The organism is Microcoleus sp. POL10_C6, assembly GCF_036701585.1.
Classification (GTDB): Bacteria; Cyanobacteriota; Cyanobacteriia; order Cyanobacteriales; family Microcoleaceae; genus Microcoleus.
The window spans coordinates 1-55,921 of record NZ_JAUBRB010000046.1; the positions used below are offsets into that span (position 1 = coordinate 1).

Annotated in this window: 43 protein-coding genes and 1 tRNA gene; 15 read left to right on the plus strand and 29 right to left on the minus strand. The window is 45.5% G+C overall.

What is annotated here, in order from left to right:
- Nucleotides 1-548, plus strand: a 548-nt coding sequence (locus tag QUA34_RS22055) for an alpha/beta hydrolase (protein WP_333389232.1), incomplete at its 5' end; no start/stop codon positions are given.
- Nucleotides 549-605: 57 nt separating this feature from the next.
- On the opposite strand, the gene QUA34_RS22060 is transcribed toward QUA34_RS22055, so the two are convergent.
- Nucleotides 606-1,925 carry a hypothetical protein gene (locus QUA34_RS22060; RefSeq protein ID WP_333324378.1) on the minus strand — a complete coding sequence of 440 codons (1,320 nt, stop codon included), beginning with the start codon at nt 1,923-1,925 and terminating at the stop codon, nt 606-608.
- 54 nt (nt 1,926-1,979) lie between these two features.
- Here QUA34_RS22060 and QUA34_RS22065 point away from each other — a divergent pair, with 54 nt between their 5' ends.
- Nucleotides 1,980-2,177: a hypothetical protein gene (locus QUA34_RS22065; RefSeq protein WP_333389233.1), complete on the plus strand. Its 198-nt coding sequence runs from the start codon at nt 1,980-1,982 to the stop codon at nt 2,175-2,177.
- On the opposite strand, the gene QUA34_RS22070 is transcribed toward QUA34_RS22065, so the two are convergent.
- From QUA34_RS22070 to QUA34_RS22095, 6 genes are all read right to left on the minus strand, one after another.
- The gene (locus QUA34_RS22070; protein ID WP_333389234.1) at nt 2,157-3,377 is read right to left on the minus strand and encodes an alanine racemase; all 1,221 of its coding nucleotides are present in this window, start codon (nt 3,375-3,377) and stop codon (nt 2,157-2,159) included. The genes QUA34_RS22065 and QUA34_RS22070 overlap by 21 nt on opposite strands.
- A gap of 233 nt (nt 3,378-3,610) precedes the next feature.
- Nucleotides 3,611-5,344, minus strand: a complete 1,734-nt coding sequence (locus tag QUA34_RS22075) for an asparagine synthetase B family protein (protein ID WP_333389235.1) — start codon at nt 5,342-5,344, stop codon at nt 3,611-3,613.
- Nucleotides 5,345-5,968 (minus strand): DUF3859 domain-containing protein, encoded by a 624-nt coding sequence (locus QUA34_RS22080; RefSeq protein ID WP_333389236.1) that lies wholly within the window; start codon nt 5,966-5,968, stop codon nt 5,345-5,347.
- 274 nt (nt 5,969-6,242) lie between these two features.
- Entirely contained in the window at nt 6,243-6,962 is a 720-nt protein-coding gene (locus tag QUA34_RS22085; RefSeq protein ID WP_333324388.1) for an HAD-IA family hydrolase, read from the minus strand.
- A 159-nt stretch (nt 6,963-7,121) separates the two neighbouring features.
- Nucleotides 7,122-9,035: a S9 family peptidase gene (locus QUA34_RS22090; RefSeq protein ID WP_333389237.1), complete on the minus strand. Its 1,914-nt coding sequence runs from the start codon at nt 9,033-9,035 to the stop codon at nt 7,122-7,124.
- Between the two features lie 178 nt (nt 9,036-9,213).
- Entirely contained in the window at nt 9,214-10,407 is a 1,194-nt protein-coding gene (locus QUA34_RS22095; protein ID WP_333324392.1) for an NAD(P)/FAD-dependent oxidoreductase, read from the minus strand.
- Between the two features lie 532 nt (nt 10,408-10,939).
- Between QUA34_RS22095 and QUA34_RS22100 the strand changes: the two genes are divergently transcribed.
- Together QUA34_RS22100 and QUA34_RS22105 are read left to right on the plus strand one after the other, a co-directional pair.
- The gene (locus QUA34_RS22100; RefSeq protein WP_333389238.1) at nt 10,940-14,011 is read left to right on the plus strand and encodes a PAS domain S-box protein; all 3,072 of its coding nucleotides are present in this window, start codon (nt 10,940-10,942) and stop codon (nt 14,009-14,011) included.
- Between the two features lie 103 nt (nt 14,012-14,114).
- Nucleotides 14,115-14,540 (plus strand): DCC1-like thiol-disulfide oxidoreductase family protein, encoded by a 426-nt coding sequence (locus tag QUA34_RS22105; protein WP_333324396.1) that lies wholly within the window; start codon nt 14,115-14,117, stop codon nt 14,538-14,540.
- A gap of 41 nt (nt 14,541-14,581) precedes the next feature.
- Here QUA34_RS22105 and QUA34_RS22110 read toward each other — a convergent pair whose 3' ends face one another.
- From QUA34_RS22110 to QUA34_RS22120, 3 genes are all read right to left on the minus strand, one after another.
- Entirely contained in the window at nt 14,582-15,007 is a 426-nt protein-coding gene (locus tag QUA34_RS22110) for a hypothetical protein (protein ID WP_333219933.1), read from the minus strand.
- A gap of 266 nt (nt 15,008-15,273) precedes the next feature.
- Nucleotides 15,274-20,733 carry an AAA family ATPase gene (locus QUA34_RS22115; RefSeq protein WP_333389239.1) on the minus strand — a complete coding sequence of 1,820 codons (5,460 nt, stop codon included), beginning with the start codon at nt 20,731-20,733 and terminating at the stop codon, nt 15,274-15,276.
- A gap of 302 nt (nt 20,734-21,035) precedes the next feature.
- Nucleotides 21,036-23,420 (minus strand): GAF domain-containing protein, encoded by a 2,385-nt coding sequence (locus QUA34_RS22120; protein ID WP_333389240.1) that lies wholly within the window; start codon nt 23,418-23,420, stop codon nt 21,036-21,038.
- Nucleotides 23,421-23,958: 538 nt separating this feature from the next.
- Between QUA34_RS22120 and QUA34_RS22125 the strand changes: the two genes are divergently transcribed.
- The gene (locus QUA34_RS22125; RefSeq protein ID WP_333389241.1) at nt 23,959-24,741 is read left to right on the plus strand and encodes a calcium-binding protein; all 783 of its coding nucleotides are present in this window, start codon (nt 23,959-23,961) and stop codon (nt 24,739-24,741) included.
- Between the two features lie 522 nt (nt 24,742-25,263).
- Here the strand turns inward: QUA34_RS22125 and QUA34_RS22130 are convergent.
- Nucleotides 25,264-25,473 carry a type II toxin-antitoxin system HicB family antitoxin gene (locus tag QUA34_RS22130; RefSeq protein ID WP_333389254.1) on the minus strand — a complete coding sequence of 70 codons (210 nt, stop codon included), beginning with the start codon at nt 25,471-25,473 and terminating at the stop codon, nt 25,264-25,266.
- Nucleotides 25,474-25,938: 465 nt separating this feature from the next.
- Here QUA34_RS22130 and ffh point away from each other — a divergent pair, with 465 nt between their 5' ends.
- Both ffh and QUA34_RS22145 read left to right on the plus strand, forming a co-directional pair.
- Nucleotides 25,939-27,387: a signal recognition particle protein gene (gene ffh, locus QUA34_RS22140; RefSeq protein WP_333324408.1), complete on the plus strand. Its 1,449-nt coding sequence runs from the start codon at nt 25,939-25,941 to the stop codon at nt 27,385-27,387.
- A gap of 167 nt (nt 27,388-27,554) precedes the next feature.
- Nucleotides 27,555-27,689 (plus strand): hypothetical protein, encoded by a 135-nt coding sequence (locus tag QUA34_RS22145; RefSeq protein ID WP_333389242.1) that lies wholly within the window; start codon nt 27,555-27,557, stop codon nt 27,687-27,689.
- Between the two features lie 70 nt (nt 27,690-27,759).
- Here QUA34_RS22145 and QUA34_RS22150 read toward each other — a convergent pair whose 3' ends face one another.
- The 12 genes from QUA34_RS22150 to QUA34_RS22205 all read right to left on the minus strand — a co-directional run bounded on the left by QUA34_RS22150 (nt 27,760) and on the right by QUA34_RS22205 (nt 43,453).
- A complete protein-coding gene (locus QUA34_RS22150) occupies nt 27,760-29,652 on the minus strand; it encodes an EAL domain-containing protein (RefSeq protein ID WP_333389243.1) in 1,893 nt (630 codons plus the stop codon).
- A 4-nt stretch (nt 29,653-29,656) separates the two neighbouring features.
- A complete protein-coding gene (locus QUA34_RS22155; RefSeq protein WP_333389244.1) occupies nt 29,657-32,452 on the minus strand; it encodes an ATP-binding protein in 2,796 nt (931 codons plus the stop codon).
- A 1,157-nt stretch (nt 32,453-33,609) separates the two neighbouring features.
- Nucleotides 33,610-33,999, minus strand: coding sequence for a hypothetical protein (locus QUA34_RS22160; RefSeq protein WP_333389245.1), 390 nt, complete (start codon nt 33,997-33,999; stop codon nt 33,610-33,612).
- A gap of 289 nt (nt 34,000-34,288) precedes the next feature.
- The gene (gene lptC / locus QUA34_RS22165) at nt 34,289-35,485 is read right to left on the minus strand and encodes an LPS export ABC transporter periplasmic protein LptC (RefSeq protein WP_333389246.1); all 1,197 of its coding nucleotides are present in this window, start codon (nt 35,483-35,485) and stop codon (nt 34,289-34,291) included.
- Between the two features lie 176 nt (nt 35,486-35,661).
- Nucleotides 35,662-36,267, minus strand: coding sequence for a LabA-like NYN domain-containing protein (locus QUA34_RS22170; protein WP_006631885.1), 606 nt, complete (start codon nt 36,265-36,267; stop codon nt 35,662-35,664).
- Between the two features lie 105 nt (nt 36,268-36,372).
- On the minus strand, nt 36,373-37,965 hold the full coding sequence (gene metG / locus QUA34_RS22175) for a methionine--tRNA ligase (protein WP_333389247.1): 1,593 nt from the start codon (nt 37,963-37,965) through the stop codon (nt 36,373-36,375).
- Nucleotides 37,966-38,245: 280 nt separating this feature from the next.
- Nucleotides 38,246-38,380, minus strand: coding sequence for a hypothetical protein (locus QUA34_RS22180; protein WP_333389248.1), 135 nt, complete (start codon nt 38,378-38,380; stop codon nt 38,246-38,248).
- A gap of 422 nt (nt 38,381-38,802) precedes the next feature.
- Nucleotides 38,803-39,945 (minus strand): heat-inducible transcriptional repressor HrcA, encoded by a 1,143-nt coding sequence (gene hrcA / locus QUA34_RS22185; RefSeq protein ID WP_445242836.1) that lies wholly within the window; start codon nt 39,943-39,945, stop codon nt 38,803-38,805.
- A gap of 251 nt (nt 39,946-40,196) precedes the next feature.
- Nucleotides 40,197-41,066, minus strand: coding sequence for an alpha/beta hydrolase (locus tag QUA34_RS22190; RefSeq protein ID WP_333324428.1), 870 nt, complete (start codon nt 41,064-41,066; stop codon nt 40,197-40,199).
- Between the two features lie 127 nt (nt 41,067-41,193).
- Nucleotides 41,194-41,919 carry a hypothetical protein gene (locus QUA34_RS22195; RefSeq protein ID WP_006631881.1) on the minus strand — a complete coding sequence of 242 codons (726 nt, stop codon included), beginning with the start codon at nt 41,917-41,919 and terminating at the stop codon, nt 41,194-41,196.
- A gap of 152 nt (nt 41,920-42,071) precedes the next feature.
- A complete protein-coding gene (locus tag QUA34_RS22200) occupies nt 42,072-43,163 on the minus strand; it encodes an RNA-guided endonuclease TnpB family protein (protein WP_333324430.1) in 1,092 nt (363 codons plus the stop codon).
- A gap of 110 nt (nt 43,164-43,273) precedes the next feature.
- Nucleotides 43,274-43,453 (minus strand): hypothetical protein, encoded by a 180-nt coding sequence (locus tag QUA34_RS22205; protein WP_333389250.1) that lies wholly within the window; start codon nt 43,451-43,453, stop codon nt 43,274-43,276.
- A 243-nt stretch (nt 43,454-43,696) separates the two neighbouring features.
- Here QUA34_RS22205 and QUA34_RS22210 point away from each other — a divergent pair, with 243 nt between their 5' ends.
- From QUA34_RS22210 to QUA34_RS22235, 6 genes are all read left to right on the plus strand, one after another.
- Nucleotides 43,697-44,248, plus strand: coding sequence for a GNAT family N-acetyltransferase (locus QUA34_RS22210; protein WP_172187348.1), 552 nt, complete (start codon nt 43,697-43,699; stop codon nt 44,246-44,248).
- A 326-nt stretch (nt 44,249-44,574) separates the two neighbouring features.
- Nucleotides 44,575-44,648 (plus strand) — tRNA-Pro (locus QUA34_RS22215).
- Between the two features lie 152 nt (nt 44,649-44,800).
- Complete coding sequence (locus QUA34_RS22220) at nt 44,801-45,661, plus strand: Tic22 family protein (protein ID WP_333080993.1); 861 nt, start codon at nt 44,801-44,803, stop codon at nt 45,659-45,661.
- Between the two features lie 140 nt (nt 45,662-45,801).
- Nucleotides 45,802-46,782, plus strand: a complete 981-nt coding sequence (locus QUA34_RS22225; RefSeq protein WP_333324435.1) for a HemK/PrmC family methyltransferase — start codon at nt 45,802-45,804, stop codon at nt 46,780-46,782.
- Between the two features lie 53 nt (nt 46,783-46,835).
- Complete coding sequence (locus QUA34_RS22230; RefSeq protein WP_333324437.1) at nt 46,836-47,429, plus strand: L-threonylcarbamoyladenylate synthase; 594 nt, start codon at nt 46,836-46,838, stop codon at nt 47,427-47,429.
- A gap of 25 nt (nt 47,430-47,454) precedes the next feature.
- The gene (locus QUA34_RS22235) at nt 47,455-48,390 is read left to right on the plus strand and encodes a HAMP domain-containing sensor histidine kinase (RefSeq protein ID WP_333324439.1); all 936 of its coding nucleotides are present in this window, start codon (nt 47,455-47,457) and stop codon (nt 48,388-48,390) included.
- Nucleotides 48,391-48,582: 192 nt separating this feature from the next.
- On the opposite strand, the gene QUA34_RS22240 is transcribed toward QUA34_RS22235, so the two are convergent.
- Nucleotides 48,583-49,071: a GNAT family N-acetyltransferase gene (locus tag QUA34_RS22240; RefSeq protein WP_190656314.1), complete on the minus strand. Its 489-nt coding sequence runs from the start codon at nt 49,069-49,071 to the stop codon at nt 48,583-48,585.
- A gap of 627 nt (nt 49,072-49,698) precedes the next feature.
- Nucleotides 49,699-50,682: a porphobilinogen synthase gene (hemB, locus tag QUA34_RS22245; protein WP_333324442.1), complete on the minus strand. Its 984-nt coding sequence runs from the start codon at nt 50,680-50,682 to the stop codon at nt 49,699-49,701.
- Between the two features lie 300 nt (nt 50,683-50,982).
- On the opposite strand from hemB, the gene QUA34_RS22250 reads away from it, so the two are divergent.
- Nucleotides 50,983-51,966: a DUF1517 domain-containing protein gene (locus tag QUA34_RS22250; RefSeq protein ID WP_333324444.1), complete on the plus strand. Its 984-nt coding sequence runs from the start codon at nt 50,983-50,985 to the stop codon at nt 51,964-51,966.
- A gap of 329 nt (nt 51,967-52,295) precedes the next feature.
- The gene (locus tag QUA34_RS22255) at nt 52,296-52,850 is read left to right on the plus strand and encodes a cyclic nucleotide-binding domain-containing protein (RefSeq protein ID WP_333324445.1); all 555 of its coding nucleotides are present in this window, start codon (nt 52,296-52,298) and stop codon (nt 52,848-52,850) included.
- Between the two features lie 225 nt (nt 52,851-53,075).
- Here the strand turns inward: QUA34_RS22255 and QUA34_RS22260 are convergent, their stop codons facing one another.
- From QUA34_RS22260 to QUA34_RS22275, 4 genes are all read right to left on the minus strand, one after another.
- Nucleotides 53,076-53,522, minus strand: a complete 447-nt coding sequence (locus QUA34_RS22260; RefSeq protein ID WP_333324447.1) for a hypothetical protein — start codon at nt 53,520-53,522, stop codon at nt 53,076-53,078.
- A 1,258-nt stretch (nt 53,523-54,780) separates the two neighbouring features.
- Nucleotides 54,781-55,140 (minus strand): hypothetical protein, encoded by a 360-nt coding sequence (locus QUA34_RS22265; RefSeq protein ID WP_333389251.1) that lies wholly within the window; start codon nt 55,138-55,140, stop codon nt 54,781-54,783.
- A complete protein-coding gene (locus tag QUA34_RS22270; RefSeq protein ID WP_333389252.1) occupies nt 55,133-55,390 on the minus strand; it encodes a HepT-like ribonuclease domain-containing protein in 258 nt (85 codons plus the stop codon). The genes QUA34_RS22265 and QUA34_RS22270 overlap by 8 nt, the downstream gene beginning before the upstream one ends.
- Nucleotides 55,368-55,655 (minus strand): nucleotidyltransferase domain-containing protein, encoded by a 288-nt coding sequence (locus tag QUA34_RS22275; protein ID WP_333389253.1) that lies wholly within the window; start codon nt 55,653-55,655, stop codon nt 55,368-55,370. Before QUA34_RS22275 ends, QUA34_RS22270 begins: the two co-directional genes overlap by 23 nt.
- Between the last annotated feature and the right edge of the window lie 266 nt (nt 55,656-55,921).

The following is a 55,921-nucleotide window of genomic DNA, read 5'->3' on the forward strand; positions in this document are numbered from 1 at the left end:
GGCAGGTTTTTTTCCATAATTGTAATATTCCGCCCAGAATGTCACACTTGTCAATACCCTCTGACCTGAATCCTTACATTTATGAAGATGCAGCCGATTCTTTAAAATATTTAACAAAAAATAGAAAAATTGCACACCAAAAAATTTATTTGTTTGGAGTTTCTTTAGGTGGAGCAGTTGCGATTAATTTAGCACTTAAAGAGCCAAGTATAGCGGGGCTGATTGTTGTCAGTTCTTTTACCTCTATGCAGGAAGAGGTAATTCATTTAGGTTATAGGATTTTCCCAATTGCATGGATATTAAATCAAAGATTTGACTCCCTTAGTAAGGTTGTATCTCTAAAAATACCTATTTTAATCGTTCATGGTACTTCTGATCGGTCAAATCCAGCTAGTATGAGTCAAAAGCTTTATGATGCAGCACCTCATCCCAAGCAACTTCTTTTAATTCCAGGTTTTGGGCATGATAATATCTCAGACATGATTGAAAGTCCTCAGTTTAGGGATGGGATGAAAAGATACATTCAGGAGGTTAATGCCACAAAATGAAAATACTTCTTCTTGGGCTCATGTTTCTTATCTGATTACAAAGTTTGAAAGCACGCCCTAACCAAAACTATCGGAGACAAACACATAGCCGCCGCCATATCCAACATTATCATCCACTAATATTAAGCCCTCGTTACCCTGCGGATCGCCACTCTGAGCAAGTCCATAATTGACCACGCGCAACAACCGCTGCGGCGTAAACGATTCTAATTCCACAAAATTGCCTGCCTCCAGCCATGCTAGTTCTTCGGCTGTTAAACCTTGCCTTACAGCGTCGGGTAATTGACGGGCTGTTTGTGCCATTGTTTGAGATTGCTGCACAAACATATCGCGGGTTGCTAAGATTTGACGGGGAGAAATTCCCAAATCAAAAATCGTCACCGCTTGATTCGCAAACCAGTTTGGATTAGTTCGCAGTTGATGTACCAAGCCAACTCCAGCAGGGCTCGCATTGTGCAGCGCATAAACTTTCAAATCGGCATTGCGCCGCAGCATTTCGATTACGGTACTGAAGATGCTTTGGGGATAGCCACTAATACTAAGAATCGCGCAGTTGTTTTCAAAATGGACGTTGTTAGCGATGAGGAATTGAGCTATTTCGTCGCTGTCACAGATAATTGCGCGATCGAAGCTGTAGGCGCTGACTTCGCGATCGATGGTGGCGGGCAAAGCCTCTTGACGAGCAGCAGGGAGCAGTTTTTCTAATGTGCCATTCACTGTTTGCCAGCGTTGCAGCCACTCATTAGTCTGGGCTTGATTAACGAGCAATATTTCACCCGTTATCTGTGGGCGATTTTTTTGTGAAATGCCCAGCCAGTAGGAAAATAGCCCTAGTGCAGTCGCTGCGATGTATCCTGGGAAATAATTAAATATCAAACTTCCTGAAATGCCCATCACTAAAATAATTACCCCTAAAATCTGGAGGTTTTTAGCATTAGTTCTTCTGTGGCGACTACCTTGTTCAGGAGATTTGCTGTAGTGGTAAAATAGCCATATCCACATCAAATTGTAGAGAGCGAAGGGAATAATTAATGCAAATTCTGAGGGAAAAATAGTAAGAGCGAAGGGAATGCCGAAGGTTCCCGCAAATATAAGAAAAAAGAAGTAGAAAAAAATCCAACTGGTTTGTGGGGCGCGAGATTTAAGCTTTTGGTCAATAAAATACAAAAACTGTTTGTGCGTAAAAAACAACATATTTTGGCTCGAAATATTCTCGATCGCCTTTTTGAAAAAGGGATCGGTGAATGCCAACTTTTTATCAATGACGGTATTGGGTTCAAAGACAAACGGATGGTTGCACCGTTTACAGCGACCCCTATTCCTGGTACGATCGCTCAAAATGTTGTCGGTATTACACTGGACGCATTTCATTCCCATTTCGGTTACTCCTGATTGATTTAATGGATTTATATTGTTGACGGTTGTTTTGGAATGATTTTACCGCAGAGGCCGCAGAGGGCGCAGAGGAAGAGAAGAGAGATAATAAGTAGAAGGAAGAAGGAAGAAGGAAGAAGGAAAAAGGAAGAAGGAAGAAGGAAGAAGGAAGAAGGAAGAAGGAAGAAGGAAGAAACTATGCCCAATGCCCAATGCCCAATGCCCAATGCCCTATTAAAAGATTTGCCCGTTTAACAAGATAGAATAGTCTTCTCGCTGTCGAATTAATCGATCGCCCTTAGCATCAATCAACACCTCAGCAGGGCGGGGGCGGTGTAGAAAATGCGACGACATCGCATAGCCGTAAGCCCCGCAATCCAAAATGGCGATCGCATCTCCAATTTTGAGTTTCGGTAGCCAACAATTACGCCCCAAATAATCCCGCGAATAAGTTGTGTTGCCGCAAATATCAGTTTCATGTCGCGATACATCGTCGGTTTCCCAAGTTGCGATCGCCCGATAGCCACCGTGCACCGCAGGCACCGATAGATTTGATACAGTCGTATCCACCCCGACAATTTGCCGCGTGCCCAACCACTTCACCGACACAACTTTCGCAAGCAAAACGCCACAACCTGCGATCGCCGATCGTCCCGGTTCAATCACCAATTCGATCAGGCGAGATAGCGCACTCAATCGTTCAGTAATCGCCGCACCAAACTCCCGCCAGTCAAACACCGCACCGCCTCGATAGGGATAGCCAAAACCACCGCCAAAATCGAGGGTTTTCCAATCGGGTAACTGTTGGGCGATCGCAATTAGGCGATCGATCGCCTGCGTAAAAGCACTCGTGGCGTTCGTTCCCGTCCCCCGATAAAAATGCAATCCGGTAATTCTCAACCCCTGCTGCTGCGCGATTTCGTTCGCTTTTTCAAATTCAGCGGGACGCACTCCAATCCGACTGTCTCCCGTCAATTCCGGTGAGTTGAGGCGCAGTCCAATTTCGGCACTGATCGATCGCGGTTGACTGCGCGAATATTCGCAAAAATCCTGGAGTTGCGACAGACTATCGAAATTGAATCGATGGATTTTCCATTCAATCAATTGCTGAATATCCGCCCTGTTGAGGTTACTGCCGGTGTAGACAATGCGATCGCCCGTAAAACCCGCTTTCAGCCCCAAAAACACATCGCCCGGTGTATTCGCGTGTAGCCCCCAACCAGCTTGCTGAATCAATTGCAACAGAGCAATATTGCCGTTGGTGACGCTAGCAAAATGAAACTGAACGTGCGGATAGTCGATCGATCGCGTAATATGCTCAAGAGTCTGACTGAGGATCTCGGCCTGATACACATATAAGGGCGAACCATAAGTTGACAAAAGTCGCTGGGCTAATGCTTCCGAGAACGGCGGCGAATGTATTTTGGTTTCATTCTGTAGCAAAGATTCAGTCATATTAAATCCGTTAGTATAAGAATGATAAAATCGATTCAACAATTAATAATCACGAATTGTGTAACCGGAATCAATCTCATTAATCTGCGTTAATCTATGTTAATCTGCCCTCATCTGCGGTTAAAAAAAAGAGAATTTATTAACCGCAGATGACAAGGGATAGACGCGGATTTACGCAGATAAAAACAAGAGAGATATGAAGAATGCCGATGCAGCGCGGATTTGAGATGAGTTCATTCTAGCCTCCTGCGATATTTCCAAATGCGTTGTCCGATCGCCGGTGGCAACCAAAACACATGATCCAGCGATCGCTTGCCCGGAATTTCGCCTAAAACCTCGGTTCGCCATGCCTGCCACATCAGCAGCAGCCAGAGATTATTGCCAATATAGCGATCGCGCATAGCAACTCCGAGTTGTCCCGATAACATTGAGTCGGGCAAATAAGGTTGCCAGCAATTTTGCGATCGCAACAGATTCGGATTCAGCCGATCGCCGATCGCAGCCCAAAACTCCCGGTAATACCAAACCTTCAACGGCACACCCATCCCGCGCTTTTCCCGCCAGACAATTTCCGGCGGCAGCCAGCGTTCGGACGCTTTTTTGAGGATGTATTTTTCGCACGCACCTTGCAGCAGCAGCTCTCCTGGCAGTTGAAACGTCCATGCTGTGAGGTCGGGGTCGCAGAAGGGCGATCGCACCCACAAACCGCAAGCAAACCCCAATGCCGTTGCCCTCGGCTGAATATTTTGGGAACCTTTGAGCATTAGCGAAGCCCGCCGCAGCCTCGCTAGCAGGGAAGGACAGGTTTCGGGATCGATCGCGTCTTGCAGGTAAATGCTCAAATCGTGAGACTCGATGCGATCGAGCATTTCCGGCGTAAAAATCTGTTTTTCATAACCATAAAATCGCTGAAACGTCCGCAAATACTGCTGTTCAAAGGTTTCTTTTCCCGCTGGATGTTCTGCACTGTAAACTCCGTTGGCAATCAAAGGTTTATTCGTCCATCCAGCAAATAGCTGATCGCCATTCTCGCCATTGAAAACCACTCGCACGTCTTGTGCCGCCGCCTGTTTGAGCAAAAACAGCGCAGCCGTCGTGCCATCTCCATAGGGTAAATCGAGGGCTTTGGCGGTTGGCCCGATCGCCCGCAACACTGCATCGCCCGTCGCCGCCACTCGGATCAGCGGAATCTGGAAAAAGTCGGCAACCTGTTGGGCGTAGGGCAGTTCGGAATAGGCTTCGACACCAAAATCGAGGGCATAGGCGCGCACTTGCAAGCCCGCTTTGACTAGCAGCGCCGTCACTAGGGAAGAATCGATGCCACCGGAGAGTAAAACGCCTACGGGTTCGTCGATCGGCAAATCGGCCACTTGTCGATCGATCGCCTGTTGCAAAAGCGCTTGCAATTGTGCGATCGCCTCATCCTCACGGCGCAGTAATTGGGGCGCTTCTTGCCAAGCCGATGGCAGCGATCGCACTTTCGGCCGATCGTTAAAATCGGCGATTTCCCAAACTATCTCCGTTCCGGCTGCTACCGATGCAATTTGCTCGATCGGCGTTAACGGCGTGGGCACGTAGGAAAAGCAAGCATAGCTGTGGAGGGCGATCGGGCTAATTTGAGGGGAAGCAATCAGCGGTAGCAGCAATTGCATCCGCGTCGAAAACCAAATCGTTTCTCCCAACTGCATCCAGTAAAGCGGCACTCGCCCAAACGGATCGCGCCCCAGCCTTAGCTGTTTCGCTTCTACCGCCGCCCAAGCATCTCCCGGTAAATCGGTTGGCCCAAATCGCCCGCAAGCATTCAGCGTCACTGTGTCAGCCGTGAGTACAGATGCAGAGGCGATCGCCCACTCTGATAATTTGCCCTGCCGAATGCAGTAATCTGGGACTAAACGGCTGAGCGTTTTTGTGCAATCGTCCAGTCCCCAATAGCCGATAAAATGTGAAGGTTTGTCGATCGCACCCATCTATTTCACCGTGAAAGGTTCACTACTGATGACGCGCCCATCCAGGGACATCCGAACTTCCCATTTGCCTGGGGCGGCAGCAGATCCGAGATCGTAATAGCAGTGGGTATTCCAAACCGCAGTATTGATCGTGCGAGTTTGATACCTGCCCTGATGCACAGTTTGACCGCTAGAATTAATCCAGTCGCATTGTAAAGACAACTCACGACCGATCGGAGCATTTTGCAACGTCACCTGGTAGTAAACGCGGGGATTGATTTGACGGTTGACTTGAGTAAGGCTGTCACCGCCCTTTTGAGATAGGGCAATTCGGTCTTCTCCTCCCACAACTTGAGCAGTTTTTTGTTGCTGATTTTGCCCGAACAGCACGCCTATACCGATCGCAGAAATGACAACAACTGTCGAGGCGATCGCGATCCAACGGTTGCGTCGCTGCTGTTTTTCTAGGACTTCGCGGCGGCGCATTTGAGCGATCGCATCTTCTAAAAGCTCATCAGGAAGATTCAACTCCCGTAAAATTTCTCTTACCTGATCCGGGGCCAATTCTAACTCGCGCTGCTGCGATAACTTGTCGATCTCAGCGATCACCTGTGCTAATTGAGTTTGAGTAAGTCGAGGTTCCATAAAGTTCTTTCCAGTTAAAATTAGATATATAAATCACCCCTCTCTTCTCTTCCTCTGCGCCCTCTGCGATCTCTGTGGTTAAATTATCCATATTATTCAATAAATAGCTCTCAAAGTCAATTCATAAAAATCATAACCTTGACCTCATAAAAATCATATTTATAGGACTTAGCATGGGTGCCCAGAAACCGGGGCTTTTTACAAAAATACTTCCTTGCAACCCGCATATTAGGTAAAAAACCAAGTTTCTTTGTCCGAGTGAATAAATCCTGACTTATATAAAATCCAGACTGGCAAATTCCTCAACTTTTTGAGACTCCATTAAAAAAGGCAGTTTGCCTAAATCTAGTTTTTCCTGTTGGCGATTCAACCAAATTGCGTTTAATCCCGCCTTTTTAGCACCACAATAATCTGCTTTAAAGCTGTCGCCGATATGCAACACATTCTCGGCAGTGCAGTTGTGCTTTTGCAAAGCAGTGGTAAAAATTTTAGAATCGGGTTTTGCTGCACCAACTTCGGTGGAAATTGTCACTGATGTGAAATATGCAGCTAAATTTAGTGCTTTTAATACTGCATAAATTCGGGAATCGAAATTCGATACTACTGCTAATTCAATTCCTTGTTGCTGCCACTTATTTAATGCTGGCAATACGTCGGGATAGACGAACCAAGGTTCGGCGGTGGCAAAATGAGCGTAAAGTTCCACAAAGAATGTGGAAAAGTCTGAAAATTGGTGGAATATGCCTGCTATTTGGAATGCTTTTGCGGAAACTGTTTGCCACCACTCAAATTCTAATTGGGGAATTTTTGCTGCTTCTATCCCTGGAAATGCCATCGGACTTGCTGATGCGAAGCTTTGGAAAAATGCTGCATTTAACTCTTCACTCTTAACTGTTACTCCAAAACTATTGGCTAGTTTTCCGTAGACTTCGCCGACGCTACCGCGAACGTCAAATAGTGTACCTGCGGCATCTAGAAAAATAATTTTGGTCATTTGAGAAGAAAAAGGGAAGAGGAAAGAGGACTTATCGCACATCCGGTTGCATCGGAATGATTTAACCACAGAGAACACAGAGGAAGAGAAGAGAAGAGAAGAGAAGAGAAAAAAGATTTGAATGATTCCTTCTTTCTTCTTCCTTTTTCCTTCTTCCTTCTAATTAGTTGTTGGCGGATTCACCACACCAGAATGATTGGCAATGTTGCCCGCAGGTTCAAATCTGCCTCCTAAATATTTGGCTAGGAATTCTTCGGCGATCGCATAAAAGTGCAGGCGATTTTCTGGTCGGGCAAATCCGTGTCCTTCGTCTGTATAAAGCACGTATTCTACAGGTTTGCCGGCTTGCTTCATGGCATTGACAATTTGCTCGCTTTCTGCTTCTTTGACTCGCGGGTCGTTAGCACCTTGGGCGATTAGTAAAGGTTTCTGGATGCGATCGACAAAAAATAAAGGCGAGATCGATTTCAGAAACTCTGGTTCTGTTTCCAGATTTCCGACGCGGTGATACAGACTTGCTTTTCTCGGTTCCCAGTAAGGGGGAATAGTTTGCAGCAGTGTAATCAAATTGCTCGGCCCGACAATATCGACGGCGCAGGCAAAAACATCGGGACTAAAAGTCAATCCCGCTAAGGCAGCATAACCACCGTAAGAACCGCCCATAATCGCAATTTTATCGGGTTGGGAAATTCCTGTTTCTACAAGCCAATTAACCCCATCTAGCAAGTCGTCGTGCATCTTAGCGGCCCATTCGCGATTGCCGGCATTGAGAAAGGCTTTGCCGTAGCCGGTGGAACCGCGAAAATTGATTTGCAAAATGGCGTAACCTCGGTTTGCCAGCCATTGGGCTTGTGGATTGTAACCCCAGGTATCGCGGGACCAGGGGCCGCCGTGAACCAGCAAGACTGTCGGTACGGGCGTTGAGACACCAATCGGTTTTGTCAGGTAGCCGTGAATGGTTAAACCATCTCTTGCGGTGTAAGAAATGGGTTCCATTGATGATAGCGGTAGCCCTTCGAGTTTGGGTTGGTTGCTGAACAGGAAGGTGAAGGTTTTGGAGGCGCGATCGTACACATAATAGTAAACTGGGCCGTCGTCTGTCATGTAAGCGACTAGCCAAGTGGTATCGGCGAGGTTGCGGCTGGTGATGGAGAATTCGCCGGGGCGGAATTTGCCGAGCTCCTCAAAATCCTCTGCTATGCTTTGGTCTAAAATCTGCCACTCTTGCTTGTCCTTGTAGAAGGAAACCGCCTGAATCTCTCGCTTGGTGGGGTGTACGACAATGCCGCCGACATCGTATTCTGGGTCTGAGGCGAGATCGGTTTCTTGTTTGGTTTCTAAGTCTAAGGCGATCAAACGTTCGGCGTTAGCATCGTGATTGCCCATGATGTAAAGAATTTTGCCGTTTTCTGAGAACATGACGGCACCGCCTTCCTCATCGGGCCCCCACCTTCGCAGGCTTTCCCAAGACTTGTCGGCAGTTTCCCGAAACACCAATTCTGATCCGCCGTCGGCAGTTGTGGCTGTGGCCGCCCGCACTTGAAATTCGCCGTCAGCAGTCCAACCGACGATGTTACCTGGGTTTTCGGTGTCGAGTTCAACGGCACCGTTTTGCAGGTTGATGCGGTAAAGATCGTGTTTGCGGCGATCGCGGATGTTCATTCCCACTAATATTTCATTGGGGAATTGGCGGTAAAAGGCGATCAGATGAGCTCGAACACCTTGAAATGCTGTCAAATCGCGAACCAGGTTTGACTGGATATTGACTGAGAATAAATGCCATTTTTCATCACCATCAATATCTTGCTGATAAATGAGCTCTTCGCCGCTGTAAGTCCAGAAAAAGATGCGGATGCCGCGTTTTTTATCGGCTGTGAGTTGGCGGTCATCTGCTTGACCTACGGTACGGAGTCGCACTTGCAAGACGTTGTTTTCGTCGGGTGCAATGTAGGCGAGATACTTGCCGTCGGGTGAAAGTTGGGGGCGGGTTCTTTCAGGATTTCCGAACAGAATCTCCCGCTCTATCAACGGTGGAATTTCAGTTTTTGGCTTTTGAAATGTGGAATTTTGCATTTTTTATCGTGCCTAATATTCTCTGAATCTACACTCCGACAGAAAAAACCAGGTTTTTACCAAATATGCGCGTAGTAGTGAAGTATTTTCGTGAAAAACCCGGTTTCGGAACCGCCCTCATAAGTCCTACAATCAATAATAAACCGTCAACTGTCAACAGTTAACAGTCTACAATCAACTAACTTTTAAGCAAATCCTGAATCGGTTTACTAATCCAATTGAAACCAACTTTTAGTTGATGGTCAAATGTTGGCATCCGATAGAGATAAGCTAAGCGGCGAGCAATGTGCGCTAGTTGTCCGTCGAGTTTAATTCCTAAACCGGCCAGGGTGGCGTTGTCATTTCCTAATGTCATCATTTCTCCTAGCGGCTGATAGCGGAAAGGAAGTAATGGGCGGCCGGTGAGGGAGGCCCAAATGTTCCAGGCGGTGTAGTCAGCTTGCTGAAAGGCTGTTTGGGCTGTTCCGGGGACTTTTTGATTAGTTGCATCGTGACATTCAGCTAAGTCTCCCAAGGCAAATATATCTGGATGGTCGATAATTTGCATTTGCGAATTGACTATTAATTGACCGCGGCGGTTTTGTTTGAGGGGTAGCGATCGCACTGCTTGACTAACTTGAGTTCCTACTGTCCACAAAACTATGTCTACGGGTAGAACATCTAATTGTCCTTTGTAAAGTAAGGATATTGTGTCCGATCCGATCGCCTCTACTTCTGTTTCTAAGTCGATCCACACTTGCCGTTTTTCTAAAGCTTTGCTGGCGGCTTCGCGGTTAAACTCCGGCGATGTCCGCAGAATCATGTCGCTTTGCTCAACTAACCGCACGCGACCTTTTTCTCCGAGTCGATCGGCTAATTTACAAGCTAATTCTACTCCCGAATAACCGGCGCCGACGATCGCAACCCGAATTTTGTCGTTGTTGCTGGCTTCTAAAAACCGCAGTCTTTCTTCTAAGCGGTATGCGTCGTCGAGAGTGCGAAATGAGTAAGCGTATTCAACGGCACCTTTGACCAGATCTAGGGGGGTTTCGCCGCCTAAAGCTAAAACCAGGCGATCGCACGGAATTTCTGGCCCGTCGTGCAACTGCACTCGCTTTTGCTCCACATCGATGCCGGAGACAGTACCTTGACAAAAGCGCACGCCTGTGGTTTCCAATAGTTCGGCAAATGGTGGAGCAATTTCCCAGGTTTGGAGTTCGCCGGTCACGAGTTCGTAGAGCAGGGGAACGAACAAAAATCGATCGCGGCGGTCAACTAGGACAATTTCTGGTTTTTCGGTTTTGGAGAAGGGTAACTGACTCAAGCGCAGGGCTGTGTAGAGTCCGCCGAAGCCTCCGCCGAGAATACAAATCCGGGGTTGTTGTTGAGTCATGGTGTTTTGTTTGAGGGGCTCACGGTAGCAAGGAAACTTATCTTATTCTAACGAGAGTGAGGGAGTGGGGAAGGGGGGAGTGGAAGACTGGGAAAATGGGAAAATGGGAAAATGGGAAAATCTTCCATCTTTCCCTCGAACCTCAACATCCATCTGTTGAATCCGTTAAACTCACACCTAGAGCACCATTCTCAATCAGCTTTTTATGGGCGGACTCTTCGGCCCAACCCCTACTCCCCATAAGAAAATGCACTTGTTGTGGAACAGGCCGGAAAGCCTGTTAAGCGAGAATGGTGCTCTGGGCGTGAGTGAAATCCATTAAAGCCGTTAGACAATGCGTTTCCGAACTGTTTTCTATATCTATAGCCTTGATTAGCTTTACCTATTACTCGCCCTCAAATTTTCTGAAGGTTCGCAGAACTAATTTTGTACTATATTAGTTTATAATGAATAATTTCGCACATTAAATTCACTTTTTATAGGGTCATCTACTCTACCACTTGCCCCCGCACTCACAAGTGAAAAACAAACCATGCAAACTTCTTCCAATTCTTCTAAATTTAAGAACGGCGATCACAATAACGAAGACGACTCATCTTTGTTAAAAAGCGAAGAACGATATAAAAATTTAGTAGCTAATATTCCCGGTGCTGTCTACCGCTGTACCTGCGAGTATACGGAGGACGGGGAATTAACACGGACAATGGCGTTTTTGAGCGAGGCTGTTCAAGAAATATCAGGCTATCCCTCTTCTGATTTTATCAACGATCGCGTCCGTTCCTTGGCAAGCATTATCCATCCTCAAGACCGGAAAAAGGTGGATGCTAGTGTGAAAAAAAGCGTAGCAACCAGAACTTCGTACATCCTTGAATACCGGATTGTCCGGGCGGACGGCGGAATTAGCTGGGTTTACGAAAAAGGCAAAGCTATTGGCTGCGAGGCGGAGGAGGGTAGAGGAAAACAAGAAGGACAAGGGGAAATTGAGGGCTTTTTGTCGGCTGTGGTTTCGCCGGTATCGCAGATCGCAAATTCTCTGTATCGGGTTGTCTATCTCGACGGAGTGATTTTGGATATTAGTGAGCGAAAGCGCACTGAAGAAGACCTGCGAAACACTCAAGATTTTCTGAATGCGGTACTGCAAAATCTGCCAGTTAGCGTCTTTATTAAAGATGCTGTGGAACAAAGATTTATTTATTGGAATAAAGCTAGCGAAGAATTGTTTGGCTATTCGAGGGATGAAGTGCTGGGAAACAATGCTGCTGAATTGTTGGAGCCAGAGCAGGCTAATTACTTGCAAGCACAAGATTTAGAATTATTCGCAAGACACAAAGGCGTCGATTTGCCAGAAGAAATCATCCAACTTCCGCGCCGAGGAAAGCGAATTTTGCACACTAAAAAAGTTCCTTTGTTTGACGATTCTGGCGCGCCTAAGTATATTCTGGGTATTGCTCAAGATATTACGGAAAGCAAAAAAACAGAAACAGAATTGTCGCGCTTGGCTATTGTGGCTCAAAAAACGCAAAATGGTGTGATTATTACTGATGCTCAAGGCTGCATTGAATGGGTGAATGAAGGATTTACTCGGATTAGCGGTTACGTGCTGGCAGAAATGCAGGGAAAAAAACCGGGTGATGTGCTGCAAGGCCCTCAAACAGACCCCCTAACTATTGCTCAACTGCGATCGGCTTTGGCAACGGGACAGTTGTTTAATCAGGAAATTTACAATTACAGCAAGGATGGAAAGGGTTATTGGGTGGCGCTTTCCATCGCTCCAATTTTTCTAGAAAATGGGGAACTCGAAGGTTTTATTGCGGTGCAAACTGATATTACCGATCGCAAGCAAGCAGAGGCAACAGTCAGGGAAAGCGAGAGTTATTATCGCTGCATTGTCGAGACGGCTTCGGAGGGCGTTTGGATGTTTGACAGCGAAAGTATCACGACTTTTGCTAACAGCATGATGGCCGAAATGCTGGGGTATACTGTGGAGGAAATGCTGGGGCGATCGCTATTTGAGTTTATAGACTGCGACTCTAGGAAAATAGCAGAAAGTTACGTGCAGCGCAGGCGGGAAGGCATTCGCGAACGCCACGATTTTAAGTTTACTCGCAAAGACGGATCTCACTTGTGGGCGATCGTCTCGGCGACGCCGATGTTCGACGGTGAGGGCGAATTTTCCGGGGTGTTGCGGATGATTACCGATATTAGCGATCGCAAACAAGCAGAAGCCGAATTGCGCCAAACTCTCAAAGAGTTGGAATTTGAAAAATTTGCTTTGGATCAATCGGCAATTGTCTCGAATACCGACGAATTCGGAGCCATTACCTATGTCAACGATCAATTTTGCGAACAATTTAAATATTCCCGAGAAGAACTGATCGGCAAAACCCACAGACTTGTCAATTCTGGCTATCATTCAGCCGATTTTTTCAAGCAGCTTTGGTCAACCATCCGCCAGGGAAAGGTTTGGCGAGGAGAAATGAAAAATCAAGCTAAAGACGGTACATTATTTTGGTTGGATACTACGATTGTACCGTTCTTAAATACGAACGGCGAACCCCATCAATATGTAGCAATTCGTAAAGATATTACCGCTCGCAAACACGCAGAAGAAGCGGTGCAGCTTTCCGAAAGTCAATTGAGGACTAAAAATCAAGAATTGGCAAAAGCCCTGCGGGACGTGCATAAAACTCAAAGCATGATGGTTCAGAATGAAAAAATGGTAAGTTTGGGGCAATTAGTCGCTGGCGTTGCTCACGAAATCAACAATCCAGTTAGCTTTATTTACGGCAACGTCATGCACGCTGACGATTACTTTAAAGACTTGCTAAAAATGCTGCAACTTTACCAGCAGGAATACCCGCACCCAACACCGGCAATTAAACAAGAAATAAATGATATCGATTTGAATTTTCTGCTCAGAGATTTGCCGAAGCTGTTAAATTCGATGAAAATGGGAGCAGAGCGAATTCGCCAAATTGTGCTGTCACTGAAGAATTTTTCGCGATTAGATGAAGCCGAACAAAAGCAGGTGGATATTCACGAAGGGATTGAAAGCACTTTGTTGATTTTGCAGCACAGGTTGAAAGAAACGGCAGGGCGTCCTAAAATTGTGCTGATCAAAGAGTTCGGCAATTTGCCCCGCGTACAGTGTTATGCAGGACAGTTGAATCAGGTTTTTATGAATATTATTGGCAATGCAATTGATGCTTTGGAAGAGGCAATGGAGACTGGACAGTGGGCAGAGGGACAACTGGCGCCTATTCCTTATTGTCCTTCACCGACGCTGCGGATTTGTACGGATGTAAAATATGAACAGGATGCTTTGATGCAAGCCGATTCTGCTGTTTCTGATGATTCAATGCGGCATCCTTCTCATATTGTGATTCGGATTGCTGACAACGGGCCAGGGATTCCGATAGATGTTCACAAAAGGCTGTTCGATCCGTTTTTTACTACGAAAGAACCTGGTAAAGGTACTGGTTTGGGGCTGTCTATCAGCTATCAAATTGTGGTGGAAAAACACGGCGGGCAGCTTAAGTGCGATTCTGCACCGGGTCAAGGCACGGAATTTGCGATCGAGATTCCTGTAGTCAGTAGTCAGTAGTCAGTAGTCAGTAGTCAGTAGTCAGTAGTCAGTAGTTATTTACTACCAATTACCTATTCCCGATGCCCAATGCCCAATGCCCAATTCCTTATTCCCCATAACCATGAAATATAACGTAATTTATGACGGCAATTGCAATCTCTGCGTTACCTTGGTACAGTTACTAGAAACCTTAGACAAAGGCCAGAATTTTGAGTATATTTCCATGCAAGATTTAGAGCAATTAAATCGCTTTGGGATTACGTCTCAAGACTGCGAAATGGGGATGATTTTGATAGATGGCAACACCCCAGAACGTCGCTGGCAAGGCAGCGATGCGGCGGAGGAAATCGGACGGATATTGCCTGCTGGCGAGGTGTTTGTGGCTGCTTATCGGGCAATGCCGGGGATGAAGTGGATGGGCGATCGCGTGTACGAACAAGTCCGCGATAACCGCTATACTTTGTTTGGCAAGCGATCGACTACTTACAAATCTGTTTATCCGGTTGGCTGTAGGTCGATCGACAATTGCGATAATAGCAACGACTAAAGTCCTTAGTACAAACAGGTTCGCAGTGAAAACTGAATTCCTCAAAAAGATTGATTAAACAAATCGAATATCTGCTGGCAAAAGTCTTTGAGTTTTTGCGCCGACTCTACCGCAGGTTCGGTTTGGCCGAGAAAATTCCAATTTTCCACAGTAGAAAAGTGCCACTGCTGACCGCTATGATCGTAACCGGCTGCCTCAACTCCGATCGCCCGCCGATACCCTTCCACCGGATCTTGGTAAAATCGGATTTGAATCAAAATGCTGCGGCTTTGCAGCAAGCGGCTTCTACCGGGAAAATGGAAGCCAATGTCGATGGAATCTGGATCTACAAGTTCTCTGGTATCCTGGTCATTCATCCAAGGTTTCAAATCGACTTTTGCATCCGGGAATTCGGACTTGAATAAATTAACAACCGCAGCAATTTTGCTGGCAACTTCTATATTTTTGGCTTGTTCGGCAGCGTTCACTCGAAAAACTCCTATCAAATATAGTTATTACATTTAGCTAATAATGTAACTGCATACTGCCGAATGTAGACTGTGAACAGCGGACTTTTTCAGAAATAATTAGGCATTGACAAATTTTCATATATGTGTTGTGCTGTTTTTATCCGAGTCTCGCTCCCCCTAAATCCCCCTTAAAAAGGGGACTTTGAGCAGGCTCTTGTCCCCCCCTTATTAAAGGAGGTTAGGGGGGATCTGCAGGTTTTAAAACACGCCATAGTTCCATAATTTTAATTCAGGGGAAGGGCGATCGCAAATTCCGAACCTTCTCCCAGCACCGATTCACAAGTTAATTTACCGCCGTGGGTTTCTTCCACAATTTGCCTGCTGATAGACAACCCCAAACCCGTACCTTTCCCTACCCCTTTAGTAGTAAATAAATGGTCAAATATTTTCGACTTGATCTCCGATGACATCCCTTGACCGTTATCTTTGATTTTAATCACCACGCTGTTGCTATCCTCGGAGACTTGAGTGATAATGGCGATCGTATTCGGTAAAGCTTCAATTTCAGCGTAAGTGCGACCCTGATTGAATTCGTCAAAACACTCGATCGCATTTGCCAGCAAATTCATAAATACCTGATTCAGTTGCCCAAAATAACATTTAACTGGCGGGATATCTCCGTATTCTTTGATAATTTTAATCGCGGGGCGAGTATCTTTAGCTTTGAGGCGATACTGTAAAATCATCAAAGTGCTGTCGATGCCCTCATGAATATTTGCTGAGACTTTATTCGCACTGTCAGCGCGAGAAAAAGTCCGCAAAGACTTGCTAATATTGCGGATGCGCTCTGTACCTGATTTCATAGATAAAAGCATTTTCGGCAAATCTTCGATCAAATATTCTAAATCGATCTCCGATGCTTTATCCTGTAATTCATCTCCAGGATTAGGAAATTTTTCTTGGTAAAGTTGTAAGCAATCAATCAAATCTAAGCTCGCCTCAGCAGCAGCATCAAGATTGCCCGCAATAAAACCGAGCGGATTGTTAATTTCGTGAGCAACCCCTGCAATCAAATTGCCGAGAGCAGACATTTTTTCGCTTTGAATGAGTTGCAGTTGCGCCTGTTGCAATTCATTGAAAGATTTTTCTAACTGTTGAGATTTTTCTTTCTCCCGCGCGTACAAACCAGCATTTTCTACAGCAATAGCAACTTGAGAAATTAACACTTTGAATACTTCCACTCTCTCTGCTGTAAAAGCTCCTACTGTCAAAGCATTTTCTAAATAAATTATTCCGCGCGGCTGAGATTGATAAATAATCGGCAAACAGAGAATTGATTTGGGTTGATATTTCTCAATGTAGGTATCTACCTTAAAAGGTTCGGCGACAGTCGCATTGTCTAAAACCAGATGCTTTTGACTGCGCTGTACGTAATTAATCACAGACAGGGGAACATCTTGACAATTTTCTACGGGAATAGAGGGTAAAAGTGTCACTTTATCCTCCGCAAAACTGCCAGTAGCTTCTATGCAGAGGATATCGTTTTTCAGCAGCAGTAGCACTACTTTTTGAGCCGCCGCATTTTCTAAAATAATTTTGATTAATTTGGTCAACAATTTTTCTAGAACAATTTCACCGTTAATGGCTTCCGCCGACTTAATAAAAGTAGCTAAGTCTAATAAATCGCCTAAACTACTACTGGTAGTATTTCCCGTGGCAGTGCGGGTGACATCGAGGGTTGGGGTTGGAATTGTGCGCGTCTGTGCTGCTAAGAAAGGATGTGTTGATTCTAAATGTTTAACTTTAGCTATGGCTCCCCAATGGATATATCCATAATAGGCTTTAGTCAGGTATGCTTGAGAAACTATCTCTTTACCCAAACCTTGATAAAATTCTCCGGCTAATTCATAGGCTAATGCTTCCTCTTGAATATAACCGTTTTTGGCAGCTCCATCAATTGCGCGATCGTACAATTCCATTGCTTGGGTATTTTGCCCCAACACTCGCGCTATTTCCGCTGCAACCAAGTCGTATTTGTGTTGATAATTCATCGGAGCATGCACTGCCCATTTTTTCATTTTCTTTTGGTTTTGCAGCACTTTTTCCCAATATTGCTTTTGTTCCCTTTTGCCAGTTTCTGGATACAAAGCTATGATACTGAGAGAGGAGTAAAAATTATTCAGAGCAACCACATCAAATCCGGCTACAGACTCCTCATGTTTCTCAAATAACCTTGAATTCTCTAACGCTTGGGCGTAGTTTCTGAAGATAAGATTAAGCTGAGTTTTGGCATTATAAACCAAACCCACTAAAAAAAAGTTTTTAGATTCTATTAAAATGGGGAGCGTTTTGACTTCATTAAATCTCTCACCGACTAAATGACAGGGTTCGACAGCTTGACCACGCAAATTGAGGGCTGTCTGCCTGCCTATACTTATATACTGTACAGCCATTTCTAGTTGAGATTGCTGCATTAGTTTCATATATTTACCAGTCTCCTGATCCACCAAATCTAGCGGCTCTCCTATGGACATTTTGTTTAAGCAATATGCACCTATAGCATAACCAGCAAATTCCAAATCTCCAGTTTCCATCCCATTTTTAAAACCTTCTTTGAGATCGCCTAATCCTGACTTGAGAGCAGCTTTCCAGTGGTGAATAAAAGAACCAAATGTTGCATAAACTCTACTTTTGATTGAACGGGAGGGAAATTTGTCTAACAGCCTAATTGCCAGTTGACCGAATTGGTATGCCAAACTAATGTCCCCTAGCTTGCACATAACTACGCCATAATAAACGTAGGCAATACTGGCATAAGGCGAATTACCGTATTTAATACACAGCTTGACCATCCTAAATGCCAGCAGCGGTATCAGTGGGGGTTTTGCCTGAATAGCACTGCTGAGAATCCCTGATAAAATCCGCATGGCTGCTTTTTTTTCGGGATCAATCATTTCTGGCAAGTTAGCTAAATCCTCAATTCGTTTCAATCCCAACCTCAGTTTGGTATTACTCAGTCCCGCCATAATATGTAGCGCGTGGGGATTTTGAGGAAAAGAAATGCCTAACAGTTTCAGCACCTCTAGTCCTGTATTGAGTGCTTCTACCACTCTATTTTGAGCGTTATAAGACTGAATTTGAAGTTCATAAACATTCACTTTTTCCAGTAAGGTTTTAGAATTTTGAAGTACAATTTCAACCATCTTTTTTGAAGCTTCATAGTTAATATTTAAGTATTCAGCTTCGGCTGTTGACTCGTAAATTGCTAACGTTAAGTCATAGTGGCTTTGCCAAGAATCCGCAGGCAATAATTCCATAGCGACCCGCAAATACCTAACAGCAGCTTCATAGGCAGCAGCCGCTTTTGCCTTGTGTCCAGCAGTTAAATTTAATTGTGCCAACTGAGTTTTTTCTGACTGTTGGCTAATCGTGTCAATTCCGACATTCAATTGATTGACGATATCAAAGATGTTTTCTTCTAGCTTGTCGGGGGGAGTATTCTGTAACAGTAATTGACCGATTTTTAAATGGGTGGATTGCTTTTGCTCTTCGGGAATTAGCGAATATGCCGCTTGCTGAACGCGATCGTGCAAAAATCTGTAACTAACCCGCGAAGTGTCTAACTTAAGATTGATTGATTCGGCTCGATCGAAAACTAAAGGAATGCGATAAGCATCGCTCAAGGGCAGAATTAACCCGGCTTGCAAAGCTGAATAAAGTTCAGTTGCTGTCGTATTAGCTGACTTTTCGCTAACAAGTGACAGCACATCTAGAGCAAATTTATCTCCCACGCAAGCTGCTAGCTTCAACACTTCTTGCGTGGCTGCGGGCAGCTTTTCAATGCGAGAAGCTACCAGTTCCACCACACTTTTATCGGTGATTCCAATGGCTTGGATTTCATCGATACTCCAATACCAACCACTTTGATTTTCCTCATTTGTAATGTGATTAAATTTAAATTTTAAAAGAGAGTCTTGATAAAGTGCTTGGAGTAATTGAGTCAAGAAAAAAGGATTGCCGCCCGTTTTATTCCAGATTAAATTCGCTAGATTGGTTACTTTTTTTGTGCAAGTGTTAAGTGTTTCAGTGACTAATTCCGTCACTTTTGCTAAATCCAGAGGTTGCAACACGATATTGTTGACTCTTGTACCAGTTTTTTCAATTTCTTCTACAGTCTGAATTAAGGGGTGGGTCGGACTAACTTCATTGTCTCGATAGGCACCGATTAGCAACAAATATTCCTGGTCAGGGTCAGTTATCAGTATTTGCATCAACTTTAATGTTGCTGAATCTGCCCACTGCAAATCGTCTAAAAAGATAACTAGGGGGTGTTCTTTTTGGGCGAAAACGCGAATAAATTCTTTGAATACCCGATTGAATCGATTTTGGGATTCTACAGGGGCGAGTTCTGGGACTTCTGGCTGTTTGCCGATGATTAATTCAACTTTTGGAATTACGTCGGCAATTACTTGGCCGTCTGTTCCCACTGCTGTTAAAATTTTAGTGCGCCATATTTCTAATGAAAGTGCACTTTCTGTTAGCAATTGCCGCAGCAATGAGTTAAATGCTTGGATTAATGAGGCATAAGGAATGTTGCGTTTTAACTGGTCAAATTTGCCGCTAATGAAGTAACCTTTTGACCTGGTAATAGGTTTACTAACTTCGTTGACTACGGCTGATTTACCGATGCCTGAGTAGCCTGATACTAGCATTAATTCGCTGCTTCCTGACGGGGGCAATTTTTGTTCAAAGGTAGCTATTTTTTCTGCTGACAAGTTGTTGGCTAAGCCCCCTCTTACACGTTCAAACGCTGCTAGCAATTCATTAACCTGATTTTCCCTACCGTACAATTTTTGGGGTATCAACAACTGGCTGAGAATATCTAAGCGTCCGGGGATGAAGTCGGCAATTTGTCCGTTGATTTCTAACTGATGCAAAGAAATTTCTAAGTCGGCTAACAATCCGGCCGCACTTTGATATCTATCTTCGGCATTCTTTGCCATCAATTTCATCACTATCTCTGAGATAGCGACAGGTATTTCTGAATTGATTTGATGGGGATATATTGGTTGAACTGCGATGTGGCTATAAACTATTTCTAAGGGGTCGTTGCTGCAGAAAGGCAATTTTCCTGTCAGCATTTCATATAATGTGATCCCAAGGGAATAAAAGTCTGTGCGGTAGTCGAGGGTGCGGTTCATTCTCCCGGTTTGTTCGGGTGACATATAGGCTAAGGTGCCTTCGACTGAGTTGGGATTGTTAAATTGCGGATTTTCTTTGTTGAGTTTTGTGGCAATGCCGAAGTCGGTGAGTTTTACTTGTTTTGTTTGCGAGTTAATTATGATGTTGCTGGGTTTGATGTCTTTGTGAATAATGTGATGAAAATGCAGGTATTGTAAGGCTTTGACTATTTGGATGGCGATGTGTAACTTTGCTTGCAGGCTCAAGGTTTCTCTTTCCAGCAGTTGGGCGAGGGATTCGCCGCCAAAGTCTTCTAAAACGATTCCTAATCGGTGGTCAAATGTTTCGAGACTGATGGCTTTGACGATTTGTTCGCTGTCTAAATTTTGGCGGATTTGATATTCGTGTTTGAGCCTGGTAATGGCTTCGAGGGTGGGATATTCGGCTTTGAGGACTTTGAGAATTGCTGGGGGCGCGTCTGTCGGTGTTTGTCCGCGATAGATTATTGTTTCGACGCCTTCGTGCAGAGTAGAATTTATTTGGTATTTGGATAAGGTTAACATCACTTAAGTTATAAATTACAGGAGCTAATTCTCATTAGCTTAACACTACTTAATCTTAATCTTGTGTGATTCCGATCGTGTATTTGGCGATTCCCAATCACACGGAATATACACTAAGTGAAAATGTGGGCTTGGTCGTTGGTGTCAACAAACATCTTAAATGTAATGTCGGTCTTGTGTGTGAGTCCCGAATGCTTTCGCTGCAGCGTTGTTCATGGGGATAGGAGCGATCGCACTCTGCGTCAAACAGCAGGAGATGGGAGCGATCGCACTGGGCCTAAAACAGGCAATTCAACGGGTTCTCAATCGCTGACTACTGTAACTTCACAGATAGTAGCAATAGATTCCGGTTCAGGTAAAATACGCACGCGGGCGAATTTTAAACCGCTGACTCCTTGGAGTGATTCTACCATGCCCGTCTGAACTTTTGGCTCTACCCAACCTTCGCGAGACAAGTAGCGCAAGTATTGTTGGTACTCTTCCCATTCGTCTTCGGTTGAATAAACTACCGTTAACATTCCTGGCTGGGTAATTCGCTCTTGTGCGTCTTTGTCAACGGCTTTTTCGATCCGCTTTTTGACGAGTTCATAGCGGATGTCGCGAGTGCCTTTGACATCAAACATTTTTTCAGTGTTTTCGTTGTGAAAAATGTCGATCGTCGTATTCTGCACTAATACTAAATGTGCGAGTTCCATGTTAATTTGAGACTCGGCTTGCAGGCGAAAAACTGTGCGGCCGCAGTCGCAAATTGCTCGCAGTTGTTCGTACCGCAAACTGTGTAGGTGAAACTGGCTGAATGTGGGGTCGATCGATTTTCCTGCATAAATCATGTGATCGATGCCGTCGGTGCATTCGATGTCGCAGTAGTGGGGCAAAATTTGCTGCATTTTTTCTTGCCAGCGGGCCCAGGTTTCTTGGAGTTTAGTGCTGATTAGGTTCAACATTTGGTCGTAGCGGTTGCGATCGCTATAAACGCAGTTGTGTTCGTTTTCACAGGCTGCTTGGTAAGCTTCAACGGCTGCCTGAACCTTGGGTCCGCACTGCACAAAATAGTCAAAATATACTTCTAAATGCTCGTTTAAATACTCGGCTGCTCGCACCTCCATATCGACTGTTACTTTTTGTTTTAAATGCTCGATGTAGTCGAGCAAGTCGAGCCGCAGTTGCGCGCCGAGGTGGGTAGTTTGTGTTTGGCAAACGGCATCAGCTATGGCTAAACCTAAGCGGAATTGCTCGAGCAAATCAGTTTGAATGGCTCGGTTTCTTTCGTCGCTAGAACCGCGAATGTCCGAAATTCCGTACAGTGGATGAACGTCAGCAAATACGATTGTTTCTGGAGGTAGTCCCCAACTTCGCCTTTCTGCTTCTTGGGCGAACCGCCACTCGACTGCGGGGTGGATGTTGTGAATGTGGGTAAACCGCTCCTGGATGGCTTGCCGCAGGGCTGCAATGAAGGCGGGAATGAGTTCTTGGGCGTGTTGAGCGTCAATGCCGTTGAAGTGGTTTGGCCGATCGCACAACAGCCCCACGACACCCAAAATCCGCACCCCGCACCCCTCACGGGTGACGGATTTGACTACGAGGGGCACCAGCAGCATCGATCGAGTTCCCATTCTCCGCAAAGTTCGATCGCACTCGGTTTCGCACTCCCTACGCAAGTCTGGCACGTTCCAAACTTGATTTGCTGCTGTGGCCTTCAAAAAGTGAGAAGCTTCTAGGGAGTGCATTGAATAAAGAATCGGCTGCAAATGTTGGCCGTCTTTTGCAACTAATAGCTGTACTTGTTCGCCGTCGGGGCGCAGCAGCAAAGTGCCGTCAGCATTGAAGAGCGATCGCAAACACCGATCGATTTTCTCAAATTTGTCTGGTCGCAGCATCGAATCTTGATCGATCAATAACTGAGTCAGCCGCCGAATTTGCTCCTGCACGGTGACATCAAAACCTTCTAGCAGCAGCAAGCCTTCTACGCGATAATTATCCAACTGCAATCGATCGGCTAAATTCTCCAGTTGATTCGGCTGCATCAGCCAAGCTTCCCGTTCCGCAACAGGCATTAATCTTAAAGAAACATCCGCAAATTCATCTATTTTTGAGTTAATTCGAGTAATTTTTAACTGTTCCGAACCCAGCCAAAATTCTATAAATCTGGCTTCTCGATGTTGGGGGTTTTTTACACTCGCCGTGACAGGTTCGTCTAGCACCCGTAAACCGTCGATGTCAATTTGATAATATTGCTTAAATACCCAGTGCAAAAGGTGGCGACGGTACAATTGTTCTGCTGTTTTGCCCCCCCAATCCTCGAACAGTTCCAGCAGAGTGAGGTGGGTTTCTGCAAACCAACCGTTGGTAGATTGAGTTGCCAAAGACGTTTCCTCCCAACCCGCCAAGCGACAAAATGCCGCGTTAGCATAACGCAGGGCAAAAGTTCCCGGTTCCACTACTGCGATTAAAACGCGGCGGTCGCCGAGAAATTGAAACAATCGCTGTAAATCTTGTTTCCACGTTTTCAAGGGTTCAATTTCTGAAGATTGACTGGGTACTTGGCCCGCCAAAGCTTCCAGTAGCTGTTCTATACTTGGTTCGCTGGGCAGATTGTTACTGTCTTGCTTTGTTGGGACGATATCTGTCGCTGGCAGTGATTTTACGGAGTTGTTGTTTTGATGGGAAGACGATTTAGGAGTAGACATGAGTAAAACACCTGAAAGCAGTGGATTTTGCCAAAGAATATCAGCGATCGGCGATTATGACTTTGTAAAGAGCTTATATCCTGTTTGTAAAGTTTGTGTATGGGTATCGGAAACTGGGTTTTTTCTCGGAGGATGGGCCCAGTGACTTTTACTTTTATTCACAAACAACCTCTCAGTCTCGACGTTATAGGTGATATTAACGTGTTTACTGCCTGGGGGGTAACACCCATTATAAGCGGTAGACTGTAGCGGATAGTGTCAGCAACTAATGCTATTTGACTCAAAGGCGAGATCTATAGCAGGTTTGGGTTGAATGAAGCACAGCCCTGGTAATTGGGAATTGGGAATTGGGAATTGGTAACTTATACGATCGCCTAGCCGAAGTATTGGTAATTGTAATTGACGATAGACCAACAGGTTGCTTGTCATTAATTGAGAAAATAAAAGTTGCACCCAAAATCCCAACATCCTTGCGATTTGGCAAGGAAATAATTAAAATGTATAATACAGCTAACAGGATTTTTGAAAGGACATAGTTATGGCTTTAACGGTTAACAATCTCATTGCCGATGTGACGGGATTTCCTGTATTTGCTGGGGGCGGGCCACGTCTTTTGGGATTTGCTACACCCGATGAGATTAACGTAGGGAATGGAAATTTGTCGTCTTTTCCCTGGGGAGTTTGGGGACTCGACGGCAACGATACTATAGGAGGTTCGTCGGATTCTAACGAACGGCTGTTAGGAAATAACGGCAATGATATTATCGGTGGTGGTGGCGGAAATGACATAATTTACGGCGGGAAAGAGGACGATCGCCTGGATGGAAATGATGGCAACGACGTAGTTAGGGGCGACGCCGGAAATGACCTTATCTTCGGAGGGTTCGGGAACGATATCCTGCGGGGAGGGCAAGGAGACGACGATTTAGAGGGCAATGAGGGCAACGATTTCTTAGCGGGCGATCGGGGAGTTGACGTGCTCACGGGAGGCCTCGGTGCTGATATATTCGTGCTCAGAAGCAACGATGAAGCATTTGGTATCAATGGAGCCGATGTCATTACCGATTTTAACTTCGACGAGGGCGATCGCATCGGTTTGACGGACGGTTTAACAGAACTAGACCTTTTCTTTGAAGACAACAATTTGATTGCTTACGATAACGACGGAATTATCAATGACATGGTGATTGAAAACATATTTACTGGACAAATTGTGGGGGTAGTTTTAAATACCAACAGCTTTGAACTTACGGGTGCATTTGAACAAGCGAGTCCGTTTGCATTGGCAGTTAATGGTTCTCAATTCCAATTTTTAGCTTAGTTATTTGTAGGAATTAGACGGGCTATAAAGTTAGTTCCGGGTACGAGACACGGCAGTTTGGCGTAGGACACGGCACTGCCGTGTCCCTACAGATAGCGGGCAATTAATCTATACGCAACCGTACTTGGGAAAATTGATATTAAAACAGTTCTTCCTTTAAATATTTTTTAGGCTAATCTAAAAGTAGAAATTAAAACTCGGGGAAAGTAAGTAGTAGTTCCGAATTAATTACACAATATTTCTACTGAAACCCTTGCCTAGCAAGGAGTCTTTATGTAATTAATTTTGTGTGGTTACTTATATATTGTATCCGCTCAATAATTCGGGGCCGACTACCCACTAAGGAACGATTTTGCGTCATTTGACGTGCATCGTTGAGCGATTTACCCCGGATTATTGAGCGGATACATAAAAACCAAGATAAAATAACTTCAAAACATCCAACTATAAAAACAATCGCCCTTCTACAGAAAAGAGCGCTCGCCTGTTTTTTTAGGAAGGGCGAGCGCTTCAAATCAATAATCAAGCAAACAGCAACTTTTCTACTATAGTTTTAGGTTCTGGGAGAGATTTACCATCTACCTGATATTCTTCAACTAAAAGCTCTAATACCTCTACTGCATTCTGCAAAGCTTCTTCGTAGGTATCTCCATAAGTGTGGAACTGCTGAGATGGAAAATCAGGTAAGTGAACTAGGTAGCAGTTATCTTCATCCGACCATTGAATAACAATTCAATAAGGTAATTTCATGATTCAGGTTCCTCTTCTTCAATTGCTTTCAATATTCCAATTTTTCGATTAACTTCTCTCTCTAAATACAGTTTCGCATCATCGCCATCATTTCCAGCAATGGTAATTGGTTCATGATAGTAGTCAAGGATGAACCCATCTTGTATGGCTGCCTTTTGCCGAACGATAAGTAAACCCAGCTTTTAGCAGCAGGCTTTTGAGTTCTCGAATCTTTTTGCGCCTAAGCAGACATAAAAATTGTCGCAAGGTGACGGAAATACTTTAATCATATTCCCGAAAGTAGGGTTTGTCCAAACGTACCCTACTACATGAATTTGAATTAGTTCCAGCATCAATCCGCGTTCCTCAGCGGTTAGAAAATAAAAACATTCAACTTTCAGCAAAACCCCAATCCAAAAACTCCCATTTAGCCTAAAATTAAAAATACTGACTAGCCTAAATTGCCCTATGTTTGAAGCCCTTGCCGATCGACTCGAATCCACCTGGAAAAAACTGCGCGGACAAAATAAAATCTCCGAGTCCAACATCCAAGACGCGCTCAAAGAAGTCCGCCGCGCCCTCCTGGAAGCCGATGTCAACCTCCAAGTCGTCAAAAACTTCATCGGAGAGGTAGCGGCAAAAGCACAAGGCGCAGAAGTCGTTTCAGGCGTCCGTCCCGACCAACAATTCATCAAAATCGTTCACGACGAACTCGTGCGTGTCATGGGGGAAACCAACGTACCCCTCGCCACCGCCGAATCCGGGCCCACAGTGATCCTGATGGCAGGTTTGCAAGGAACCGGGAAAACCACCGCCACCGCCAAACTAGCGCTGCACCTCCGCAAACAGAATCGTACCGCACTGCTAGTCGCAACCGACATTTATCGACCAGCCGCGATCGACCAATTGCTAACCCTCGGCAAACAAATCGACGTACCCGTATTTGAATTAGGCAAAGACATTGACCCCGTAGAAATTGCCCGCCAAGGCATCGAACACGGCAAACAAATCGGCATCGATACCATCATCGTCGATACCGCAGGCCGCCTGCAAATCGACCAAGACATGATGGCAGAATTGGGCCGCATCAAACAAACAGTACAACCCCACGAAACGCTGTTAGTTGTTGATGCCATGACCGGCCAAGAAGCAGCAAATTTAACCCGCACTTTTCACGAACAAATCGGCATTACCGGCGCAATCTTAACCAAATTAGACGGCGACAGCCGCGGGGGTGCAGCCTTATCCGTGCGGCAAATATCCGGCGCGCCGATTAAATTTGTTGGCGTCGGCGAAAAAGTGGAAGCTTTGCAACCATTTTATCCCGATCGCATGGCATCGAGAATACTCGGCATGGGCGATGTCTTGACGCTAGTAGAAAAAGCGCAAGAAGAATTCGACATCGCCGATGCCGAGAAAATGCAAGAGAAAATGCTCACGGCAAAGTTTGACTTTACCGACTTTCTCAAACAAACCAGACTGTTAAAAAATATGGGTTCCCTCGGCGGCATCATGAAAATGATTCCGGGGATGAACAAACTTTCAGACGAACAAATGCGGCAGGGAGAAGTGCAGCTAAAACGCACCGAAGCCATGATTAATTCCATGACAGTTGAAGAACGCCGCAATCCCGAACTTTTAGCAAGTTCTCCATCCCGTCGCCGCCGCATCGGCAAAGGCGCAGGCTACGCTGAAAACGACGTAACTAAGCTGGTGAGCGATTTCCAGAAAATGCGTACAATGATGCAGCAAATGAGTCAAGGCAACTTTGCCGGCATGGGAGGATTGCCGGGAATGCCCGGAATGCCCGGAATGGGTGGCCCCGGAATGCAGCCCGGTTCCCGCGGCTATATGGGGGCCCAGCAGAAGAAGAAAAAGAAAAAAGATAAGCCTAAAAAAGGTTTCGGACAGTTGTAGAAAGCATCAAACTTATTGCACGATTGTCAAAAATTTGTAGGGGCGGGTCCACCAAAAATAATTGCCTAAAACCGATAATCTCGTAAACCCGCCCCACCCCCCGCGATAGTTCTTATTTAACTCTTTTCTTGTTACCGAGTTCAATCTAAAAAAGCCTGTAATTAAAGATGGTACAAACAATTACTCAATTAGAAATCATATCTATAGAATTGCCAAACGCGATCGGACTTCTTGTCAGTCGCGAGCAATTCGAGGCCCTAGCATTGGCAAATCCCGGCTTGAGATTAGAGAGAAATGTATAAGGAGAGTAGGCTTTTGCGCCTTTCCTACAAGAGATTCATAAAATTTATTGCGGCTAAACTAGATGGCCGGCTAGCTTACTACCTCTACTTTTATGCCTAATAGTTCGGTTGCCTTTTCGCTGTCTACAGGCCTAGAAAATAAATATCCTTGCCCCAACTCACACCCCAACTCTCGCAGTTTCTGTAGCTGGGTTGGCGTTTCTATGCCTTCTGCCACAATATCCATACCTCGGCTGCGAGCCAGCGTCACAATTGTCTGGATAATTTCTACGCCACTGTTGTCTGAGCCAATGCGGCTCACAAAAGACCGGTCAATCTTTAAGGTATCAATGGGAAACTCATGTAAGCGACTTAAAGAAGAGTAGCCCGTGCCAAAGTCATCGATACACAACAGAATGCCTAGAGCTTTTAGCTGCTTCAACATCTTTTCTTCCCTGGATACTGTTTCCAAAATGCAACTTTCAGTAATCTCTAGTTTTAGACTGTAGCTGGGAAAGCCAGTCTGCTGCAAAATCTCCTCAATTCGATTGAGTAGGTTTGCTTGCTTGAGCTGCACGGGGGAAAGATTGACATTAATCGCCAAGGGAGGTGTTTGGGGAAACTGTTGCTGCCAAATACTAATCTGCTGACAAGCTTCCTGCAAAACAAACCACCCCAATTCATTGATCAAACCAGTTTCTTCAGCCACAGGGATAAACTCAGCAGGCGGGTAGATGATGCCAGATGGGTGATGCCATCGCACCAAAGCTTCAAAGCCACTCAGTTGCCCCGTAGAAAGGGAGACAATTGGCTGGTAGTGAACGCAAAATTCTTGTAGCGCCATTGCCCTTCTCAAGTCGTTCTCCAACTGCAAGCGCGTCATCGCCACAGTTTGCATAGCTGGATCGAAAATTTCGTAACGCCCTCTACCTTGAGCTTTAGCATAATACATAGCGATATCCGCATCTCTGAGTACGTCTTCTGGGCGATCGTAACCCATTGTGCTAACGATAATTCCAATGCTGATCTCGGTAAATACTTCATAATCATTCAAATTAAACGGCTGCCTTAATTGATTTTGGATGCGTTCAGCCACCCTGTTTGGTTCATCAATATCTTTAATATCTTCCAGCAAGATCACAAATTCATCTCCTCCAAACCGCGCAACTGCATCTGTGTGGCGTAAACAAACTTGCAGTTGACGAGCAACGCTTTTTAGTAATTCATCCCCAACCAAATGTCCGAGGCTATCATTCACTACTTTAAAGCGATCTAGGTCAATAAATAGCACCCCATATAGATAATCTTCATGTCTGTACGACAAGTCGATCGCCTGTTGCAGCCGATTCATAAACCAAGCGCGGTTAGGCAAACCAGTTAGCGCGTCGTGAAAAGCATCATGTCCTAATTTTTCTTCTCTTTCCAACAACTGAACTTGAGCCTGTTGAAGCTCGTTGCAGGCTTCTCTAAGTTCAGCCGTTTGAGAAGCCACCCGTTCCTCTAACTCAGAAGTGAGTTTCTGCAAGGCCGCTTCCGCCTCTTTTCGCGCTTCAATTTCCTGTTTGAGAAGCACATTTTGCTCTTCCAGGGTCTTAGTCAAATTTCGCAGTCTCAGGTGTAGTTGCACGCGGGCTAGGACTTCTTCTTGCTGAAAGGGTTTGGTAATATAATCTACTGCCCCCATTGACAGACCTTTAACCTTATCGACGCGATCCGTAAGAGCTGTCATAAAAATCACAGGGATATCTTTCGTTGCTACCGATGCTTTTAAGCGGTAGCAAGTTTCAAAGCCATCCATCCCCGGCATCATCACATCTAACAATATGATATTTGGCGAAACTTCTTGTAACTTCTCAATAGCACTTTCCCCATCCTTAGCTACTAAAACCTTGAAGCCTGACTCCTTCAAAAAATCGAACAGAAGTTTGAGGTTATTCGGGTTATCGTCAACAATTAAAATTACATTGTCTTTTTGGTTAACCATTTTATTAGCCCAAATGTTTTTTTACAAAAGCTAGTAGTTCTTTTTCTTCAAAATTTTTGGCAAATTGCAAGATTTTATTAGCAAAGGGTAGATAGTTGCCGTCTATCTGCTTGAGTCTATTGGCTTCCTGCTCAACCACTTCAATATCGCCGATCCGAGCCGCATTAAACAGCGCTACCAGCTCTGCTGATGGCGGTATCACAAGCTCATCACTCTGAACGTTTAATAAATCCGTGAAACCTTCCTGGCGTGCGATCGCCAAATCCGCAGGGTGGTCGTAGATCCATTCTATTTGTAAGTAATTTTTTAAGACTTCTAGCAATTCTTCTACTTGGATAGGCTTTGCTAGGAACTCGTTACAACCTGCTTCGTGGCTATTTTTCCGATCGAATTCAAACACGCTGGCGCTGGATGCTATCAATATTACATCCTTAAACTCTGATGACTTTCGGAAGCGCCGCGACATTTCAAATCCATCCATTACTGGCATCACTAAGTCTGTAATAATCAGATCTGGTTGAAAATCAATGGCTTTATTTAAACCCTCTTGTCCATTACAAGCTTCCATGATTTTAAAACCTAGTGGTTCTAAAAAAGTTCTAATAAAACCTCGATTTTCTAATCGATCGTCTACTAACAAAATTTTATTTTTAGTTCCTTTAAAACCCCTTAAATTAATTGAAGTAGTTAGCGAAGTTTGCTCAATAAATTCAGAGGATTGAGTCAACTCTAAATCAAAGGAAAAACTGCTGCCTTGACCCAGTATACTTTCGACTTTTATTTCGCCTCCCATCATTTGAACAATTTTCTGTGCGATCGCTAATCCTAACCCAGTGCCTTCTGCCTTCTGCTGGCTATTTCCGACTTGTTCAAACGGTAAAAATATTTTTTCTAACTGTTCGGGTGCCATTCCAACCCCCGTATCTTGGATATGGAAACGAATTTTAGTAAGTTGTGATTGGTCGGAGTCTTCCCCCGTACCTATTACGCCTACCTTAAAAATAACACCTCCTTTTTCTGTAAATTTAATAGCATTGCCCAAAAGGTTAATCAAAACTTGGCGCAGTCGTTTTTCATCAGCACTTACAGCGTTAGGAAGTTGATTTAAAGCTTGATAACTAAATGTAATGTCTTTTTGTTCAGCTCGGATGCGGCACATTTCCACAACCCCGATCAAAAAAGAAGAAAAATTAAAACTTGAGCTGTAAAGTTCCATTTTACTGGCTTCAATTTTAGAAAGGTCTAAAATATCGTTAATCAGCGTAAGTAAGTGCGAACCACACTGGTGAATAATGTGGATAGCATCTTTTTGTTTAGGAGTGGTAGTTTTATCGCGTTCCATAATTTGAGAGTATCCTAGAATTCCGTTCAGGGGTGTGCGGAGTTCATGGCTCATGTTGGCGAGGAATTGGCTCTTGGCGTGGTTAGCACTATCAGCGGCAATTTTTGCCTCTTTTAGCTCAATTGTTCGTTCTTCTACTCGATTTTCTAGCTCGGAGTTGGTCTTTTCTAAAGCAGCAAAAGACTCGCGCAATTGCTGTGCCATTTGGTTAAAAGATTGAGCCAGACTTCCCAGTTCATCTATGCCATTTACCTCTACTTTTTGGTCTAATTGACCGCTAGCGATCGCTCTACTCGCTCTACTCAAAAGAAAAATAGGATGGGTGATCCAGCGGGAGGCGAGGATTCCTAACAACGTCGCTAGCACTAACCCTAAAAGGCAGAGTAAGATAGTGCTGCGGGTATTGGCATTGATTTCCTCCATAAAGTCGGCTTCTGGAACGACTACAACAATCAGCCAATCAAGACCTCTACCATCTTGGAATGGGGATACTTGCACGAATTCCCGCTGACCATCTAGCATGAAGTCTAGTTGCTGGTTGCTGTCTATTTCGGTAAAGTTACCAAAGCGTTCTATTAAATGTTGCGCTGTTCCCTGTATCAAAGGCACGCTGCTTTCAATCGCTTTTAATCTTTGCGTTTCTTGGCGATTTTGGCTGCTGATAAAGGGCTTCTCGGCGGTGGAAGAAGCCACTAGCAATCCCGATCGTTCGATGATGAAAGTCTTTCCCGATTTACCAATTTTTAAAGTTTGCAGAAAGTCGCCGATTTTTGAGAGAAACAGATCGGTACTTACAACTCCTCGAAAAATGCCATTTTGGTCGTAAACAGGTTGGCTAGCGGAGATTCCTAGGCTGGGTTGAATATAATATTGATAAATTTTATTCCATTGGGGTTTACCTGCCACTTTTGCAGCTTTATACCAGGGTCGAATGCGGGGATCGTACTCTGGGTGGGTTTCCTTAAACTGAGTCGGGTTCCCCTCTTTATCTGCCCTGATGATCGTATTAATGAAATTAGTAGATCGATCAGTTATTTCAACAACAACACTGCCATCATCCTTATATCCAGCACCCGCATATTCTTTTCTTTCCCCTCCAAAACTGATGTAACTAACTGTGGGAAATTGCTTGAGCTGCCAGTAGAAGTAGCTTCTCATAGAACTCATATTGTCTGGATTCCACAACCCAAAGCGGCCAATGGCGTCAACGCTGATGGCATTGACCAAATGGGGCGTTTCCAAATAAGTGTTTAGTTGTTGATTGATGCGGGCGAGTACCTCCGTTCGTAATTGGCTAGTAACGTTGTTGACGGCAGTTTTGCCGTTGCGTAGCGAGAGCCAACCTGTCAGTCCCACAGCGGCAAAGATTTGCAGGACGAATGGTACGACTAACACAAGGCGCAGTGGGATTTTTTGAGGGCTTTTTGCAAGTTCATTCTCACTTGCGATCAGTGTCATGGCGGAGTCATTTTAGTATTTGGATTATTTCAATAACAACAGTCGCTCACCCTTGGTCATTTAAAGTCAGCTCTAGGGAAATTATTGATTCCGTCTCTCTTGAACGCCAATTGGTTTAATGATATCTTATGGTTGAATAACCGGGCTGAAGTGCGCTGCTAATACTGATACAGTTTGCCAATTGATGAAAAAAAACAGCTCCCCCATTTGAGACGGCATCTCCATAAATGTCAAATGTGCTATATTTTGCTTGGGGTTGTAGTGTGAGCCTACCTGCCGATTTCAGGGATATTGAGTACACCTTCATTGACTTCTAGGTCTTGACCTCAATACTAATTGATCTAAGCATACAATTATAGTCAGGACTTACGAACTATAGGGTCTGAAACCATGCTTCCCCGTGCTGCCCTAAAAAAGGGGGAACTTGAAAGCCCTCTTGGAAAAAGGGTTTGGGGGTTCTATCCGTAAGTCTTAAGCTTACGCCAGCTAAATTGCGCTTTTTTTTTCAAGGGGCTCTCTGACCCGTGGCACAAGGATTCTCAAATAGAGGAAATGGGAACCTAGATGCACAATAACTTAATAGTCTATCGTGCATACTGCCTAAACCAACCCTAAACTCAACACTTTGACGGGGTAACAAGCAGGTTAAAAGCAAAGCTGCGTCAAGGTTTTGAGTTGATTGACCAAGCAAAAAGATCTTTGCGGGCGTGATATCATTTCCGGTTACACTCATACATGATGTTGACGGTTGACTGTTGACGGTTGACTGTCAACAGTCAACCGTCAACAGTCAACAGTGAACTCGAATTTACTATTCCGATGCTAACGGATTTGATATGAGTTAATAAAAGAGAGTGGCGAGATCCCTTGAATCAGGTTCAAGGCGAGCTTGGAGGATCTTATGAGTCAATCAGCCTGTCCATAATCCCCTATCTTTTTTGATACTCAGGGGCTTTAATGCTTTTACCATCAAGGTTTCACAGGCGTTGTCACCCCGCCAAGTATTTTTACTTACTACTGTCTCGGACGATCGACTTCGCTCCGCTCTTGCAGTGTATGCTGCCTGTTGGGATGTGTTGTCGTAAGGAACTTTAGTTCTTAGTAACTAAAAGGTTTAAGAAAAGGCAGAAATCATTATTACAAAATTAATTGCACAATCAATTTCTATTGAATAGCTTGCCTGAATTCCCGCATTGCCTGAAGGTGATTTTCAATATGATACACCGGGTCAATAATACAATATCTAAGTCGGGCAGAACTTGAGAGCGATCGACCTCTGCATATCCATCAGCCGCCAAGGAATACATACGAAGTGTGCCATTTTCCCAAAACCAAACTTCAGGAATTTCCAGGCGTTTGTAAGCTTCCAACTTGTTAATACCGCCGCTAGTCACCACCACTACCACTTCCACCGCCAAATCGGGAAGTTCTCGGTTAGATCCCAATTCGTAAGACAAATCCGCTTCTCGCTTCACCCTTCCAGTTTCACTTTCGAGCGTCACCGAGCCAGTTGGCGTAAAATCAATCCCTGCGTATTCCAAATACATATATACCAGCGTTCAAATCCGCTATTTGGCAGTTTGGTGTTTTCTTCCAGGCATACGTCTAATCTCCAATACCCCATCTAAAAACGCCAGCCTCACCCCCGGACGCGAGAGCAACTGTTCAACAGCCTTAAACTCTCTCCAACTCAGCTCGTCAATTAAGATAGGTTCATCGAGCCCTTCTAACTTTTATAAAGTTGTCGTCATCCCAACCCCTCTTTACTCAATCCAATCTTAATTATATCTGCGTTCCTCTGCGTTAATCTGCCAACATCTGCGGTTGCAATCCCATCTACTGTCCCAAAGTTCCCTTGTACTCGTCCGGTACAAATTCCGTAACCACTTGGCCGCCGCCACCGTCGCCTTTGACAATCACAGTTTGATTTTTCAACTCTCCCGCCGCCCTCGGCCCAGTTAAATTAAACACCGGATTTAGTTGCTTGTAAACGACATTTCCTTCGGCGTCGAAAGTCTGATTAGTTAAATACCACGTTACGCGATCGGTATTTAATTGAGCTTGACGTTTTTCCCCAATTCCTACCACATTCCCAGTCAAATAAAAAATTTTTTTCTCTAAATCTCCCCGCCCCGTATCCCCAGTCATCGTCACCTTTTCCACGCGGTGAAAAACCTTCACAGGCCCAGGCGATACCACAGATTGCGCCGGAAAATTCCAACTCATCAAACTGCTTTCTATTTGCAGCGGCGGGTCTGATGGCATCAATTGAGCGTTTTTTGTCAGCGTCGCAATCTTGGTTTTTAAGTCTACATCTACTTGGTCGGCAAAACCGCTGTCTGTTACTATTTTATCTTTGTATCTGTCAATTTGAGTCGGTTGGTCGCTGTTTACCTTTTGTTGCTCCACAAACCACACTAAGTGCTCGGTTCGCAATTGCAAAACCGGATCTTTAACCTTCGCCACTACAGATCCGAATAACTCCATCCTCTTAGCCCTACTGAAAACCCGCGCTTCCTTCGCTGAAGCAGTTACCTGTTTGTTCTCTCCAGTCAAATTGTTGCGGACAACTAGAACATCTTCTTTCGGCCGCCACTCCAACTCATTTCCGCGCAAAACCACTCCATTTTTTAGGTCTGTAGCGACTATGTTACCTTTGAGAAAAACCTGATTGCCTTCCTGAAATACCTGCCCGGTTTCTCCCTGAATGTCGTAAATTTCTTTGCCGTCCTGAAACAATTTGCCCACAGGTTTCTGAACGTTAACTATCTTTTTGTCTTTGCTGTAAACAGCATTTTGCGAGTTTACTTTCCAGAACGTCTCGCCCTTTTCGTTTGCTTGTTCTAGAGTTACTTTGTTTAAAGTTAAAGTGCTGTTTGACTGTTGAGCAGTTTGGAGATCCTCAGCTAATTTGTTTTTTTGAGTCTCTTGCGGAACGGCACAAGCATTAATCCCCAAAATCAGTGCTGCTAAAAATAGCAGCCTCAATTTTGGGGATTTGAGATGGGGATTTGGGGATGTGAGATTAATCATTTGGAATTGGGAATTGGTAATCGGTAATTGGTAATCGTTAATTGGTAATTGATAATTTGGTAGTGAAAAACACTTAATCAAAAATTAAAAATGTCTTATGCTTTGTCTAAATTTTTAACTTCTAATTCTCCCGAATTCAACCCATTAACCCTTACAAATTACCCCTTACCAAATCCCTATCTGTCGTCGTGTTCCTCCATCAAGCTCAGACCCGATAAAGGGCGGTAAGCATAATTAGGGCGCGATGTTTTTTGGATGTCGTCCTTAATCATTTCCAAATCGATATAGCGATCGGCTACATTAATCAAACTGTCACTCGTCATCGATCGCAAACTCACCACCTCAACCCGCACGCCGCGATAGCTGACAGCATCCACAGCATAAGCCAAATCGCCGTCACCGCTGACCAAAACCGCCGTGTCGTAAGACCCCACTAAAGCCATCATATCGACAGCGATTTCTACATCCAAATTCGCCTTCTTAGAACCATCTGGCAACTGTACCAAATCCTTAGAAATCACCCGGTAGCCGTTGCGACGCATCCACAGCAAAAACCCCTGCTGTTTCTCGTTAGTGCGATCGACACCCGTGTAGAAGAAAGAGCGCAGCAGCCGTGAACCCGCAGTTAAACGGCACAGCAGCTTAGTGTAATCAATCTCAATTCCTAACTGCAAAGCCGCGTAAAAAAGGTTAGAACCGTCAATAAAAATTGCCACTCTACCGCGATTTTCTAGAACCTGTTCCGGCGTAAAAAGGTCGTTGCTTTCTATTCTATTCAACATGATTGTTATGCCTCAATTTTTATGAAAGATTGGTAAGGAAATAACTGCTAATTCGTAGTCTCTCATCACACCCAGAGCGCTGGCTGCCAACTATGAAGGTACTGTTTACTGCAGTTCGAGCCGCTTAAAAACAGGTTGGGGTTCCCCCAGAGTTTGGTTTGCCGGCAAAGCGCCCCAGGCAGCATGAGCTGCAAAATTCGCTAAACTGTTAACTGTAACTCGATCGTTAAAGTCAATTGAAAAACCTAGCTGCTGATAGATAGCGTTGCTGATATTGGGAATAATCGGCGATAAAAGGTAAGATGCTAGTCTAACAGATTCCAGAACAGAATATAGCACTTGTTCGACACTTTCGATCTGTCCCTGCTTGTACAAACTCCAAGGTGCTTGCACGTCAATAAACTTGTTACCGGCTCGAACTAATGCAAGCACGGCTTCGCAAGCCTTGCTAAAAGCCAACTCTTCGTAAAAACTCGCTACTTGCTCGCCCAAATCCAGGCTCATAGCCTTGAGAAGGTTGTCGCCGTCAATGTTTTCTGCCAACACATTCGGTACGGAGCCACCGCAATATTTGCGAGCCATGTTTAGGGTACGATTAAGCAGATTTCCCAAATCATTTGCTAGCTCAGCATTCAATATATTGATAAACCGAGTTTCGTTAAAATCGCCGTCCTCTCCGAACTCAATTTCTTTGAGAAAATAGTAACGCACTGCATCAGCGCCGTATTTGTTGACCAATTCGACAGGGTTTAAAGTATTACCCTCCGTTTTCCCCATTTTTTTGCCGTCTTTGGTCAAAAACCCGTGTGCGAAGACGCGACCCGGCACCAGTAGATTTGCTGACATCAGCATTGCCGGCCAGTAAACAGCGTGGAAGCGAAGAATATCTTTGCCGATCAAGTGCAAGTCAACCGGCCACCATTTAGATAAAGCATTCTCCAAAATCGGGTCGCTGTCCGGATCTAGCAAGGCGGTGACGTATCCCAGCAAAGCGTCAAACCAGACGTAGATGCTGTGACTGGGGTCAACTGGCATTGGCAGACCCCATTCGAGATTCACTCTAGAAATCGAAAAGTCTTGCAGTCCAGAGTTGACGAAACTGAGCACTTCGTTGCGTCGGCTTTCCGGCGCGATGAAGTCGGGACGTTCTGCGTACAAGGCCAGCAGTTGGTCTTGATACCGGGACAGACGGAAAAAGTAATTTTCCTCGTCGCGCCACTCAACTTCCTTGCTGGTGTGGACGGAGCACCGATTTCCCGGCAACAATTCCCGTTCATCCTTGAATTCTTCACAGGAGACGCAGTACCACCCTTGTTGCTGGTTCAAGTAGATGTCGCCGGAGTTCCAGACGCGCTGGAAAAATTCTTTGACAATGTACTCGTGACGCCGCGAAGTTGTGCGGATGAAGCGATCGTACTGGATGTCGAGTTGCTCCCACAGCGCTTCAAACGCAGGAACTACTGAATCGCAGTGAGCTTGGGGCGATCGTCCCAAACTCTCGGCTGTCCGCTGAATTTTCTGCCCGTGTTCGTCCGTCCCCGTCACCAGCAAAACAGATTTGCCCCGCAGCCGCTCAAATCGGGCTAGGGCATCCGCAGCCATAGTCGTATAAGCGCTGCCAACGTGAGGTAAATCGTTTACATAATACAGAGGCGTTGTGATCGCAAAGGTATTCTTAGTTTTATCGGTCGATTTCATTGAATGCTAAAAGAAAATTCCCTAAATTTCGTTTCGATCTTAACTCAGCGGTTAAATTTTTTTTGGAGTGGCAATCAAGCCAAATTCACTGCAAGTTATTTGCAATTGTCTAACCCGGGCTATTCCCAAAAGAAATATTGCTTTCATCTCCACACTAATCTTTTTTAGTTGTTTTTGACGAACTCTCTAAAATGTCTTAATATTTTGACATTCTGCTGCCTTGGGAAGCGACGATCGCGGGGTTCGCACCTCCTCAATTTATTTGTCGCAGCCGCTATCCCTAGAGCGGGCGATCGCCCACCACGCTTGCAACAAAACTAATCAGTTCGGCAGCTAAACCTGCCATTTGACTAACACTCCGCGACCACCTTCTGTCAATGCGCGATCGCTCGCCATCGCAATCTTTTTCTCCCAATCGCCGGAAAGTCGCTTCCCCCTAACTCCTGCCACTTTTCGAGCGGCTCATGGACGCAGAAACAGGGTTGTTTACGAAACTCTCTTGTCAAGCGAGAAGCTTTAGTTTCTTGCCCCCAAAAAGAGTATCAAACCCGCATTCCGCACCCTCAACTGTTACTATCGGTTTTTACTTATTTTGAGCCAGCAATAAAACTATAAATCATACTATAATACCGTAGATTAACGGATAAAGAACTTTTTGAATGCATAATTTGTTACTTTGAAGATATAGTTTTCTGCGTAATTATGCTGTATGACACTCCAAGGTGTGGAATGTGGGATAAAAGCCTAGGTTTTTTGTCATAAAACCCGGTTTTTAAAGGTGGCGAGTACATCCACAGACAATAAAACCCCAAGCCAGTTAAGCTTGGGGCTATCACATTAGGGTGCATCTAACAAGGGATGATCCGATCGCCCTCGATCGCCATCAGGAAAACTAACTCGATTTCCGCCAATAGCTTCAGACAAATAATCGGCCGCAGCTTCCACCACCGCGATCGCATTTTCGTAAACCATCCGCGTCGGCCCCAAAACCCCAACACTACCCACCGGTACTGATCCCCGGCGGTAAGTCGAAGAAATCAGAGTACAGCCACGAATTGGTTCCAAGGAATTTTCCGAACCAATACGCACAGTTACCCGCTTGCCGGGGGTGTCTAACTCAGGCGATTCAAAAATCAAAGGCCAAAGCAGTTCCTGCTCTTGTTCGAGCAATTGCACCAGGGTTTGAACTTGCTGCAACTGCGAAAACTCAGGCAAGCGCAGCGCTTCTGCCAAACCGCCGATCAGAATCCGCGTGTAGGTTGGATGGCTTTGGCGGCTGCTCAAAGCAGTCAGCATGGTTCCCATCCACTCAGCGTACAGCTCAAATTCCCGGTCTAACTCGCTCCAGTCTACAGCCGAGAGTTCCGAGAGCGATCGTCCCCGCAACTTGGTGTTCAAAAAATTTGACAAAATCTGCAATTCGCGATCGACGATTTCGACATCAGGCGTGTTACCTTCTGCGTCCCTCGGCAACTGCACCAAAACCGACTGAGTTTCGTAGGCATCCGTCACCACGATCAGCATCACCTTTCCCGGCTCTAGCTGCACCAGTTGCAAGTGGCGCAAGCAAGCCATATTGGTTTGCGGTATGGTGATCATTGCTATGTAACCGCTGATAGTTGCCAGGATTTGAGCAGCGCCACGGAGTGCCGTGTCCATGCGACCATCCGACCAATTGAGTTTGTCTAGTACCTGTTCCACCTTGCGGGCCAGCGTATCAGACGGCTGAATCAACTGGTCTACGTAAATTCGGTAGCCGGAGTCAGAGGGGACTCGTCCTGCCGAAGTGTGGGGCTGATAAAGCAGTCCAGCTTTTTCAAGAGTCCCCATCGCATTGCGAATGGTAGCTGGGCTGACGCTGAGGTTGAATTCGTCAGCCAAAGCTTTTGAGCCAACGGGTTCCGCTGTAGCTATGTAGTGGCGAACCGTTGCCCAAAGGATGTGTTGTTGCCGATCGGTGAGGTTAACGCGCACAGATATTTAAGCAGAATTAGAATTTAGAGTTGAAAGCCACTATTTAATTGAAACGTCTGTCCGAAGAGGGCGAGCGGGCAGACTTATCTATTTAACATAACAGATTTTAGATTAAGGAAGAAGTCAGTTGTTATTGGTTATTGGTTATTGGTTATTGGTTATTGGTTATTTGTTATTGGTTATTTGTAAGTTTTAATGCCCCATGCCCATGCCCCATGCCCCATGCCCCATGCCCCATGCCCCATGCCCCATGCCCTCTAATCATGTTCTTTCAGAATATTTTGCAGATAACTAGCCACTGCATCCGGCTGTTCCACCATTGCCAAATGGCCACAATCGGGAAGCTGAAGGACATTCTCGCCACAACCTTGGAACATCCAGTGAAAGCTAGCCAAATGCAGCACGTATTTTGGTTCCATAATTTTGTCTTTAGTACCGGCAATAAAATAAACAGGTTGTTTGAGTTGGGAGACAATTTGTGGCAATAGGTGAATCTCCGCTTCTGTGGTGGAATCCAACAAAGCCCCCAAAGCTGCCTCTGGATGAGCTCCCACGAAATCTATTAAGCGCTGCCGTCCCCAGGATCTGCCGATCGAGCGGGCTACAGAATCGCGGGCAAACACGTAATCTGCTAAGGGCAAGCGAGGCAGCCAGCCGGGACGCATTGTCACTAGCTGCTTGCCGACCGCTCGAAATCGCTCGAATTCTTCCTTAAGATAGATGCCGCCCCCTGCATTGATGCAGACCACGCCTTTAACGCGATCGGACAATTTGCTGGCTCCCCATAGAGCGATCGTACCGCCCAGAGAGTGTCCCACCAGCCAAGCAGAAGATATATCGAGTTTTTCCAGTAAAAGTTCCAAATCGCGAGCGTAAGCTGCGGGAGTGTAACAGGAATTTAGCGGTTCGGAACAGGGGCGATCGTCGCCGGAGTCCGATTGAGAATCGCCAAACCCCCGTAAATCATAGGTAAGACACTGATAGTTTGATGCCAAGCGATCGGTCAAAGGTTGCCAGTAGCGACGGCTTAACAGCCAGCCGTGGACAAATACCAGAACCGGGGAAGTTGCAGTCGGAGCCGTCAAATCGTAAGCGTGCCGAACCCCTAGGATGTCGATGGTTGCCATAATTTTATCCTATCCCGAAATCAACACAGAGGTATCAGTAGTTCGATCGGGCGATCGGCTTGGTTTAACTTTCTCCACACTAAGGTTTTGACCAAAAACCAGGTTTCACGCCTAGTCAGTGGTATCCCTAAAATCGCTCGCCTAGCAATCTTTGTCGCACCCCCTCAGCGATTTTCTGTCCCAGATACTCAGGAATTAAACTTTCATTGGGTCCCAACAAGTAGAGAATCAGGCGAGTTCGCCCCCGCCAAACCAACAAATTAGCATTTACGACCAACAAATCCTCTTGCCAGATGGCATACATAACTTTGTAAAAAAGTCCAGGTTGATTATCTGCTTCAATCAGCAAAGCTGGCAAGTGGAAAACCGGATCGACGTAGAATTCAGTTGCCACATCCTCCAAACCCGCGTCTAAATTAAATTCCACCGCCAACATCTCTTCAACCTCAAAATGCCCCGCCAATGCCTCTCGAACGGCTCTACAGACATTTTCTGCTGTTTTATCTGCCAGTACCTTGCCACCGCGAGATACTACCAATTTGATAAATACCAGCATGGGCGGGTAAATTTGACCGTACAGACTCAGACTGTGAATTGTCAGTCCGTAGGCCGCGAGCACTCCAAAAATATCGCTCAGTAGAAAAGACTGGTTCCGGTAAGCAAAATGCAGCGCACTTTTATTACCTTCGGCTCGGATTTCGATGACTGCTTGCCGAGTTTTGTAAAGTTGGTAAGCTAATTTGAGGTTTTGCAGTTGGATTTCGCTGCTGACAAATTGCTCATAAAACTGCGGAAACGCTCGGTTAAAGCGCTTGAGAAGTTCTAGTGTAGATGGTTTTAAACCCGAAGCCATAATTGAGGAGAAGGTGCGGGAAATATAATAGGTATGGACTGCTTTGTAAAACTTATTTAAACTTACCTAAAGCCATCTTTAGACACAATTCGGAGTTTACTTCCTACGCTGTTGGGTAGACGGCTAATCCCAAGATAAGTAGGCTATCCCCCTCAAGCCGAGGGTTCCCAGTTTAAAATGTTGATGCTGGCGTTGAAATCACGATCTAAAGATATGCCACAAGCAGGACAGTCAAAAGTCCGAATGCTTAGTGGCATATCTTTTTTAGTGCCACAATTCGAGCAAGTTTTAGTGCTGGGGAACCATTGGTCTACCAGCACTAAATTTGCCCCATACATTTTGCACTTATAATCGAGTTGACGCTTAAATTCGTAAAAACCTAGATCCGATATTGCCCCAGCCAGCTTGTGATTCGCCATCATGCCCTGAACGTTCAAACTTTCAATCTTAATTAGCTTAAAAGTTTGGGCTAAATAAGTTGTTAGCTTGTGAAGAAAGTCTAAGCGAATACGAGCTATCCGTGCATGGAGCCGACGGATTTTATGGTAGGTTTTGCGCTGATTTTGGGAGCCTCTTACCTGTTTTGATGCTTGGCGCTGCAAGGTAGCAAGCTTGGTTTTCGCTTGTTTTAACGGCTTCGGCGCATCAAAGACCTGCTGAGTAGACAGCGTGGCAAAAGAATTAATGCCTACATCGATTCCTACAGAGCTTTCAGATTGTTGCACTGGCAAACGTTCGGCATCAACGCCAAAGGAAAGAAACCAACGACTTCCTTCTTTGGAAATCGTAAAAGTTTGAGACACATAACCGCATTCTAAGGCCTCGTAGAGTCGAAAAGTTCCCAAGGTAGGAATCTTGATAGTGCTGCCAGCATTTAGTAAAACTTTGCCGTTAGACGAATCAACTGTAAAAGATTGACCGTCTCGGCGACTAGCAAATTTTGGATGACCTGCCTTTCCAGAGCGATACCGACTAAAAGCATCTTTCAAGTCAATCAAAGCATTTTGATAAACGCGACTAGATAATTGATTCATCCAAGCGAATTCAGGCTGTTTCTTGACGTAGTTGGTGAGAACTTTTTTGACTTCGTTAAGTACCTTTGAGTCTGTGAATTGTCCCTCGCCATACATTTGAGTCAGCAAGCTCAACCCCATGTTAAACACTACCCGCCGAAATCCTGCGTGTTTTGCCATCAAGGTCGCTTCCCGGTTATTCAATTTGAGCGCTCGCTTGACGGCAAACACAAAACTTCTCCTCAACGATTAAGTATGGATATTTTTAGCGAACTATTTGGTACTTAAGTCTTGCTCTTCCATGCCTTATGGCAATGGGATTTTCGATTCGACGATTCGACTTAAATTGTGCCCGTCTCCTCACTAAAAGCCAAAGTCAAATCTGTCAGAGAACTTATCACGAGAATGTCACCGTGGCGCCATTCCAGTGGTATTTCCCACCAAGGGTATAAGTTCCGGCGCGATCGGCGGCACTCAAAAGAAGCATTTCCCAAAATGCCTCTGTCCTGGTTCGGCAACAAATTTTACCTTAAAAGCGGGTTGTCCGGGCACTGGCTAGCAGAACAGTTCTACCAAACTTGACAGAATCAAAAAAGCGCAGACTCAATGTTGGACGACAAATCCCTGTTTTCGGCGTAAGATGAGTGTACCGTAAACTGTTCCTCAAGAAGCTACCGGCAATTGATCCTACGCCGATCGGAGTGGGTTTATCTGTCTGGTTCTCTTTCTCGTCGTCCAACTTCTACTACCTTAACCGCGCCTGCATGGGTTTTTGGAAAAACTTATTTAGTAGTTCTGAGTCTGCCTCTGTACCCCAAACAGCGGATTTTGAGGAAGATGTGGCTGTTGGGTTAGGCGATCCGCTTTCCCCAACGTTTCGCAAACCCGCCAGCGGCAACGCTCGCATCTTTTTCAGTTGCGATCGGGACATTGACCTCTACGAACTCGAAGAACTTTGTAATGCAGTGGGTTGGTCCCGCCGTCCCCTGCGTAAAGTCAAAAAAGCTATTCAGCACAGCTTCCTAGTCGTCTCTATGTGGGAGATGCGGGGCAGCCAGCGACGGCTGGTGGGTTTCGCCAGAGCGACTTCAGACCACGCTTTTAATGCCACGCTTTGGGATGTGGTAGTTCATCCTGACTACCAGGGCAAAGGCATGGGCAAGGCGCTGATGAAATACATCATTAAAAAACTCCGCAGTGAAGATATCAGCAACATTACCTTATTTGCTGACCCTCAAGTGGTGGATTTTTACCGCAATTTGGGCTTTATGTCCGATCCAGAGGGGATTAAAGGTATGTTTTGGTATCCAGATTAGCAAGCGAGGTGCAGGTCGGCGTTGATTTGTTGAGGATATACAATACAATATTGACGCTGCCAACACCGAATGCACCTGTGCGCTGCGGTCAGTGAGGCGTGGATGTATCTCGGCATCAGGGCCGTTATGAAGCTCTGCAAGTATTGTCAGTCGATTTGAGCAGAGCACGATAGGAGCTAGGGGCTGGTATGGGTTTTTGGGTGGGATCAAACCGCACAACCTAAAAAAAACTTCGCCTTAGCTGCATCGAGAACTAAATATTTAATAAAGCTTGACAAGCAAGCGGTTTTGTGCGTTAATTGTTAGAGGTTAGCTAACTATAACACCGGGATGTAGCGCAGCTTGGTAGCGCGCCTGCTTTGGGAGCAGGATGTCGCAGGTTCAAATCCTGTCATCCCGATCGCACAATGTTAAAGAATAGATTGAAGCAGAACTGTCTCTGATGTTTACATTTCGTCAAAATGAAAACAAATTGAGGCAGTTTTTGCCGATCGTGTTAAGTCGCCAGTCTTTGCGTTAATGTGTTTCAGGATCGCTCCTGATGGAAAAAACATGAAATCATTAGTTCGTTTGGGCGCAATATTGGGAATTGTCGGCAGCACTCTGCTGGGTTCCTTAGCAACAGACAATATGTCGGCGCTAGCAATCCCCGAGGCGCAAATTTTGGAAAAGTTGCAATCTGTGCCGGTATTTACGATTACGGATGCTCAGGGTGCGTTCCTGACGGGTTCTGTCCCCAAACAAGGTCAAGGTCAAAGCGGCAATACTTCGGTAGTGGTAATTTTTATCAGCCAGAAAGATGCTCAAGCTTACGCCGAAAAACTAAAAACGACAGATCCTCAGTTGGGGGCGTTGGCGCGCGTGAGACCCTTGTCACTGGGAGCAGTTTATCAGATCGCTCAAGCAAATAAAGGCAAGCCGGATGAGGTGCAGTTTGCTTTTGTTCCGACTCCGCAGCAAGTGCAGTCGGCTAAAACTGTACTCCAGCAAGCTGGGCAACAAGTTAACGAGTTAAACGGTGTACCTCTGTTTTTTGCCACTGGGGGCCCGGAAAATGGCTATTTGACGATTCAGCAGGGTCAGAAAGAGGAAATTCCCCTGTTTTTTAACAAGGAGGAATTGCAGGCAATGGTGGAACTTTTCAAGCAGCAGCAGCCGAATGTAACTACTTCAATTAAGATTGAGGTGGTGAACTTGGAGAGGGTTTTGGAAGCTTTGCGTACTGAGAACGACCCGTTTTTGAGCCAAATGATTTTGATTCCGTCGCGGGAGTCTCTGGAATTTGTGCGATCGCTCCAACCTGCCGGTGCGGGCCAAAATCCACAGGTTGCTCCGGCTCCAGCTCGACCAGCTCCAGCTCCGGCTCCAGCTCGACCGGCTCCAGCTCCGGCTCCAGCTCGGCCGGCTCGCTAATAGTTAGTCAGCAGTCATTAGTCATCAGTCATCAGTTATTACTCATGAAATAGTAGGTTGGGTTTCTCGACTCAACCTACTATTTACTAATTACTAATTACCAGTTAGCAATTAACAATTACCCCTTCCAAAAAAGTATTATGTTTGTTTCTGGTTTAGAGCTTTGGCAGTGGGTGAATCAAGCTAAAACAGAGGCGATTACCTATGACATTCCCCTAGCAGAAATCGACTGGCTGCTGCAAGAGCTGGCTGGTTTGGATAGGTTGGCTCTGCGTTTGGAGTCGTTTAAAGATTTGCCAAAAATTGAATTAAAGTTGTCTTTATCTGAACTTGCTCAATTGTGGCAGCGGCGCTTACAGGAACGGGTGCCGGTGCAGTATTTAACGGGAGTTGCACATTGGCGGCATTTTTCGCTCAAAGTAACGCCGGCGGTGCTAATTCCGCGTCCTGAAACGGAATTGCTGATCGATTTGGCTGTAGAAGCTGTTAAAAGCCGTTTAGAAGCAGAAAATATCAATCAAAAATCTACCCCCCCCAACCCCCCCTTACTAAGGGGGGGAGAAGATTTAAACTTCTCCCAGCTTCGGGGGGGAGAATTTGCCAAATCGCATTGGGTGGATTTGGGGACGGGCAGCGGGGCGATCGCGATCGGCTTGGCTTCTGCGTTGACAAATGCTAGGGTTTATGCGGTAGATTGCAGTTCGGAAGCTTTGGCAGTGGCTCGACTGAATGCTGAGAATTTGGGCTTTGAATCGCGAATTAATTTTTATCAAGGTTCGTGGTGGGAACCGCTAGAATTTCTCAAAGGTCGCGTTAGCGGCATGGTGTCTAACCCGCCTTACATCCCCAGCAACACGGTTCTGACTCTACAACCGGAAGTTTTGAAGCACGAACCTCATCTGGCCTTAGACGGTGGTTTTGACGGGTTAGATTACATCCGGCATTTGGTAGAAACGGCTCCCGATTATTTAGAATCGGGGGGAGTTTGGTTGATTGAGATGATGTCGGGACAGGCTGAGGCGGTAGCTGATATGCTGCAAAGTCACGGGAGTTATGGCAAAGTTCAGATATTTTCTGATTTAGCAGGAGTCGATCGGTTTGCCTTAGCCTACCGTCTTTAGGTTTCAAGAATATGTCGTACTTCAAAAATCTAAAATCTAAAATCTAAAATGGCATGACACAAGTTTCGATCGACTCCTTGATTCAAGGGGCAATTTCTGGCAATCATATCGTCAGCTTTCCTACAGATACTGTACCCGCTTTGGCTGCGCGTCCCGATCGCTCGGAGTTGATTTTTGCAGCTAAACGTCGCAGTCAAGACAAACCGCTGATTTTGATGGCAGCATCGGCGAGGGCCTTGTGGCCTTACGTGCAGGGAAGTCCAGCAGAGTTAAACTTGTGGCAGCAAGTAGCCGAATCCTATTGGCCGGGGGCGTTAACTTTGGTGCTGCCGGCTTCAGCCAAAGTCCCGGCGGCTCTCAATCCCATTGATCGAACTACAATCGGAGTACGAGTGCCTGACTTTCCCCTTGCGCTCAAGATTCTAGAGCAGACAGGCCCTTTGGCTACTACCAGCGCTAATTTATCCGGCCAGCCGCCTCTGGAATCGGTGGCAGAAATTGAGGCTCAGTTTCCTGAAGTCTTGACATTAGTTCCTTCGGAATTAGCAACAGTGACAACAGCTTCGAGTTTGCCTTCGACTGTGGCTAAATGGACGGGCAGCGAGTGGGAAATATTGCGACAAGGCGCGATCGAGTTAGAATGCTAAAAGCTAAACTCCAAGGCAAAGCAATATGGCGCCGATCGGCTGGAGCAACTTTATATATTTAGGTATGGGACTGGGGCTGGGTTTGGGAAGCAGTTTGATTTGGCGCCTGCGGCAAAAAAGCTCGCAACAGCCCGAACCGGCGCCCAAAGTAGCCCCACCTCCTCAAGAAATTCACTTAGAGAAGTTTGATGCCCTTTCCGAGCAACTTAAGCAAACTCAATTGGCTTATCAGATGGCATCGGAGATGAGCCAATTTAAGGCGGGTTTTTTGGCTCGAACTTCTCACGAGTTGCGATCGCCCCTGAGCACTATGATTGGTACGCTGCAATTAATTCTCTCGGATTTGTGCGACGATCCTGCTGAGGAACGAGAGTTTGTCGAGCAAGCTCACGTCGCGGCACTCAAGCTGGTGAAATTGATAGATGAAATTATCTCTGTTGCTAAAACTGAACACGGCACTGACAGGATGGATATTGAGCCGATTCAGTTAGCTAAGGTTTTTGACGAGGTTGATGATTTAACTTACTTGCAAGCTGCTAATCGCGGCATTCGTTTGGAGATATTGCCGCCTGATCCGGAGATTTATGTCTTGGCAGATTTGCCGAGGTTTAGGCAAGTTTTAGTCCATTTGGTAGATACTGCTGTGGCTCAGATGGAGGAGGGGAGTATTTCTGTGTCTGCCCATGCTTCGCCGGAATCTGGATACGTTCACATTTGGGTGGATGATCAGCGTTCCGTGAGTGCTTGGAGCGAGTCTTGGGATTTGCTGAAGCACGATTTGGAGTGTGATGTTACTAAGAGCAGCGATAATTCTCAGGTGTCTTCTGGAATGAGGTTATTGATGAATCAGACTCTTTTAAGTTTGATGAGCGGAAAGTTGGAGGTTCTGGCTGTGCCTTCTGAGTCCGAAGAGTGCAATTTTAACCGGACTCAGTGTTCTATTCCTTTGGCAACTTTGTGATGAAGAAAGTTCGGCCACGCGCAATGTACGGGATCTAACGGAGGTGGGGAAGAGGGCAAAAAAATTAACAGATTTAAGGGAGGGCGGGAAGAGGTTCGAGGGAAGATGAAAGAAGGAAATTATTTATAGGGAGTAAGGTGCGCCCTTACGCACCCTACATATTATAGATTTTGATGCCAATCTGGTGATTATTTAACAATTAGCAGTTAGCAATTCGCCGTTGCTAATTTCTAATTCGAGATTCTCTTCTAGAAGCTGATTTTCAAGTACCATTGTGGTGCTAGCGTTTTGTTGAAAACCGATGCGCTCGTAGAAGCTTTGTTTGTAAGTTGTCATCAGGTAAACTCGCTCTACTCGGCACATCCGAGGGTGACTCAAGACGGTTTGCACTAATTTACGGCCGAGTCCTGCACCTTGGTAATCCGGGTGAATGGCGACATCCCAGATGGTAGCTCGATAGATCCCATCTGAGGTGGCTCTGGCAAAGCCGATCGCCCGTGAGCCGTCCCAAACTGTAACAACTGGTTCGCTGTTGGCGATCGCAATTTCCCAATCTTCTATCTTGCGTTCCCTCGCCCAAAAGGCGGCGGCTTTAAATAGTTCTTGGATCTGTGCGATGTCGGCGCGATCGCGACCTATACAAAATTGAATGTGACTGGAATCCCTAGTCGTTGATGTCATGCTCAATCTGCCTTCAAGTTGTATCTAAACTGTGTTACTTTTACTGTTTTACAGGAGTGAAAGTTGATTTTGCTTGGGAATGATCAATGGTTGAATTCCCATTTACACAACTATTTTTAGTTATACATATTTTCTAACTAATTTCGGTGATTATTAATACTTTTTGGGGTAAATTTTGTAAAAAAGTCTTTGAGTCAAAATTCCCAACTTATAACTCATACTATTTGAGATTTTAGATGGGAATGACTGATTTTTTAGGGGTTTGGAGTTTGTCTATAGAGAAACCGGGTTTTTTCCTAGCAATACTTCGTTACAACTAAAATGTTGCACCATTCTCAATAAGCTTTTTATGAACAGGCTTTCCGGCCTGTTCCACAAAGAGTGAATTTTCTTGGGGAACAGGCGGGAAAGCCTGTTCCTGAGAATGGTGCAATATCTCAGTTACAGCCCACTGAAACGGTAAAAACCCGGTTTCAATGCGTCGTGTATCGGTAAGCGTAAGCTATAGCTAGTGTCTTGCCTAATTGCTCAAAAACCATCTATCGATAGAGGTATTGACTCCACGAAAACACCCGAAGATTGTGCGGTGGAGTCAAATCTCTAATCTCTAATCTCTAATCAAGTGAATCAGTTTTGCAGCCAGCGGGCGGCATCTTTGGCGTGATAAGTCAAAATCAAATCACAACCAGCACGCTTGAATCCTGTCAAAGTTTCCATCACTACTCTTTCTTCATCTATCCAACCGTTGAGGGCGGCGGCTTTCACCATCGCATATTCCCCAGAAACGTTGTAAGCAGCAACTGGCAGGTTAGTTGCTTCCTTCACGCGCCAGATGATGTCCATGTAAGCTAAAGCCGGTTTAACCATGAGCATATCTGCGCCTTCGGCAATGTCGAGAGCAATTTCTTTCAGAGCTTCGCGGCCGTTTCCGGGGTCCATTTGATAGGTGCGCCGATCGCCAAATTGCGGAGCAGAATCTGCAGCATCCCGGAACGGGCCATAATAAGCTGAGGCGTATTTTGCCGCGTAAGACATGATGGGAATATCTTCAAATCCAGCACTGTCCAATCCTTCGCGAATTGCGCCGACAAAACCGTCCATCATTCCCGAAGGTGCGATAATATCTGCACCGGCTTTAGCTTGAGCTACTGCGGTTTTCTTCAGCAATTCTAGTGTGGGATCGTTCAAGACGCGGCCGCTTAAATCTCCGACTTCCAAATAGCCGCAGTGACCGTGACTGGTATATTCGCACAGACAAGTATCGACCATGACGATTAAATCTGGTACGGCTTTTTTAACTGCTTCCGTCGCTTTTTGGACGATGCCACAATCGTGCCAAGCACCTGTTGCGTCTGTATCTTTATCTGCGGGAATGCCGAATAAAATAATCGCGGGAATGCCGAGGTCGTAGACTTCTTTTGCTTCTTCTACTATTTTGTCTACCGATAGCTGGTAAACTCCCGGCATCGATGTGACTTCTTTAGCAAAAGCTTCCCCCGGTACAGCAAATAGGGGGTAAATTAAATCGCTGGTTGTCAAGATATTTTCGCGTACCATCCGGCGGAGTTGGGGATGGTTGCGGAGGCGGCGGGGGCGGTGAGTTGGAAACATAATGTTTTTTTTACGGTAGATAAAGCCCTGTTTTTGAGGACTCGCGGCGTTTCTTTAAAAGTCTAGAGCTTATTGTTGGCCGATCGCCCTTTACATAAGTAAACTTCTGTAAAACCCGCGATGTCCATTGTTCGTAGTCAGGAATGCCAGTCCTTTCTAGGGTTTCTCGTTTGCAGACTCAGGCCTAACTGTGGTTGGATGGGTTGGTACGGATATCTCGCTGGCTTCATACCTATAACCAGGCTGCCCAGAAGCGAGGATAGACTGTAAATTATAAATGTATCGAATAGTAACGGTCTTATGTACAAGCAACTAATTTCAAAGATCAAACCGCTTTTGAAATCACTATTTGCGATCGGTCTGGTACTGACGCTAGCCCTCGGTAACGCTGATGGAGCTCTGGCGGCCCGCAGCGGAGGACGCATCGGGGGCGGATCTTTTGGAGCTCCGGCGCGCAGTTACTCGTCTCCTAGTCGCACTTACGCACCGTCGGGAGGGGGCTACTATCCGGGTGGTGGCTTTGGAGGTGGCTTCGGTTTCCCGTTCTTGCTGCCGTTTTTTGGCTTTGGGGGTGGGTTTGGCGGCCTGTTCTCGATTTTGATTTTTATCTCGATTGCTAATTTCCTCGTCCAAAGCTTCCGCCGCGCCGGGGGCGGAACTGACGAACTCGGCAACAGCGCCTCCACTACCACGGTATCTGTCGCCCGCTTGCAAGTCGGTTTGCTAGCAGAGGCCCGCGGTTTGCAGACCGAACTCGACTCCCTAGCGCTAAAAGCGGATACCGATACCGCAGCAGGTCGCGCTCAAGTGCTGCAAGAATCTACTCTGGCGCTGCTGCGGCATCCTGAATACTGGGCTTACGCGGGCGCTGAATCTGTGCAAACTCGCTTGGAAGCAGCCGAAGCTAAGTTTAATCAATTTTCTTTGGCAGAACGCAGCAAATTTACTGAAGAAACGCTCTCGAATTATAACAATCAGCTCCGGCAAGCAGGGAGCAGCAATATCCTGCCAGGTTTGCAGGAAAATGGGGCGCTGGTTGCTTCTGATTTGAATTCAGATCCTGGGGAATTTATTGTGGTGACGGTGATTGTCGGTACTCAAGGTAAATTGCAATTGCCAGCAGTGAAAAACTCTGAAGATTTGCGCCAAGCTTTGCGTCAGATTGGGGGAGTATCGAGCGAGCAGTTGCTGGCGGTTGAGGTGCTGTGGACTCCTCAAGCCAACGGGGACACTCTGACTGCTGACGATATGTTGGCCGGCTATCCTGATTTGCGATCGATTTAGTGAGCAAGACTGGGCGCGGAGCATTGTCTGCCGCGCCCCATCCTGCAGCCAAGCTGGGCGGGTTAACCCCATTGCTTTTGAGACGGGAATTTCGCGGGATGTTGGGGAGGTCGATCGAGTTAAAAAAGATTGTTTAACAAATGCTAGTATTGAGAGATTATGTTTCAGCGTGATTCATCCGCTATTGGCAAAGCCTGCCCGATATGGGTTTTGCGAAGAAGTTAGGCAGGATAAAAAAAATGTATTAAGCGAGGACTGCTTCGGAAGAAGTTGCGCTCGCGCGTCATCTAAATTTTATATAAATAAGAAGCGATCGAGAGCTAAAACTTATGGCCGACAGCAGCAGAAAAAAAGCACTTTTTATTTTGAGCCAGTTAAATAATGACGATATCAACTGGATCGTCCAAAAAGGCAAAAAGGAAGTTCTAGATCCGGGCGGGATTTTGATCTATGAAGGGAGACAGATAGATGCGCTCTACATTGTTTTGAATGGGAGTTTGAGCGTTTTAATCGAGGCTGAGCGGACTAGAGAACTCGCTAAAATAGCCAGCGGAGAACTGGTGGGAGAAGTCTCTTTCATTGATGCTCGCCCTCCTTTGGCAACGGTGAAGGCAATAGAAGAAACTCACTTGCTGGCAATTCCTAGGCGGCAGTTAGTCATCAAACTTCAAAACGATATGGGCTTTGCATCCCGGTTTTATTATGGAATTTCACTGTGTCTGGCAGACAGAATGCGCGGTACGATCCGACATATAGAATATGGTCGCAATATAGAATTAGATCAACCAGAATTTGAACGAGAGGATATCAATCCTAACGTTATGGAAAATTTGGCGCTAGCTGAGGCTAAGTTTAATTGGCTGAGGGAAAATGTTAAAGCTTAAGCAATTTTAAGGCGTTTTTAAGCTGGGTCTGAAAACTTGCCGATTGATACGGTCATTGAGAGATGTACGATGTAACTTCTCAACTCAAAAAACAGATGTGCAAAACGAAATAGGGGCGGGTCGTACCGGAAATATCGATCGATAATTGCCGGAACTATAAAAACCCGCCCCTGTGCTTTGCCGTTGCAACCTCGCGCGCCCAAATGCAACTACCAAGCACACAATCTAGATAATGCCCGGCCCTTTGCCGCGGGTGTCTGCATCCATTGTCAGTTTTCCTTCTTCGCCTTTTTTATCTTTGATTTCTGCGAGAATTCGAGCGCGTTCTTCAGCTTCGGCTTCTTCTTTTGCTCTCAAATCGCCCGGTTCGTTGATGTACATTTCCGGTTCTATCGCGTAATTGTTAACTAGACCTTCTTTGTCTACTGTATAACCATCTGTAGTGTGAATGCTTTCGTCATCGGTTTGGTCATCAGTTTTTGCACTCTTCTGCTTCCCTTCGGTGGTTGTGTGCATGAAGTTAGCACCTTCCCGTTCTTGCCGCGCTGCTGTCTCAGCAGGAGTAATGCCCCTGTCGTAGTGGGGGGCTTCCATATTGGCTTCGATTTGTTCGTCGGCAGGTGTTGATTTGCTAACTTCTTTTTTGGGGGGTATTGGTTGGCGATTAGTCATGATTTATTCCTGAGTTATCTTTTCAAAAAGGTCTTTGGCTTATGTTTAAATAATAAGTGTAAGCTAACTCATTAACAAACTATCTTTGGTTATAGTTTGCGAGAAATTGCTGCAATCTCCCATACATTTAGTGAGTCTTCCTCAAGACTGATAAATTTCTCTTTTTATTGAAAATTTCACATTTTCCTACTCTTTGACATCTATCTAAAGACAGATAATATCCTTTCAGGTCAATTACCTCTAATCAAGGGGTTTGTAGTGAGGACTTGGGTCTTCAGATTTTTATCATGACTAAAGTCCAATGGCACAGAAAAAGGCTTAATCACGCCCTCCGTTTAGCTTTCAAGACAGAGGGAGGTTCCTGCATTCGAGGATACGGTTTCGGCCTGGGTTTCCAAACACTAGATTCAGAACGCTCAGGTTGAATCGTGAGTAAATTAGTTGCCACCTGTTCCAAAAGTAATTGACGCCATTGTCGCTGTTGGCGTTTTCCTGTAGTTGCCAACAGCATCAATAACAGATTAAACTGCTGCGAAAGTTGATTGGAATGAGAGTTGAAAAACTGTATTTTCTGACAAAGATACAGCCTGCCACATAATGGTACGTAATCAAGTGTAAGCTAATCAGTATGTCCAGATTTCTTTTCTCACCATCACCGGAGTTTTAGCTGTTAAAATCTCCATTTTTAACGTAGTTTTGATATAGGGTCAATTAACTGCTGCTGCCGACCAACGAAACCCAGATAAACAAGTCAACTTTTCAACAGTATAGCGTTTGGTATCCACCAATATTGTCACTACAATGATAGGCTCAGCTCTGAAGCCAGGGCGCTTAATTCGCCATACTTTCCGGACGATGAAACTAGACGGCAATGCCTCGAATTCCTCCAAAGTCATGTGGGTTGGGACAATGTTGGGGCTGATTCCCGACGACTTTTTGAGCGCCAATTTCCAACTTTTTTCCCCGCCCTTAAGTCAGTTTTACGGAAATGATTTTTACGGCAAACAGCATATTCTCCTGGCTGTTTCACCACAAATAAATCGACATAATTACCCTAAGCTTGCTCTGGCAATATCACATCGTCGGGGACTAAATTTGCATAAATCAAACGGCTGATCACAATCTCACTGCTCACCTGCGTCAGCTATGCCAGCGGATACCACAGCCAAGCGTGAGCAATCAAAAGAGTACCACTATTTTAGCGATGGTTCATCCACACCCAGCTTTTTGATTGCTGTGTTGCGGATACTCGGCTTGATTAGCAGCAGTATGATTCATCAACACTTTTGTCCCATCTAGTACCCGCACCCGTCGTCCACACCATTGTTGTTCTATGGGAACTTGCTTTTCTCTCTTCCTCTGCGACTATGGGTACTAACTGTTGAACGAGTTTATCTGGTAGTCGCTGACGAGCTTTACTGTATGCCCCGGTATCAGAAGAAGGAGGCTGGACTCCGGCGGCACTGAGCCACGTACTCATCCGCTTCACGGCCCCACTCAAACTTTTGTCGGGAGCGAGTACCTGGGATATCATCACCCACAATGTGACTATCGGTGTGTAGATGCTTTGGTCGTAGGTGATTTTCTCGTTCGCTAGAAGCTCCTGGACTTTAATCATAACGGTGAACTAAAATATTGTGTAAGTTAATCGCATTTCGCCAATCAATTTCGGGATGAAACTGCTGAAACTCGATCAAAACTCTGCGAGCTGCTTCGCCCAAAATCCCCAACTGCCGCTCTACGGCACTTTGCATAAAAACACTTTCCAGGTAAGTGTCGTAAGAAGCATCAGCAGTAAACTGTTGAATCCGACGGATTGCTTGCGCCATGTCCCAAAGTGAAGCGCTATCCCGATCGTTCGCTGGCATAAATCACTCGATGCGTTTTCAAAATGTTCGATCGCCGATAGGGATTTTTTAACTGCTTGTTTTCCACCAAATCTATAGAACGGTGAAATAAATCCTCTATCTCTTCCTGCATACTCAATAAATGAGACAGCGTGAGGCGGTGCGAGGGCTCGTAAGTAACTAATACATCCACATCGCTATCAGGGCGAAAATCATCCCGCAGCACGCCCGCCAAACAGGGCAAACTCGACAATGTTCCAGCGCTGGCAAAATTGCGCGATCGCATCTAAAGAAACTTTTAGGCGATCGCTCACTAGAGATTGTAAATCCGCTTGTAACTCAATCATGGGCGAGTCAACCTCAGACTACAAAATTCAGAGAATCCAAGCATTGCTATAGCAGCCGCTAATTTACCACACTTGAGCATCCCAGACACATTTAAGTTTTCGATGCAAACAAAATTTACTAGACTTACTGATCAATACTCCGGACAGTTTTTAAGCAGCCAGAGTACCATAAGACAAGACTGAAGGAAGGTTAGGGTGATTTAAA

Excerpts from the sequence above, each read along its gene's own strand:
- QUA34_RS22060 (WP_333324378.1), bottom strand. The coding sequence starts at position 1,925 with ATGGGAATGAAATGCGTCCAGTGTAATACCGACAACATTTTGAGCGAT.
- QUA34_RS22065 (WP_333389233.1), top strand. The coding sequence starts at position 1,980 with ATGATTTTACCGCAGAGGCCGCAGAGGGCGCAGAGGAAGAGAAGAGAG.
- QUA34_RS22070 (WP_333389234.1), bottom strand. The coding sequence starts at position 3,377 with ATGACTGAATCTTTGCTACAGAATGAAACCAAAATACATTCGCCGCCG.
- QUA34_RS22075 (WP_333389235.1), bottom strand. The coding sequence starts at position 5,344 with ATGGGTGCGATCGACAAACCTTCACATTTTATCGGCTATTGGGGACTG.
- QUA34_RS22080 (WP_333389236.1), bottom strand. The coding sequence starts at position 5,968 with ATGGAACCTCGACTTACTCAAACTCAATTAGCACAGGTGATCGCTGAG.
- QUA34_RS22085 (WP_333324388.1), bottom strand. The coding sequence starts at position 6,962 with ATGACCAAAATTATTTTTCTAGATGCCGCAGGTACACTATTTGACGTT.
- QUA34_RS22090 (WP_333389237.1), bottom strand. The coding sequence starts at position 9,035 with ATGCAAAATTCCACATTTCAAAAGCCAAAAACTGAAATTCCACCGTTG.
- QUA34_RS22095 (WP_333324392.1), bottom strand. The coding sequence starts at position 10,407 with ATGACTCAACAACAACCCCGGATTTGTATTCTCGGCGGAGGCTTCGGC.
- QUA34_RS22100 (WP_333389238.1), top strand. The coding sequence starts at position 10,940 with ATGCAAACTTCTTCCAATTCTTCTAAATTTAAGAACGGCGATCACAAT.
- QUA34_RS22105 (WP_333324396.1), top strand. The coding sequence starts at position 14,115 with ATGAAATATAACGTAATTTATGACGGCAATTGCAATCTCTGCGTTACC.
- QUA34_RS22115 (WP_333389239.1), bottom strand. The coding sequence starts at position 20,733 with ATGTTAACCTTATCCAAATACCAAATAAATTCTACTCTGCACGAAGGC.
- QUA34_RS22120 (WP_333389240.1), bottom strand. The coding sequence starts at position 23,420 with ATGTCTACTCCTAAATCGTCTTCCCATCAAAACAACAACTCCGTAAAA.
- QUA34_RS22125 (WP_333389241.1), top strand. The coding sequence starts at position 23,959 with ATGGCTTTAACGGTTAACAATCTCATTGCCGATGTGACGGGATTTCCT.
- ffh (WP_333324408.1), top strand. The coding sequence starts at position 25,939 with ATGTTTGAAGCCCTTGCCGATCGACTCGAATCCACCTGGAAAAAACTG.
- QUA34_RS22145 (WP_333389242.1), top strand. The coding sequence starts at position 27,555 with ATGGTACAAACAATTACTCAATTAGAAATCATATCTATAGAATTGCCA.
- QUA34_RS22150 (WP_333389243.1), bottom strand. The coding sequence starts at position 29,652 with ATGGTTAACCAAAAAGACAATGTAATTTTAATTGTTGACGATAACCCG.
- QUA34_RS22155 (WP_333389244.1), bottom strand. The coding sequence starts at position 32,452 with ATGACACTGATCGCAAGTGAGAATGAACTTGCAAAAAGCCCTCAAAAA.
- QUA34_RS22160 (WP_333389245.1), bottom strand. The coding sequence starts at position 33,999 with ATGTATTTGGAATACGCAGGGATTGATTTTACGCCAACTGGCTCGGTG.
- lptC (WP_333389246.1), bottom strand. The coding sequence starts at position 35,485 with ATGATTAATCTCACATCCCCAAATCCCCATCTCAAATCCCCAAAATTG.
- QUA34_RS22170 (WP_006631885.1), bottom strand. The coding sequence starts at position 36,267 with ATGTTGAATAGAATAGAAAGCAACGACCTTTTTACGCCGGAACAGGTT.
- metG (WP_333389247.1), bottom strand. The coding sequence starts at position 37,965 with ATGAAATCGACCGATAAAACTAAGAATACCTTTGCGATCACAACGCCT.
- QUA34_RS22190 (WP_333324428.1), bottom strand. The coding sequence starts at position 41,066 with ATGGCAACCATCGACATCCTAGGGGTTCGGCACGCTTACGATTTGACG.
- QUA34_RS22195 (WP_006631881.1), bottom strand. The coding sequence starts at position 41,919 with ATGGCTTCGGGTTTAAAACCATCTACACTAGAACTTCTCAAGCGCTTT.
- QUA34_RS22210 (WP_172187348.1), top strand. The coding sequence starts at position 43,697 with ATGGGTTTTTGGAAAAACTTATTTAGTAGTTCTGAGTCTGCCTCTGTA.
- QUA34_RS22220 (WP_333080993.1), top strand. The coding sequence starts at position 44,801 with ATGAAATCATTAGTTCGTTTGGGCGCAATATTGGGAATTGTCGGCAGC.
- QUA34_RS22225 (WP_333324435.1), top strand. The coding sequence starts at position 45,802 with ATGTTTGTTTCTGGTTTAGAGCTTTGGCAGTGGGTGAATCAAGCTAAA.
- QUA34_RS22230 (WP_333324437.1), top strand. The coding sequence starts at position 46,836 with ATGACACAAGTTTCGATCGACTCCTTGATTCAAGGGGCAATTTCTGGC.
- QUA34_RS22235 (WP_333324439.1), top strand. The coding sequence starts at position 47,455 with ATGGCGCCGATCGGCTGGAGCAACTTTATATATTTAGGTATGGGACTG.
- QUA34_RS22240 (WP_190656314.1), bottom strand. The coding sequence starts at position 49,071 with ATGACATCAACGACTAGGGATTCCAGTCACATTCAATTTTGTATAGGT.
- hemB (WP_333324442.1), bottom strand. The coding sequence starts at position 50,682 with ATGTTTCCAACTCACCGCCCCCGCCGCCTCCGCAACCATCCCCAACTC.
- QUA34_RS22250 (WP_333324444.1), top strand. The coding sequence starts at position 50,983 with ATGTACAAGCAACTAATTTCAAAGATCAAACCGCTTTTGAAATCACTA.
- QUA34_RS22255 (WP_333324445.1), top strand. The coding sequence starts at position 52,296 with ATGGCCGACAGCAGCAGAAAAAAAGCACTTTTTATTTTGAGCCAGTTA.
- QUA34_RS22260 (WP_333324447.1), bottom strand. The coding sequence starts at position 53,522 with ATGACTAATCGCCAACCAATACCCCCCAAAAAAGAAGTTAGCAAATCA.
- QUA34_RS22265 (WP_333389251.1), bottom strand. The coding sequence starts at position 55,140 with ATGATTAAAGTCCAGGAGCTTCTAGCGAACGAGAAAATCACCTACGAC.
- QUA34_RS22270 (WP_333389252.1), bottom strand. The coding sequence starts at position 55,390 with ATGCCAGCGAACGATCGGGATAGCGCTTCACTTTGGGACATGGCGCAA.
- QUA34_RS22275 (WP_333389253.1), bottom strand. The coding sequence starts at position 55,655 with ATGCGATCGCGCAATTTTGCCAGCGCTGGAACATTGTCGAGTTTGCCC.